Here is a 47,761-nt window from a genome sequence, read left to right on the forward strand (position 1 = left end):
CCGTGTTCTACTGGGCCTGGTGGATCTCCTGGACACCCTTCGTCGGCATGTTCATCGCGCGCATCAGCCGCGGGCGCACCATTCGCCAGTTCGTCACCGGTGTGCTGCTGGTGCCTAGCCTGGTGAGCTTGATCTGGTTCACGATCTTCGGCGGTGCCGGTATCGATGCCCTGCAAGAAGGCACCTTCACCCTGGTCAATGGCGCCGTGAACAGCAACCACGCGCTCTACGAACTGCTGGAAAGCTACCCGTGGGCGTCGGTGACTTCGGTATTGATCATGATCCTTGTGGGCATCTTCTTCGTCTCCGGCGCCGATGCCGCCTCCCTGGTGATGGGCACCCTGTCCGAGCACGGCACCACGGAGCCGTCCCGGGCCACGGTGATCTTCTGGGGCGCGCTGACCGGCACGGTGGCAGCGATCATGCTGGCGATCGGTGACCCGGCCAACCCAGGCGAGGCCCTGACCGGGCTGCAAAACCTCACGATCGTCGTGGCGTTGCCGTTCGTGATCGTGATGGTGCTGCTGTGCCTGGCGCTTTACCGCGACCTGCGCCGCGATCCGATGATGCTGCGTCACCTACGCGGCAACGAGCTCATCGAGAAAGCCGTACTGTATGGCGCGGTCAAGCATGGCGAGGAGTTCTACATCGTCGTCCAGGAAAAGAAATCCGCCGTCAAACGCACCCACGCCCAGGCGCAGGCCACAGAGACCTGAGTCCACCCTGCGCGGCGCGTACGAGGGCGGATTGAGCTGCCCCACCGCGTCGCCTGCTTCGCAGGTAAACCCGCTCCCACGGAATCCGCGCGAATCCTAAGAGTCCTCGCAGACCTTGTGGGAGCGCGCTTACCCAAGAAGGGGGCAGTGCAAATGGCACAAGGTTGCCTTCAGTTGGCGTCCCTGAGCGCACTCAGGAATGCCCCGTACCGCTCGGTGCCTCACGCGGCCTGCCGGCGCATGGTCAGGATGGCAGCGCCAAAACCGATGAACGTCGACCCCACCACCCGACTGACCCACCGCGACAACGCAGGACGGGTCAGCACTCCCTTGGCCCGCGACGCGAGCGCGGCATACAGGCTCAACGACACCAGCGACAAAGCCATGAAGATCGAAGTGAGGATCAGGAACTGTGGCAGCAGTGCCGCTTGTTGGTCGATGAACTGTGGGAACAAAGCCGTGAAGAACATCGTCGCCTTGGGGTTGGTCACCGCCGTGAGGAAGGCCGACTTGTAGAGTTTCCAGCGTGTGGGGCGGGCCTTCTGCGCACTCGCTTCGACGCCTTGCGCCAGCATCGGACCTTTCTTGAGCAACTGCCTGGCGCCCAGATAGAACAGATAGCCCGCGCCGAGAATCTTCACCGCGTTGAACAGCCATTCGGAACTGGCCAGCAGCGCCCCCAGGCCAAGCATTGCGGCCGAGGACAGGCAGAACAGGCCACTGGCATTGCCGATCGAGGACCACACCGCGCTGCGCTGTCCGTGCGCCAGGCTGTTATTGATGGCCATCAAGGTGGCGGGCCCGGGGCTGGCAATGGCAATCGCGGCGACCACGGTGAAGGCGAGAATCGAATGAACGTCCATAGCCAAAGCTCTAAGCAAAATGAAGACTGAATCTTACAGAAATACCCTACTGATCGGCGCGTGGGACGCATCTTTTCGATCCTCGGGCCACCGGCTTGCCTCACGACAGGGTCACCCGTGAAAATGCCGCTATCCCCCTAAGGAGCCCACCCATGGACCTGCAGTTTCTGGGCACTTCAGCCGGTGTGCCCACCAAGGCGCGCAACGTGACCGGCACCGCCGTCATCGAAGCGACTGGAAGCCATTGGTACCTGGTCGACTGCGGAGAAGCCACCCAGCACCAATTGCTCCATACCTCGCTGTCGATCCGCGACCTGCGAGGCGTGTTCATCACCCACGTCCACGGCGACCACTGCTTCGGCCTCCCAGGCCTGCTGGCCAGCGCAGGCATGTCCGGGCGCACCGAGCCCCTGGATCTGATCACACCGGCTGCGCTGCACGACTGGATACGCCTGAGCCTTGCCGTCAGCCAGACCTACCTGACCTTCGAGCTGCGTCTATTGGCGGTGGAAGCACTCGGTACCTGGCACAACGACAATATCCAGGTGAGTACCGTGGCGCTGTCTCACCGCGTCCCCAGCCACGGCTTTGTGTTCACCGAAATCAACCCCGAACCACGCCTGGACATCCAGCGCCTGGACGCCGAGGGGATCCCGCGGGGTCCTTTGTGGGGCGAGCTGGCCCATGGCAATCCGGTCGTACACGACGGCCGCAGGCTCAACCCCCAGGAATACCTGCGCGCGTCCCGCCCTGCCCGGCGCATCATCGTCTGTGGCGACAACGACACCCCAGGCCTGCTCGCCGAGGTGGCAAAGGACGTGGATGTGCTGGTGCACGAGGCGACCTTCACCCAACCGCTGATCGAGCGCACCCAAGCCACCTTCGGCCACAGCACGGCCGCCGCGGTGGCGCAGTTCGCCGAACAGGCGGGGGTGAAGAACCTGGTGCTCACCCATTTCAGTGCCCGCTATCAGCCCAACCCCCAGCGCAGCCCGTCCATCGCAGACGTGCATCAGGAAGCCCTGGCACACTACCGCGGCAACCTGATCTTGGCGCAAGACCTGCGGCGTTATCACATGACGCGCGACGGGCGCTTGACATGAAACGCCCCGACCAGCGGCCATAGCGCTCGTCGAATGCTTGACCTGAGTCCAGAGCCCATCGGTTTTTCGTTGACCGTGCCCACGCCGGGCCGCAGACTTCGCGCTCGTGATTCATCCTGAGATCTGTAAAACATGCGCAAGTCATTTCCTGTAATCGCACTGTTCACCTTGATGGCCAGCTCGTATGCCATCGCCGGCGAAACCACCAACACCGCGGTCGGCGGTGGTGTCGGCGGAGCTCTGGGGAGTGTGGTCGGTCAGGCCATTGGTGGTAGTACGGGTGCCGCGATCGGCGCCGGCGTCGGCGGCGCGGCAGGCGGTGCGGTTTCGGCCAAGCACGGCAAGAAAACCGAAGCCGCCATCGGCGGTGGCCTGGGCGCCGCAGGTGGCCAGGTGCTGGGCAACAAGGTTGGCGGCTCCACCGGCGGCGCCATCGGTGCCGGCCTGGGCGGCGCGGCGGGCAGTGCCATCGGCAACAGCATGGCCGATGACGATCACCATCACAGCCACAACTCCGGCAAGAAACACAAGCACAAGAAGCACAAGCATCACGATTGATCGCTTGGGCACTCCCACAGGGGACGACGCAACGCGTCCCTTGTGGCGCCAAAGCTCCAACCAAGCTCGACCCCCGCCTTCGTTCGACGATTACCATTGTGAAAGATGGTATTTATTCGCAATTATTTCTCATTTACACTCGCCCACTCGCTTCGAAAGCAAGCTTTTCTTCCTGGGTGCATCGTGTCGTTCGATCCCGCCAAACCGACGCTGCTGACCACACTGGTCCGGCACTACGACGAGCTCGTGGAGCACATTCGCCGACGCTTCGGTGACAAAAGCTCAGCGCGCGACGTGGTGCATGACGTGTGCGTGCAGTTGCTCGAGCGAGGCGAAAAGGAAGAAGTCCGCAGCCCCCTCGCCCTGCTGCGCAAAATTTCCCACGACACCGCCATCAGCCGCTACCGTGGCGAGCGCCGTCGAGCCGCCTGGGTGGAGGCTGCCAGCGAACTGCCCGAGATCCCCTGTACCGCTGCCACCCCCGTGAACCGATACGAGGCCGAGCGTGAGTTTCAATTGCTCGTCGATGCGATCGCCGCACTGCCTGCGCGCTGTCAGGCGGTGTTCGTCCTGCATAAAATCCACGAAATCCCTCAAGCGGAAGTGGCAAAGCACCTTGGTATTTCCATCAAAACAGTGGAAAAGCATCTTCGCCTGGGGCTTGCCGCATGCAGGGCAACGCTCGGACGTGACGAGGTGCATCCATGACCCATGACACCGACAAGGGGCGATTGGATGAGGCCCTGGGACGGCATCGTGAAGACCTCAAGCGGCTGTTTCCCGTTCCGCCAGCCAAGCCGACAGCGCGCAAACCAGCCAAGGCCGCCGCGCTCATGCTGTTGGTCGCGCTGGCCATCGGTGCCCTGGGCTGGTTGAACCCTGCCTACAAGCAAGAGCGATTCACCACTGCGGTCGGCGAGCGGCGCGCTGTTGCGCTGGCCGATGGCAGCGAACTGCTGCTCGACAGCGCCAGCGCTATCGATGTCCGCTGGCGTGTGTTCAGTCGCGATGTGGATCTTCGCGCCGGCCAGGTCCTGTTTGAGGTGTCTTCGGCCGTTTACCGCCCCTTCGTAGTGTCGGCAGGTTCGGCCAGGGTCCAGGTGCTTGGCACACTGTTCAATGTCCGTCGACTGGATGACGACAATGTTCGGGTGACGTTGGCGCGGGGCCGTGTGGAAGTCGATACACCGGCAACCGTGCAAACGCCGGTCATCCTGGCGCCAGGGCAACAGGTCGATGCGATCGGTGGACAGCTCACGACGGTAGCGAAGGTTGACGCGACCAAGGCGATGGCCTGGAAACATGATCGCATCGTGTTCGAGCAAACACCGCTGGACGAGGCCGTTGCCGTGCTTCGCCACTATCGAACGGCGCCCATCGAGCTGGGTGACCCAAGCCTGGCGGCGCTCAAGGTGACTGGCGTGTTCCAGGCGCACAACGTCGATCTGCTGCTGGATCTGCTCCCAAGCATCCTGCCTGTTTCCCTGTCGCGCCAGGAAGACGGCAGCGTCCAGGTCGAACGCCGGGCGCCCGGAAAATAAATACTCAAGCGAAGGTAGGGTTTTTCGATTCCCCAGACGGCTAGTTGAAAAAGCCAACTACAAAGGAACTCGAGAAGTGCATTCTTCCTTGCGCGGTCGCTCTCTACGCTTGTCGTTACTCGCCAGCAGCCTGTTCATCGCGATATCGGCTCAAGGCCAGGAACTGGTGAACATCGACCTGCCGGCCGCCCCGCTTGGCCAGGCCATCAACACCCTGGCACAGCAATCCTCGGTACAGATCATCTTTGCAGGCGACCTGGGTGCAGGCCAACAGGCGCCTGCGCTGAAGGGGCGATTCACGCCAGAGCAAGCACTGCAAAAACTGCTCGAGCACTCAGGGCTGCAGGTACAGGCCAAGGATGCCCATACCTTCATCATCGTCCCCTCCGAGCAAATCCAGGCCACCCCCTCGCCGATCACCCGCAGCGAACCTGTTGAAATGGCGCAGATGGAAATCACCTCTTCGCGTACCCGCAGCGACCTGGTCTCGGCAACCCGGCAATCGACACTGATCGACCACGACCAGTTGCAGGCGCTACGCCAAGGCTCCGAGAGCCTGGCCACGGTGCTGGCCAAGGCGATTCCGGGCATGTCCGACTCCAGCCGCACCGTCACCGAATACGGCCAGACCTTGCGCGGGCGCAGCATGTTGATCATGGTCGACGGCGTACCGCTCAACACCAACCGCGACTCTTCGCGCAACCTGGCCAACATCGACCCGGCACTGATCGAACAGGTCGAAGTCATCCGCGGCAGCAGCGCCATTTATGGCAGCGGCGCCACAGGCGGCATCATCTCCATCACTACCCGCCCTGCCGGTGGCGAGAACCGCGCGCAGACCAGCCTGAGTGCCACCTCGCCCCTCACCCGGCTGGGCAGCGATGGCCTGGGCGGGCAGTTCCAGCAGTATGTCGCAGGCTCCCAAGGCGCGGTGGACTATGCCTTCGACTTCGGCACCCGCCACATCGGTGCGTCGTACGATGCCCACGGCGATCGCATTGCGCCGGAACCCAGCCAGGGGGACCTGTTCGACGCCAACATCTACAACATCGGCGGCAAGCTTGGCCTGCACATCGACGAAAACCAACGGGTGCAGCTGGGTGTAAGCCACTACGACGCACGCCAGGACACCGACTACGCCACCGACCCACGCGTCGCCAAACTGCCAGCAGGCTCGGTGCCAGCCAACGCGATCAAGGGACTGGATCTGGACGAGCAGAACCGCATTCGCAACACCCTGGTGAATCTGGAATACGAGCATCTCGATATCCTCTCGAGCCGGCTTTCCGCCCAGCTGTACTACCGGGACTATTTCACGCGCTTCACGCCGTTCGACGCCCGCGCCGTCGCCACCCGTGGCGGCAACGTGGACCAGGTGATGCAGAACAGCGAAGTGTTCGGCAGCCGCCTGACCTTACGCACCCCGCTCGGGCAAAGTGGCAATACCGAATTGGTCTGGGGCGGCGACTACAACCAGGAGCGCAGCGACATGCCACTGGATGTATTCGACCCCGCGGCTTATGACGCCAGTGGTGGCCTTGTCTTCGACAAGATCGGCAAGCTCACCTACATGCCGCCGCTCAAGACCCGAAGCGCAGGCGCGTTCGCCCAGCTTCAGCATCGTTTCGACGAGCACTGGTCGATCGACGGCGGGCTGCGATACGAATACTCCACCGCCCAGTTCGATGACTTCGTTCCACTGTCCGAATCCCGGGCCGCCTCGCCCGTGGCAGTCGAAGGGGGGCGGATCCACTACGATGCGGTGCTGTCGAACCTTGGCATCGTCTATTCGCCAGTGCTCGGCCAGGAGATCTATGCCTCCTTCAGCCAGGGCTTCCAGCTGCCGGATGTGGGTATCCAACTGCGAAACGCGCGTCGCGGTTTCGATCTGAGCGCCTCGAACCTGGAACCTGTGAAAACCAACAACTACGAGCTCGGCTGGCGTGGAGAGCTGGGCAGCAACACGCTAGGCACCCTGGCACTGTTCTACACCACGTCCAAGCTGGGCGATGTGCAAAGCTTCAACAACGGCCTGATCCTGACCCGAACCAAAGAACGCATCTATGGCGCCGAAGCCAGTGCCGACTGGCTGTCGGACGATGAGAGCTGGGGCGCCGGCGGCAGCGCGACCTGGATGCAAGGACGAGAAAAGCCAGATGGCAAAGACTGGCAAGACATGACCGGCTACCGCGTCCCTCCGCTGAAACTGACCGCTTACCTGCAGTACAAGCCAAATTTCGACTGGAGCAACCGACTGCAAGCCACCTTCTTCGACTCCAAGGACTATCGCCTCGATGGCATGGACAGCTTCGGCCGGCACCAGGTAGACACCTACACGACCGTGGATCTGATCAGCCAGTACCAGGTCTCCCCTGACGACAAGGTGAGCGTGGGCATCCAGAACCTGTTCAATCGCGACTACTACCCGCTCTACAGCCAGCTGTTGCGCAATAACAACAACACCAGCCATCTGCCAGCACCCGGCATGGTGTTGACCGCCAGTTATACGCACGACTGGTAACCCCGTGGGGCACCACCGACTATTTGGGGCCGCTACGCGCCCCAATCGCGGCTGAACCCGTTTCCACAGGGGTGACACTGGCGTCGGAAAACTCCGCCCGATCCCGCACCGGACACTGCGCCCGGTGCAGATTCAACGCCGTATTGATGATCCCGATATGGCTGAACGCCTGCGGGAAGTTCCCCAGCATCCGCTTGCCCACCGGGTCGTACTGCTCGGCCAGCAGGCCCACGTCGTTGCATAGCCCGACCAGTCGCTCATACAAGGCCTGGGCTTCTTGCTGCCGCCCGAGCAACACGTACACGTCCGCCAGCCAGAACGAACACACCAGGAACGTCCCTTCCCCCGGCGTCAGGCCGTCGCTACAGCGGTCGCTGTCGTAGCGAAGCAGCAAGCCGTTGCGCAGCAGACGCTGCTCGATCTGCGCCAGGGTGCGCAGAAAGCGTGGATCGTCTGCAGGCAGGAAGCCCGTCAGGGCGATCTGCAACAGGCTTGCGTCCACTTCCCGGGAGCCATAGGCCTGGACGAAGTACTGGCGCGTAGGGTCGAGCCCGTGTTCGCAGATGTCGCGGTGGATCTGATCGGCCACTTGGCGGTAGTGCCGGCCTCGTTCGCGGTCTTCCTCGGTGGTGTCGGCCAGGCTTGCGGCGCGGTCGAAGGCGACCCAGGCCATGACCTTGGAATGCACGAAGTGCTGCCGCCCGCCGCGCACTTCCCAGATGCCTTCGTCCGGCTCACGCCAGATGCGCTCCAGGTACGGCAGGATCGCGCGGGCAATGGCCGAACTGCGCGGGTGCCGGGGCAGGCCGCCGCGGATGGCCTGGGTCATGGCGTCGGCGAGCTCGCCATAGATGTCCAGCTGCAATTGCGCCGAAGCGGCATTGCCGATACGCACGGGGCGCGAGTGCTCGTAGCCGCTCAGCCACGGCAGGGTGAACTCTTGCAGGTCGCGCTCACCGGCCAGGCCGTACATGATCTGCATCTGCTCGGGATTGCCGGCAACCGAACGCAGCAGCCATTCACGCCAGGCCTGTGCTTCGTCGAAGTAGCCAAGGTTCATCAGCGCCAGCAGGGTCATGGTGGCATCGCGCAGCCAGCAGTAGCGGTAATCCCAGTTGCGTTCACCACCCAAACGCTCGGGCAGGGAGGTGGTCACGGCGGCGACGATGCCACCGGTGGGGGCGTAGGTCAGGGCCTTGAGGGTGAGCAAGGAACGGCGGACCAAGGGCGTCCAAGGGCCGACATCCGGACAGCGGGCGGCGAAGGCCTGCCACTGGGCGATGGTTGTTTCCAAGGCCTGGTCAACGTCAAACTCCGGTTGTGGCGGCAAGTGCGAGAGCTGGTGGCGCAGGCTGAACACCTGGCGCTCACCGGCCAGAACGCGAAAGCGGCTGACGCTGTGATAGTCGCGCGAGTGCACAGGCTCCGTGCTGCGCAGGATCATCCGGTCGGGGCCGGCGACCGCGCTGAGGGTGTGCGGGTCAAGCTTCTCTACCCATGGGACGCTGCGCCCATAGTCAAAACGCATTACCAGGTCCATCTCGAAGGCGCTTTCGCCGGCCAAGCCTTCGACGATGCGGACCACAGCGTTGTGTTCGCCCAGAGGCATGCAGTCGATGACCCGGGCGCGGCCGCTGGCAGTGGTGTAGGTGGTTTCGAGCACCAGGGTGTCATCGAGGTAGCGGCGGCTGACGGCTTCGACAAGGTCGCTGGGGGCCAGGCGCCAGCGGCCGTTTTCTTCATTGCCCAGCAGCGCGGCGAACACCGCCGGGGCGTCGAAACGCGGGACGCACAGCCAGTCCAGGGAGCCATCGCGGCTGACCAGGGCGGCGCTGCGGCAGTTGCCCAGTAGCGCGTAGTCTTCGATCGGGGCTGGCATGGGCGCTCCTCTGCAAGACGGTCGGTTTGGGGGCGCTTTGCGCCCCATCGCAGCCCTTTATCCCAAGGTGTGCCACTCCCGCTTGTCACGCGTGAGCAGCTCGTCGCCCGCCGCGGGGCCATCTTCACCGGCGGGGTATTCATGGACCTCCCCACCGCTGGCCCAGGCATCCAGGAACGGCTGCACCGCACGCCAACCGTTCTCGATGTTGTCGGCGCGCTGGAACAGGGTCTGGTCGCCGGTGAGACAGTCGTAGATCAAGGTCTCGTAACCGGTCGCCGGGGTCATCTTGAAGAAGTCCTTGTAGGCAAAACCAAGCTCGACGTTTTCCATCACCAGCTCAGGCCCGGGACGCTTGGCCTGCAGGTCGAACCACATGCCTTCGTTGGGCTGGATCTGGATCTTCAGGTAGTTGGGCTTGGGCCGTTCCAGTTCCGACTCGCGGAACTGCGCATACGGCGCCGGCTTGAAGCAGATGGCGATCTCGGTGTCGCGCACGCTCATGCGCTTGCCGGTGCGCAGGTAGAACGGCACCCCGGCCCAGCGCCAGTTGTCGATCATCACCTTGAGGGCAACATAGGTCTCGGTGCGGCTCTGAGGGTCGACGTTCGGCTCCTGACGATACCCGGCCAGGCGCTTGCGACCCTGCTTGCCGGCCACGTACTGGCCACGCACGGAGTGCTTGAGGGCCATCTTCTGCGACCAGGGGCGGATGGCCCCGATCACCTTGGCTTTCTCGCTGCGCACCGCATCGGCAGCGAAGGCCGCCGGCGGTTCCATGGCGACCATGGCCAGCAACTGGAACAGGTGATTGGGGACCATGTCGCGCAGGGCGCCGGTGTTGTCGTAGAAGGCGCCACGGGTTTCGACACCGACGGTCTCGGCCGCAGTGATTTGCACGTGGTCGATGTAATGGTTGTTCCAGAACGACTCGAACAGCCCGTTGGAGAACCGGCTGACCAGGATGTTCTGCACCGTTTCCTTGCCCAGGTAATGGTCGATCCGGTAGATCTGCCGCTCGCTCATTACCCCCAACAGGCAGGCGTTGAGCGCCTCGGCGCTGGCCAGGTCGGTGCCGAAGGGTTTTTCCACCACCACCCGGCGAAAACCGCCGCCGGACTCATCGAGCAGCCCGGCATCTCCCAGACGCTGCGCCACTTCCGGGAAGAAGCGCGGCGAGGTGGCGAGGTAAAAGATGGCATTGCCATGGGCGGTCTTGTCGATGCGCTTGCCGATGGCCTCATAGGTGGCCGGGTTCAGGAAATCGCCGGTCTGGTAGTCCAGACGTTTGGCCAGGCGCGCCCACACTTTGTCGTCCAGGCACTTGTTGGAGCCCTCCCCGCCTTTGTCGCGCTCGACCATGAAGGCATGCAGGCGCTCTGCGAACGCATCGGCCGTGGCTGGATTGTGGTCGACACCAACGATGCGCAGGTTGCGATCCAGCAGGTCATCGCGGCTGAGGTTGTACAGCGCCGGCATCAGCAGGCGCTTGACCAGATCGCCGTTGGCGCCGAACAGGAACAACGTGCAGGGCGGCGCGGCAGGGATGCGTTGTGGCGTCATTTGCCTTTCTCGACGTGGCCGCCGAAGCCCAGGCGCATGGCCGAGAGGATCTTGTCCCCATAGGTGCCCTGCTGCTGGCGCGAACGGAAACGGGCAAACAGCGCGCTGGACAGCACCGGCACCGGCACGGCCTGCTCGACGGCGGCGTCGATGGTCCATCGGCCTTCGCCGCTGTCGGACACCGAGCCACTGAACTGGGCCAACTGCGGGTCAGCCACCAGGGCGTCGGCGGTCAGGTCCAGCAGCCAGGAGGTCACCACGCTGCCGCGACGCCACACTTCGGCGATCTCGGCCACGTCCAGGTCAAAGCGCTGCTCTTCGGGCAGTTCGTTGCCGCCTTTGCTGCGCAGCAGGTCGAAGCCTTCGGCGTAGGCCTGCATCAAGCCGTACTCGATACCGTTGTGCACCATCTTCACGTAGTGCCCGGCACCGGCTGGCCCGGCATGGATATAGCCATGCTCGGCGCGGCCATGTTCACCCTCGCGACCCCGGGTGCGGGGGATGTCGCCCACGCCAGGGGCCAGGGCCTTGAACAGCGGCTCGAGGCGTTCGAACACGTCCTTCTCACCCCCGATCATCATGCAGTAGCCGCGCTCCAGGCCCCACACGCCGCCGGAGGTGCCGACGTCCAGATAATGCAGGCCCAGCTTGGCCAGCTCAGTGGCCCGGCGCATGTCGTCCTTATAGAAGGTGTTGCCACCATCGATGATCGCGTCGCCCGGCTCCAGTAGCTCAGCCAGCTGGGCGATGGTCTGCTCGGTAGGCTCACCGGCAGGCAGCATTACCCACACCGCGCGAGGTGCCTTGAGCTTCTGCACCAGCGCTCCCAGGTCGTGTGCCCCTTGGGCGCCCTCGCTCTCCAGCGTCATCACCGCGTCGCGGTTGCGGTCGTGGACCACAGTCCGATGCCCTGCGAGCATCAGACGCCTCGCGATGTTGCCGCCCATGCGGCCCAGCCCGACAATTCCCAGTTGCATGTGTCGATGCTCCCCTTATGAAATGGATGACAACGCGGTTCAGGTTTTCAGATTAGTCCAGTGCTCCGTTCGAGGGTTCACCGACGAACGGGGCGACAACGATAAACAAAAAAGTTCCCAAGGCCAGGAAAAGAATTCAGAATGCGCGCCGCGCCAAGCGTCTACGCTTGAAATTGTCACCAGCCAGAACCGCGAGGTGTTCCAATGGGTACCCTGATGCCTTCCACTCCCACCCAGACCCTCTATGTCACCGTGCGCCGTGACGAGCTGCGCCGCCTGAAGGATGAACGCGACCAATTGCGCCAGCAGGTTGCCCAGTTGAACCAATTGCTTGAGCAGGCCCGCTGCGAAGACGACAAAGCCATCCGCCTCTAAATGCCCTCCTCCTGGTGGGAGCTCACTGGCTCCCACTGTGCAAGATTCTCCCTTCGCATCCTGACCTGTTTCTGCGGTTTCGCTCGACGTCCTTTGCCGGTCGACTGATCGCCGGGGCGCATTGCGCGCCTGTCGTATCCCCCGGCCGCACGCTTGGCGGCCTGTCTACCTTGCGTATTTACATCCTGTGACAACCCGCCAACGTTTGCGCACGCCCACGCTCATCATTTAAATGACCAGCGGGTCACAAATGTAACGCAACCTCTCCTACACTCGGGATTCTGCCCGCCAAACCGTCTGGGTAACCGGACGGAAAAAAAAAGAAACTTTCCAACAAAGCGGCAGGTCAGGAACTAAGTAGGCCAATGCACAGGGGACCTCCCCGCTTCGGCCCACCCACACCCCAAACAGCTCAACTGCCTTCGGCTGGAACGCCGATTGCACGGTGCTTGTGCGCACCACTCTGGGGCATGGACCGCACTACGAAGATTTGAACTAGAGAGAACCAACACGACATAACGCCAAAGGGTGCCAGCCACCCGATACAAGGGACGGAGAGAAGTATGATCAGTGCCGCTGTCGAACCTCACGTAGATACATTCACCCCGGACAACCGCGAACCGCTGCCGCCAGGATTCGCCACGACAGCCAAGGCACCCGGCGCCCAGCGCCGTCACAACCCGCACAAACGCAAAATCCTGTTCGTCACATCGGAAATCGCCGACCTGGTCAAGACCGGGGGTTTGGGCGACGTGTCCTCGGCCCTGCCCCGGGCCCTGTCCCATCTACACGATGTCCGTGTGTTGATTCCTGGCTACCGCCAGGTGGTCGACAGCGACAACCCCATCCATATCGTCGGCGAACTGGGTGGGCACGCGGCGCTGCCACCCTGCAAGATCGGCCGCATGGATCTGGCCGACGGCTTGGTCATCTATGTCCTGCTCTGCCCCGAACTGTACGAGCGCGACGGCACGCCCTATGGCGCCAACAACGGCCGCGACTGGCCGGACAACCACATCCGCTTCGCCCGATTGGGCCTGGCCGCTGCTGAAATCGCCGCCGGCGAAGGCATGATCCACTGGCGCCCCGACCTGGTGCATGCCCACGACTGGCCGGCAGGCCTGGCCCCGGCGTACATGCACTGGCGCGGCCTGAACACCCCGACCCTGTTCACCATCCACAACCTGGCCTACCAGGGCGTGTTCAGCCGTGCCTGCTGCCCGGAGCTGGCCATCCCTGACCATGCCCTGCAGCAGGAAGGCATGGAGTTCTACGGCAAGCTGTCGTTCCTCAAGGCGGGCCTGGCCTACTCCAGCCATATCACCACCGTGAGCGCCACCTATGCCCGGGAGATCACCACGCCCGAATTCGGCTGCGGGCTGGATGGCTTCCTGGCCAGCAAGGCGCAGCAGGGCCTGCTCGGCGGCATTCCCAATGGCATCGACGAGAGCTGGGATTCGGCCACCGACAAGCACCTGCAGCACAATTTCAGCCTCAACGACTGGGACGGCAAGGCGCGCAACGCACAAGAAGTGCGCACGCTGTTCCAACTCGAGGCATCGCAGGGGCCATTGTTCGCCGTGGTCTCACGCCTGGTTTACCAAAAAGGCCTGGACCTGACGCTGGGCGTGGCCGACTACATCGTCAAACAGGGTGGCCAGATCGCCATTATCGGCCGAGGCGAACCTGAGGAAGAACAGGCCATGCGCGAGCTGGCCCTGCGCTATCCGGGGCGCATCGGCGTGCGCATCGGCTTCAACGAAACCGATGCACGACGCATGTTCGCCGGCAGCGACTTCCTCCTGATGCCGTCGCGCTATGAGCCCTGCGGCCTGAGCCAGATGTACGCGCAGCGCTTCGGCTCGCTGCCGGTGGCGCGTAACACCGGTGGACTGGCCGACACCATCGAGGACGGTGTCACCGGTTTCCTGTTCGACGAGTCCACTGTCGAGAGCTACCGCGAGGCCCTGAGCCGGGCGTTCTACGTGCACGGCAAGAAAGACTTGCTCAATGCCATGCGCTGCCTGGCCATGACCCAGCCGTTCAACTGGTGTCAGGCCGTGGAACCCTACGCCAAGCTGTACGAGGAACTGGTCTGTCAGGCCCACGCTGGCCACTACTGAACGAGGGCACCGAAGATGCAAAGGCATGGCGCACACTTGCTGGACGCCACGTCGGCGCGCTTCGCCCTCTGGGCGCCCGATGCGCGCAGCGTGAGCTTGCAGTTGGAGCAACAACCTGCGGTCGAACTGCTGCCTGAAGCAGATGGCTGGTTCACCGGCTTGGCGCCTTGCCAGGCGGGCGACCGTTATCGCTACCGAATCGATGACATCCTGCAGGTGCCCGACCCCGCGTCGCGCTACCAGCCTGAGGGTGTGCAGGGGCCCAGCCAAGTGGTGGACACCACCAGCTATCCCTGGCGTCACCCCTGGCAAGGCAGACCTTGGCACGAGGCCGTGATCCAGGAGCTGCATGTCGGCTTGCTGGGCGGCTATGCCGGGGTCATGCGCGAACTGCCGCGCCTGGCCGAGATAGGCATCACGGCCATCGAGCTGATGCCGCTGGGGGCGTTTCCGGGGACGCGCAATTGGGGCTACGACGGCGTGTTGCCGTTCGCCCCGCAGCACACCTATGGCAGTCCGACCGAACTGTGCCGCTTGATCGACGAGGCCCATGGCCATGGCCTGATGGTGCTGCTCGATGTGGTCTACAACCACTTCGGTCCCGACGGCAACTACCTGCACCAGTACGCCAGCACGTTCTTTCGCGAAGACCGGCAGACGCCCTGGGGCGCTGCCATTGATTTTCGCCGGCCCCAGGTGCGCGAGTTCTTCATCCAGAATGCCCTGATGTGGCTATGCGACTATCGCTTCGACGGCCTGCGCCTGGACGCGGTGCATGCCATCGACCAGCCGGACTTTCTCATCGAACTGGCCCAGCGCGTACGTGCCGCCGTGGCCCCAGGTCGTCAGGTATGGCTGGTGCTGGAGAACGAACACAACCAGGCCTCGTTGCTCGAGCAAGGCTTCGACGCCCAGTGGAACGACGACGGCCACAACGCCTTGCATGTCCTGTTGACCGGCGAAACGGAAGGCTACTACGCCGACTACAAGGATCGTCCGATCGAAAAACTGGCCCGCAGCCTGAGCGAGGGGTTTGTCTTCCAGGGCCAGGCCAACCGCCATGGCACGCCACGGGGCGAGCCCAGCGGGCACTTAGCGCCCAGTGCGTTCGTGCTGTTTCTGCAAAACCACGACCAGATCGGCAATCGGGCAATGGGTGAACGCCTGACCCGCCTCTGCCCGCCCCCGGCCTTGCGCGCGGCCACCGGCTTGCTGCTGCTGGCGCCGATGATTCCTCTGCTGTTCATGGGCGATGAAGAAGGCAGCCGCCGGCCATTTCTGTTTTTCACCGATCATCACGATGAGCTGGCCGACGCGGTGCGCGAAGGTCGCCGTGCCGAGTTCGCCCACTTCGCTGCGTTCGCCGACCCTGCGCAGCGCGAACGCATCCCCGACCCTAACGCCCAGGCCACCTTCGACGCCTCGCAGCTCGCAGCGCAGGAGGTGGTGGCCGGCTGGCACGGGCTATACCAGCGCCTGCTGACGCTGCGCCACCTGCATCTCACCCCACGCTTGCCAGGCAGTCGCGCCCTGGGCGCCACGGTACTGGGCGAACGGGCCCTGACCGCACGCTGGCGCCTGGGCGACGGTAGCCAATTGCGGATCGACCTCAACCTGGCCAGCGAGCCGCAATCGGTAGCACTGCCTCCAGTCGAGCGCTGGTTGTTCGACAGCAGCGACACCGCGCATCTCGACACTACCCTGCCCGCGCACAGTTGCGTGGTCAGCCTGCTGCCACCCGACCAGGAGGCTCCATGAGCGAATTGCCTTTGCACCGACTGGCCGCGCGGGTGGGCTTGGCCCGCGATTGGGTCGATGCCAACGAGCGTCCCCAACAGGTCAGCGATGACGTCCTGCGCCAGGTGCTGGCAGGCCTTGGCCACCCGGCCGAAGACGAAACCGCTATCGCCGCCAGCCTCCAGGCGCTCGATGAGGCCGACGATGCCGACCATCTGCCGCCGTTGCTCACCGCCGATGTGGGCCTGCCGCTGGACCTTGCGCGCTATTTCGCCCCTGGCAGCCCGGTGCAGTGCACCCTCGAGAACGGTGACCCGCTGACCCTGGCCCTCGATGGCCAGGCGCAGCTGCCGGGGGAGCTGCCCGTGGGCTATCACCAACTGAACATCGACGACCGCCCGTTCACCCTGGCGGTCGCGCCTGCGCGCTGCCATGCCTTGGACGAGGCAACCGAGCAATCACCGCCTCGGTGCTGGGGCCTTGCGGTCCAACTGTACAGCCTGCGCCGCCCCGGTGACGGCGGCTACGGCGACTGCCTGGCCCTGGAGCAACTGGCCCGCGCCGCCGCGGAACGAGGCGCCGACGCCTTGGCGATCAGCCCGATCCACGCCTTGTCGGCGATCGACCAGCGCCACTACAGCCCCTACTCCCCCTCCAGCCGCCTGCTGCTCAACACGCTGTACGCCAGCCCTGCCGCGCTCCTGGGTGAGCGGGAAGTGCGCATGGCGATCGAGGCGTGCCAGTTGCAGCCGCTGCTCGATGAGCTCGAGCAACTCCCATTGGTGGACTGGCCCCGCGCCGCCGAAGCCAGGCAACAGCTGCTGCAGGCGCTGTACAAGGACTTCAGCCGGGGCGCTCACCCCCTGCAAAAGGACTTCGACAGCTACCGTGAGGCCGGTGGCCAGGCCCTGCTGCACCACTGTTGGTTCCAGGTGCTGCAGGCCGAAGCGATGGCCCGAGGCCTGGGTGCGGACTGGCGCAACTGGCCAGCGGCCTGGCACGACCCTTATCACCCGGAGGTGGAAGCCTTTGCCAGCGCCTGTCCGGCCCAGGTCGAGTTCCATGCCTTCTGCCAGTGGCTCACCGAACGCGGCCTGCAACGCGCCCAGGAGGCCGCGCGCGGCAACGGCATGGCCGTGGGCCTGATCGCGGACCTTGCCGTGGGCGCCGACGGCGCCGGCAGCCAGGCCTGGAGCCGCCAGGACGAATTGCTGGCCGATCTCAAGGTCGGCGCCCCTCCCGATATCCTCAACCGCCAAGGCCAGGATTGGGGCATCTGCGCCTTCTCTCCGGAAGGCCTCAAGCGCAACGGCTACCGCGCCTTCATCGAGATGCTGCGCGCCAACCTCGCCCACGCCGGCGGCCTGCGTATCGACCACGTCATGGGCCTGCGCAGGCTGTGGCTTATCCCGCGTGGGGCGCGCCCCAGCGAGGGCGCCTACCTGAACTATCCGCTGGACGACCTGCTGCGCCTGTTGGCCCTGGAGTCGGTGCGCCACCGGGCGGTGATCCTAGGCGAAGACCTGGGCACGGTACCCGAAGGCCTGCGCGAAACCCTGGCGGCCAAGGCCGTGCTGGGCATGCGCGTGCTGCCATTCGAGCAACAGCCGCCGGGGCATTTCAAACCAATTCTCGACTGGCCGGACAACGCCCTGGCCACCACCGGCACCCACGACCTCGCCCCCTTGGCCGGTTGGCTGCAAGCCCGCGACATCGACTGGAGCCACCGCCTGCAACTGGTAGATGCGGCCGCCGAGCTGCATTGGCGCCACACTCGCCAACGGGAGCGTGATGGCCTGCGCCGCACCTTGGAGCAGAACTATGGCGCCCTGGCGGACGACGACGCGTTGATCGACGCGGCGATCCGCTACGTCGGACATACCCGTGCCCCCCTGGTGCTGGTCCCCCTAGAAGACTTGCTGGGCTGCGACGAACAGCCCAACCTGCCCGGCACCACCGATGGCCACCCCAATTGGCGTCGCCGCTTCGCCCGCCCGGTGCGCGAGCTGCTTGACGACGAAGACGCCGCCCGCCGCCTGGAGCTGCTGGCCCAAGCCCGCGAACAAGCCTGGGAGCGTGACCGATGAAACCCTTGACCGCCACGGTGCGCCTGCAATTGCACAGTGACTTCACCCTGGACGATGCGGTGCCCCTGGTGCCCTACTTCGCCCGCCTAGGGATCAGCCACCTGTACGCTTCGCCCATCCTCAAGGCCCGGGCCGGCTCGCGCCACGGCTACGACGTGGTCGACCCGACCCAGGTCAATCCGGAGCTGGGAGGGGAAGCGGCGCTCGAACGCCTGGTCGCCGCGCTGCGCCAGCATGGCATGGGGCTGATCCTGGACACGGTGTCCAACCACATGGCCGTGGGCGGCGCCGACAACCCTTGGTGGCAGAGCCTGCTGGCCTGGGGCCGGCGCAGCCCCTACGCGGAATTCTTCGACATTCAGTGGCACTCCAGCGACCCGCTGCTGGCCGGGCAACTGTTGCTGCCGTTCCTGGGCAGTGACTACGGCGTGGCGTTGCACAACGGCGAGATCCCGCTGACGTTCGACAGCGACCAAGGCGTGCTGCAAGTCGCCCATTACGAGCACCGTTTCCCCATCTGCCCGCTGGACTACGGGCAAATCCTCGGCCAGAGCGAACACCCCGCTTTGCAAGCATTGGCTCAACACTTCAGTGCCTTGCGCGAGGCCGCCGATCCGTTGACCGACGCCCTGCCCCTGCAGGCCGAGCTGGCGCGCCTGGTTGGCGAAGGCGCGAGCCTCGACGGCGCCCTGGCCGCGTTCGACAGCCGCACCGAAGCGGGTCTGAAACGCCTGCACCTGCTGCTCGAACATCAGACCTATCGCCTGGCCAGTTGGCGCACCGCGGCCGATGACATCAACTGGCGGCGTTTTTTCGACATCAACGAGCTGGGCGGGCTGCGCGTGGAGCGTGCGGTGGTGTTCGAGGCCACCCACGCCAAGCTGTTCGAGCTGATCGAACGCGGCCTGGTGGACGGCCTGCGCATCGACCACATCGACGGCCTGGCCGATCCTCGCCAGTACTGCCGCAAGCTGCGCCGACGGGTCGAGCGCCTGCTCGCCCGCCGCCCTGTGCAGGCCGCCGTAGCGCATTTTCCGATCTATGTGGAGAAGATCCTCGGGGCAGGCGAGCACCTGCATCTGGACTGGCGCACCGACGGCACCACCGGCTACGAGTTCATGAACCAAGTCTCGCTGTTGCAGCACGACCCGGACGGCGAAGCCCCTTTGACCGAGCTGTGGAGCAGCGTCAGCGAACGCCCGGACTTTCCGGAGGAAGTGCGCCAGGCTCGCCACTTGGTGCTCAATGCCAGCCTGGCCGGCGATTGTGAGTCCGTGGCCCAGGCCCTGTTGCAGGTGGCCCGTGGCGACCTGATGACCCGCGACCTGACCCTCGGCGCGATCCGGCGGGCGCTGCAGGCGCTGGTCGAGCATTACCCGGTGTACCGCACCTACATCAATGCCTGCGGCCGTCCGGCCGAAGACGAAGCGTTCTTCCAACACGCCCTGGCCGGCGCCCGGCAGAGCCTGGCTGAAGCCGACTGGCCACTGCTCGAACATCTGCAGCACTGGCTGGGCGGTCAACCCTGGCGCCAACTGCCCCGTGGCCTGCCCCGCAAGCACCTGCGCCATGCCTGCGTGCGCTTTCAGCAATTGACGGCACCGAGCGCGGCCAAAGCCGTGGAAGACACTGCGTTCTATCGCTCAGGACGCTTGCTGTCGCGCAACGATGTGGGCTTCGAAGCCGAACGGTTCAGCGCCGATGCCACTTGGTTCCACAACGAGGCCCAGCAGCGCCTGCGGGACTTTCCCGACAACCTGCTGGCCACCGCTACCCACGACCACAAGCGCGGCGAGGACTGCCGCGCGCGCCTGGCGGTGCTGAGCGAGCACGGCCCCTGGCTGGCCAGCCGCGTGGAGCACTGGCGCGAGCTCGCCACACCACTGCGCCAGTCATTGAACGACGGCCCGGCACCGAGCCCGGCGGACGAACTGCTGCTGTACCAGACGCTGCTCGGCAGCTGGCCGCTGGAGCTGGACCTGCAGGACCTCGGGGCCTTGGGCCGCTATGCCGAGCGGGTCCGCCAGTGGCAGCAGAAGGCCCTGCGCGAGGCCAAGCTGCGCAGCAGCTGGAGCGCACCGAACGACGCCTACGAGCAAGCCTGCGCGACCTACGTTGACGAGCTGTTGCTGGGGCCGCAAAACCAACAGCTGCGCCGCTCGCTTCACGACGCCGCGCAGCACATCGCCTCTGCCGGCGCACTCAACGGCCTGGCTCAGTGCCTGCTGCGCATGACCAGCCCCGGCGTACCGGATCTCTATCAAGGCAACGAGTACTGGGACCTGAGCCTGGTCGACCCGGACAACCGTCGCCCGGTGGACTACGCCGCGCGCCGCGCGAGCCTGGACGACAGCGTGCCGCTGGCCGAGCTGCTGGCGCATTGGCGCGATGGGCGTATCAAGCAGGCGCTGATCGCCCGGGTTCTGGATGCCCGCCAGGCCCATCCGCAGCTGTTCCAACGCGGCGCCTACCTGCCTTTGACCGTGCATGGCCGGCACGCCGACAAGGTGCTGGCGTTCGCGCGCCTGGGCGAGGATGCCCGGGCCATCGTGGTAGTGCCGCGCCTGTGCGCCCCCCTGCTCGGCGACGCCCCTGTGCCCTTGATCCCAGCGCAGAACTGGGACGATACCCGGCTGATCTTGCCGTTTGCCTTGTCGTCTGCCACTTGCTTGGGACTTTTTTCCAGTGCGGCTGTCAGCCCTTCAAAGGAGCTGTATTTGAACACTGTGCTGGCGGAGTTTCCGGTCAACCTGCTGATACAACAATCTTGAACACCAGGAGCGTCATGATGAGTGCCGATGAAAAACGTATTCGCGAATTCGCCTACCAGATCTGGGAGTCGGAGGGTAAACCCGTAGGCCAGGAGGAACGCCACTGGGAGATGGCGCGCAAGCTGGCCGAGGCCGAGGCGCTGGCGCCCAAGGCGACCCCGCGCAAGAAGGCGGCGGCCAAGCCCAAGGCAGCGGCTGAACCCAAAGCGCCGGCCGAGCCGAAAGTGGCTGCCTTGCCTGGGGTCAAGCCGGCTGCGGCGAAAAAGCCAAAGGCTGTGAAGAAACCCACTGCAGGCTGAGCCTGTACCGAACCCTTTCGCGGGTTTGCCCGCGAAAGGGCTGGCATAGATGCATCGGTACATCCGTCCACCAGGCCAACGAGGACTGTCATGAGCCCCCGCACCCCGAAGAAAACCCGCTCCGTCGCTCCCTCACGCATCCGCGAAGGCTTGCCCTTCCCTCTTGGTGCCACCTGGGACGGTCTGGGCGTCAACTTCGCCCTGTTCTCGGCCAATGCCACCAAGGTCGAGCTGTGCCTGTTCGACTCCACCGGCGAACAGGAGATCGAACGCATCGAGCTCCCCGAATACACCGATGAGATCTACCACGGCTATCTGCCCGACGCGCATCCCGGGCTGGTCTACGGTTACCGGGTCCATGGCCCGTACGAACCGGAGAATGGTCACCGCTTCAACCCCAACAAGCTGCTGATCGACCCCTACGCCAAGCAACTGGTGGGGAATCTGAAATGGTCCGAGGCACTGTTCGGGTACACCATCGGCCATCCCGATGGCGACTTGTCCTTCGACGAGCGTGACAGTGCGCCCTTCGTGCCCAAGTGCAAGGTCATCGACCCGGCCTTCACCTGGGGCCGCGACCAGCGGGTGCAGATCCCCTGGGAGCGCACCATTCTCTACGAAGCCCATACCCGTGGCATCAGCATGCGCCATCCGGCGGTACCGGAAGAACTGCGCGGCACCTTCGCGGGCCTGGCCAACGATGAGCTGCTCAAGCACATCAAGGACCTGGGCGTGTCCTCCATCGAGCTGCTGCCGATCCACGCCTTCGTCAACGACCAGCACCTGCTGCAGAAGGGCCTGAACAACTACTGGGGCTACAACAGCATCGCCTTCTTCGCGCCTCACCCCAAGTACCTGGCCAGCGGCAAGGTCGCCGAGTTCAAGGAGATGGTCGCGCACCTGCACGATGCTGGCCTGGAGCTGATCCTGGACGTGGTCTACAACCACACCGCCGAGGGCAACGAGCTGGGGCCGACGCTATCCATGCGCGGCATCGACAACGCCTCCTACTACCGGCTGATGCCCGACGACAAGCGCTACTACATCAACGACTCCGGCACCGGCAATACCCTCGACCTGAGCCATCCCTGCGTGCTGCAACTGGTCACCGACTCACTGCGCTACTGGGCCGGCGAGATGCATGTCGATGGTTTTCGCTTCGACCTGGCGACCATCCTGGGGCGCTATCACGATGGCTACAGCGAGCGTCACAGTTTCCTGGTGGCCTGCCGCCAGGACCCGCTGCTAAGCCAAGTCAAGCTGATCGCCGAGCCCTGGGACTGCGGCCCGGGTGGCTACCAGGTCGGCAACTTCGCCCCCGGCTGGGCAGAATGGAACGATCGCTTTCGCGACACCGTGCGCGCCTTCTGGAAAGGCGATGAAGGCCAGCTGGCGGACTTCGCCTCACGCATGACCGCCTCGGGCGACTTGTTCAACAACCGTGGCCGGCGGCCCTATGCCTCGGTCAACTTCGTCACCGCCCACGATGGCTTCACGCTGCGCGATCTGGTGTCGTACAACGACAAGCACAACGAGGACAACGACGAGAACAACCAGGACGGCACTGACAACAACCTGTCTTGGAACTGCGGTGTCGAAGGGCCTACGGACGACCCACAGATCAACGCCTTGCGCATGCGCCAGATGCGCAACTTCTTCGCCACCCTGCTGCTGGCCCAGGGCACGCCGATGATCGTCGCCGGCGACGAGTTCAGCCGCACCCAGCACGGCAACAACAATGCCTACTGCCAGGACAGCGAGATCGGCTGGATCAACTGGGATCTGGACCAGGAAGGCACCGAACTGCTGGCCTTCGTCAAACGCCTGACCCGGCTGCGCCTGGCCTACCCGGTGCTGCGCCGTTCGCGGTTCCTGGTGGGCGACTACAACGAGGCGATCGGGGTCAAGGACGTCACCTGGCTAGCGCCCGATGGCAATGAAATGAGCGTGGAGCAGTGGGAAGATCCCCATGGCCGCTGCCTGGGCATGCTCATGGACGGCCGCGCCCAGGTCAGTGGCATTGCCCGGCCCGGCGGCGAGGCGACCTTGCTGTTGATCGTCAACGCCTACCATGACACGGTGCCCTTCCAGCTTCCCTCGGTGCCCGAGGGCGACTACTGGAGCTGCCTGGTCGACACCGACCGGCCACAGATGCGCAAGCCTCAGCATCTGGCCTTCGATACGCTGTTCGAGGTCAAAGGGCGCTCATTGCTGCTGATGGCGCTACAGCGCGAAGAAGAGTGATAGGCCTGTCTCATCGGCTTGCGAAAAGAGCCGCATGACTATGTACACCTGATGCCTCTTGGAGAGTGAACCCAGGCGAGCAAGATCTGTCCGAATCAGTGTCTGTTTGTGCGAGTGGCCCTGACGTCGGCATGCCTGCGATGGGGCATTCAACCCCGCAGTCCTTGAGGAGCCATCGTGAGCCCCGAAGCCGGTAGTCCAGGTTTCGCCAGCGTCAGCCAAGCCCCAGCCGTTCATCGGCTGCGGGTGCTGACGGTCAATACCCACAAAGGCTTCACCGCCTTCAACCGGCGCTTCATCCTGCCAGAGCTGCGCGAGGCTGTGCGCAGTACCCAGGCCGACATCGTGTTTCTCCAGGAAGTGCTCGGCAGCCATGACCGCCACGCCGCGCGCTACCCCGGCTGGCCACAGACCTCCCAGTACGAGTTTCTCGCCGACAGCATGTGGAGCGACTTCGCCTATGGTCGCAACGCGGTCTATCCCGATGGCCACCACGGCAATGCCTTGCTGTCGAAGTACCCGATTCTCGAACACCGCAACCTCGACGTATCGATCACGGGCCCCGAGCGCAGGGGCCTGTTGCATTGCATCCTCGACGTGCCCGGCCAACGCCAGGTGCATGCCATTTGTGTGCACTTGTCGTTGCTGGAAAGCCATCGGCAAAAGCAACTGCACCTGTTGCGCCGTTTGCTCGACAGCCTACCGGCCGACGCCCCGGTGATCATCGCGGGCGACTTCAACGACTGGCAGCTGCGCGGCAATCGCACCCTGGGCGCTCAGCGTGATCTGCACGAAGCATTCGAGCGCCACCACGGCCTGCTGGCACGCACCTATCCGGCCCGCCTGCCGCTGCTGCGCCTGGACCGCATTTACCTGCGCAATGCCGAGAGTCATGCCCCGCGAATCCTCGGGCACAAGCCTTGGACGCATCTTTCCGATCACTTGCCCTTGGCGGTGGAAGTGCGTCTCTAGCAATGATTCGGCATAGCCCGCCGACGGCAAAGAACCAACCTCGATATCGATAGTTGAATTTCCATAAAAATCAATCACTTATACCTCTCATCGACATACCGACAAGTCTTTCACGCTTTCTTGACGCAGGCGTCGACGTCTCCTTAGCTGAACTCTACAACGTGTCGTAAAAAATTCGCGCCGGGCCTCTAGCGTGCACCTTTGTGCGTACCTGCGAGCCCAGGCGTGCTGGTTTGGGTCGCCCTCTGTTTTTGTGTCGTACAGCTCGTGACATCAGGCCAGATCCTTGGGCTGTACCAACACACAACAACACAACAGAGGAGATCCGCCATGAAAAGAACCTCGAACCCCTGGCGCTTCGACGCGATTTTCTGTGCGGTTTCCACGTCGCTGCTCCTGGCAACCCCGGTGGAAACCTTCGCGTTCGAACTGCAGGAACAGGCCTCCTTCGCTGGCCTGTTGCAGCCGCCGGCCGTGCCGCAGCTCTCCCTCGATCCGGTGACCGCCAGCGGCCTGAGCCTGGGCACCCTGAGTGCATTTTCCGAGCGCATGAGCGAACGCCACGGCCAGGCGGCCCCGGACCTGGTCGCCAGCCAGTGGTCGCAGTTCTTCCCGGATGCCACAAGACCCGGTGCCCAAGTGCCCGCGCAACTGGAGGCGCCCAGCCAACAATTGACGATCGGCCCGGACCTGTTCGTGCGTGAAACCAACGGCAATGTGCATCGGGCGGGGATTTTCGTGGGCCATAACAACCTGCAAAGCAGCTTCAACGGCATGCGCCGGTTGCTCGGCGACAAGCAGAAGAATGCCGTTAACCTCAGCGGCGAAAGCCTGGGGGTGTACTGGAGCATGACCCATGAGCAAGGCTGGCACGTCGATGCCGTGGCCATGGGCACCCGCATCGACGTCAATGGCCGTGGCGAGAGCGGCCAGCGGTTGGACGACAGCGGCCATGCGATGACCTTTTCGGTTGAAGGTGGATACCCCATCGGCCTGGGCGGTGGCTGGGTCATCGAGCCCCAGGCGCAGTTGATCAACCAGCAGTTCTTCCCCGGCAACCGGGCACAGGAAGAAACCCTGCAGGCATTCGATAGCCAGCCGAGCTGGAGCGGCCGGGTCGGTGCCAAATTGTCGGGGCGCTACACCGTACGCGGGATGCCCATCGAACCCTACGTGCGGACCAACGTGTGGTACGACTTCACCGACTCGGACACCGTAAAGCTGGACCAGGTCGACAAGATCTCCAGCTCCCGGTACTCGACCACCGTGGACCTTGGCTTGGGATTGGTGGCGCGGGTCACGCCGAAAGTAGCGCTGTTCGTCAGTGCCGACTACAGCAGCGATGTGGACGGCAATGACCTCAATGGCCTGATTGGCAGCCTGGGCGTGAGAATGCGCTGGTGAGACTTCGGGGCTGCCTTGCAGCCCCATGTCCTCAATCGATGGAACACCTCAAGACTTAAGGGGCCGCTTTGCGGCCCCCGGTACAGCTCAGGCCGGTTTCATCACCAGAACCCCCAACGGCGGAAGGTTCAAGGCCAGCGATAGCGGCTGCCCATGGCTGGCCACCTGCTCACTGGCCACCGCTCCCAGATTGCCCACATTCGACCCGGCGTACAGCTCGGCATCGCTGTTGAGCAACTCCTGCCAGCGCTCGCCGAACGGCACACCGATGCGGTACCCCTCACGTGGCACCGGGGTGAAGTTGGCCACTACCAGCAACGGCTCTCCGGCGCTGCTCCAGCGCAACCAGGCATACACGCTGTTGTGCGCGTCATCGCCGATCAGCCACTGGAAGCCCTGGGGCTGGCAATCCTGTTCGTGCAGCGAGGGCAGCTCGCGGTACAGGCGGTTGAGGTCGCTCACCAGGCGCTGCACGCCTTGGTGCTCGGGGTACTGCAGCAGGTACCAATCCAGCTGGTGGTCGTGGTTCCACTCGCGCCACTGGCCGAACTCGCAGCCCATGAACAGCAGCTTCTTGCCGGGATGGGTCCACATGAAGGTGAGGTAGGCGCGCAGGTTGGCGAACTTCTGCCAGCGATCGCCCGGCATCTTGTCGATCAGCGAATGCTTGCCATGGACCACTTCATCGTGGGAGATCGGAAGGATGAAATGCTCCGAGTACGCGTAGATCAGCCCGAAGCTCATCTCGTTGTGGTGATACGCACGGTGCACCGGGTCGTTCTGGATGTAGTGCAGCGTGTCGTGCATCCAGCCCATGTTCCACTTGTAGGCAAAGCCCAACCCGCCCTGCTGCACCGGCTGGCTGACCCCGGGCCATGCCGTGGACTCTTCGGCGATGATCAAGGCGCCCGGTGCCTCGACGGCGGCGACACCGTTGAGGTGGCGGATGAAATCGATGGCTTCGAGGTTCTCACGGCCGCCGTGGCGATTAGGCACCCACTCGCCGGCCTTGCGCGAATAGTCGCGATACAGCATCGAGGCCACGGCATCGACCCGCAGGCCATCGATGTGGAAGTGTTTGAGCCAGTGCAACGCCGAGGCCATCATGAAACCGCGCACCTCGTTGCGCCCCAAGTTGTAGATCAACGTGTTCCAGTCCTGGTGGTAGCCCTCCAGGGGGTTGTCGTATTCGTAGAGTGCGGTGCCGTCGAAGCGCGCCAGACCGTGTTCATCGGTGGGGAAATGCGCCGGAACCCAGTCCAGCAGCACGCCGATGCCACCCTGGTGGCAGGCATCGATGAACGCCGCGAAGTCCTCGGCGCTGCCGTAGCGCGAGGTGGGTGCGAACAGCGACAGTGGCTGGTAGCCCCAGGAGCCCCCGAACGGGTGCTCCATGATCGGCAGCAGCTCGATGTGGGTGAACCCTAAATCCTGCACATAGGGCACCAGGCGCTCGGCCAGTTCACGCCAGTTGTAAAAGCGCGACACCTCGCCGGCGTCATCCAGTTCGCAGCGCCAGGAGCCGGCATGCAGCTCGTAGATCGACAGCGGCGCGTCGTAGGCGTGACGCGCGGCGCGCTGTTGCATCCAGTCGTGATCCTGCCAGGCGTGCTGCAGGGGGCCTGACACCTTGGACGCGGTGCTCGGCGGCAACTCGGTGGCGCGGGCCAGCGGGTCGGCCTTGAGCGGCAGCACACCGTCCTGGCCGAGCACCTCGAACTTGTAGGCCTCGCCGATACCCAGGCGTGGCACGAACAGCTCCCACACGCCGGCGTCGTGGCGAAGGCGCATGGGATGGCGGCGCCCGTCCCAGTTGTTGAAATCGCCCACCACCGACACGCGCCGGGCATTGGGTGCCCACACCGAGAAGCACACCCCATCGATGCCATCGGCACACATCGGCTGGGCGCCGAAACGCCCGGAGAGATCGCGGTGGTTGCCCTCGGCGAACAGGTACAAGTCCATTTCGCCCAGTTGCGGGCCGAAACTGTAAGGGTCCTCGGTGATCTGCTCACCCCCGGCCCAACCGATGCGCAGCAGGTACGGATGGGCTTCGTCCAGGTGCGCGGTGAACAACCCCGGCAGGCTGCCCTGCACCATTTCGGCCAGCACACGCCCATCATGGCGCGCCAGCACCTGAACGTTCAGCGCAGTGGGCAGGAAGGCCCGGACGAACAGCCCTCCTGCACCATCGGCGTGGGGCCCCAGCACCGCAAAGGGATTGGCGTGCTCGGCGCGGGCCAGGGCGTCCAGATCCCGTTGCCGAAGGCCGCCGTTATCACGCGTGGTTGCATTCATCTCACTGCCCCTATCCGTTGTTGTTTGACATAAATAACCCGCTCCCACAGAGGAGGCCTATCGCCTGTCATGAGGCCTAGCTCTCCCCCCACGTACTGATCAGCCCATGCAGTCCATGCAAGGGCACAGCCAACCAGCCTGGCCGGTTCTCGGCTTCGTAGATGATTTCGTAGGCGGCTTTTTCCAGGCAGAACAGCTCCAGTGCGGCGCGCTCGCCCTCGGCCTGCTCCCAGGCGTGGGGCATGGCGGCGGTGGCCAGGCCATAGGCTTCGACGAAGGCATGACGCGACTGATGCAGGTACTGCCGGGCAACTCGCTGCCGAGCCTGGCGTGCAGCGTCGGAGAGGTCTACCGCCGAGGCGCTGCGCAAGATCATCGCTGCAGCATAGTCGAAGGAGCGCAACACGCCGCTGACATCCTTGTATGGGCTGTGCTTGGCCCGTCGCTCCTCCAACGGCCGGGCAGGCTCGCCTTCGAAATCGATCAGGTACGCATCGCCCTGCACCACCAGGACCTGGCCCAGATGCAGGTCGCCGTGCACGCGCATCAGCAGACCGCCTTGGGCCTGGCGGGCCAGGGTGTCGATGTGCTGGGCCAAGCCCTCGCGTTGTTGCGCCAGGTCGTCGACCAGGGCCTGGCTGTCAGGGTCCAGGCTGTCGCGGTGCCGGGCCAACAGGTCCAGGGCGTGGTCCAGTTGCGCGCTGACTTGCGTGCTCCAGCGGGTGCTGTCCTCGGTGGCGCTGGGGCGCGGCGCGAAAGCCTCGTCATCACTGGGTGCGGCCAGCAACAGGTGCATCTCGCCCAGTCGCTGGCCCAGCAACGCGGCAAAGCCTGTGAGTTCCACCAAGGCGTCGGTGTGCGCCTCGGGCTCGACGCTGGCCGGCTCCATCTCGTCGCGCACGGCGCGCTCCAGGGTGTTCTGGGTCCAATCCCAGGCGTCGCCCTGGTTGTTCAGATAGCCTTGGGCAATCATCAGCAGATGCGGCGTGCCTTGGTCATCGATCCGGCTGACCCAGCCGAGCAACGGCGAAATGTTGGCAAAGCCGGCGGCCGTCAAATAGGCGCTCATCTCGAGCTCCGGATGAATGCCTGGATTGACCCGGCGGATCAGCTTGAGCACCAGGCTGCCGCCTACCACCACCGAGCTGTTGGACTGCTCGGCGCTCAGGTAACGCACTTCGCTTTCTTCATTGAGCGCAAGGCTGGCCAGTTGCTCGGTGCAGTCGAAGCGCAGTTCGCCTGCACCGCACGGCAGACGGGTGCGGGCCTGGCAGTTGCTGAGCACGGCGCGAATGAACGGCTCGAGCACGAAGGCGTCGGTGATCAGCCCCACCTGGCGGCCACGGCGCACCCGAGAAAGCGCCAGCTGCTGGGGCAAGGCGCTGTTGATCTGCTCTTCGGGCAGCAGGCCAAACGGCAGCTGGTAATGCTGCACCACACCCTCGCTGTGCACCTGCAGCTCACTGAGCAGCACCGGCGTGGTGGCGGTGGCCAGACGTACGCCATAGTTCAGGCGCACCTGGTCGATCGGCCCCTGCTTGCCGGCGAACCAGCGCCGCTTGGGCAGGTACTGGGGCAAGATGGTGGTTTCCAGGGTCTCGCTCGAGGGTGCGTCGAGTAGTTCCTCCATGCGCTTGCGCAGCACCAGGGTGGTCAGCTCCGGCAAGCCTTCGCTCGGCTCGATGTGCCAGCTGGGCATGCGATCGCGCGAAGCCAGCAGGAACCAGTAGAAACCATAGGGCGGCAGGGTGAGCAGGAACGGCAACTGGCCGATGGGCGGGAAGGCACTACCGCCGAGCATCTCCACCGGTACTTTGTCGGCGTAGGCCGACAGCTCCAGCTCGGCAGCCTGGGCTGCACGCGAAACGTTGGCCACGCACAGAACGATCTCGGTGTTGCCCTCACCATCGGTGTACTCGCGCAAATAGGCGAGGATGCGTCGATTGCTGGGGGTGAGCATTTTCAGGGTGCCACGGCCAAAGGCTTTTTGCTGCTTGCGCACAGCGAGCAGGCGGCGGTTCCAGTTGAGCAGCGAATGCGGATCGTGGGACTGGGCCTCGACGTTGACGGTCTGGTAGCCGTAGAGCGGGTCCATGATCGGCGGTAGCACCAGGCGCTGCGGGTCGGCGCGGGAGAATCCGCCGTTGCGGTCCGGCGACCACTGCATGGGCGTGCGCACGCCATCGCGGTCGCCCAGGTAGATGTTATCGCCCATGCCCAATTCATCGCCGTAGTACAGGGTCGGAGTGCCAGGCATCGATAGCAACAGACTGGTGAGCAGTTCGATACGCCGACGGTCACGCTGCAGCAGCGGCGCCAGGCGACGGCGGATGCCGAGGTTGATGCGGGCGCGGCGGTCCTCGGCATAGTAGTTCCACAGGTAGTCACGTTCGCGGTCGGTGACCATTTCCAGGGTGAGTTCATCGTGGTTGCGCAGGAAGATCGCCCATTGGCAGTTGGCGGGGATTTCCGGGGTCTGGCGCAGGATGTCGGTGATCGGGAAGCGGTCTTCCATGGCCAGGGCCATGTACATGCGCGGCATCAGCGGGAAGTGGAACGCCATGTGGCATTCGTCGCCATCGCCCTCGCCGAAATAGGGGCGGGTGTCCTCGGGCCACTGGTTGGCCTCTGCCAGGAGCATGCGGTCGGGGTAGTTGGCGTCGATCTCGGCCCGGATCGCCTTGAGTACCGCGTGGGTTTCGGGGAGGTTCTCGTTGTTGGTGCCGTCGCGTTCGATCAGGTAGGGGATCGCATCCAGGCGCAGGCCGTCGACGCCAAGATCGAGCCAGAAGCGCATGACGCCGATCACGGCCTTCATCACTTGCGGGTTGTCGAAGTTCAGGTCCGGCTGGTGCGAATAAAATCGGTGCCAGAAGTACTGGCCGGCGACCGGATCCCACGTCCAGTTGGACTTTTCGGTGTCCAGGAAGATGATCCGCGTACCGTCGTATTTCTGGTCGGTGTCCGACCACACGTAGAAGTCCCGCGCCTTGCTCCCAGGTTTGGCGTGGCGGGCGCGCTGGAACCAAGGGTGCTGGTCGCTGGTGTGGTTGATGACCAGCTCGGTGATCACCCGCAGGCCGCGTTTGTGGGCCTCGGCGATGAAGCGCCGGGCATCGGCCAGAGTGCCGTAGTCGCTGTGCACGGCCTTGTACTCGGCGATGTCGTAGCCGTCATCGCGCCGTGGCGAGGGGTAGAACGGCAGCAGCCACAGTGTGTTGACGCCCAGCTCGGCGATGTAGTCGAGCTTGCCGATCAGCCCGGCGAAATCACCGATGCCGTCATTGTTCGAGTCGAAGAAGGACTTGATGTGCAGCTGGTAGATCACTGCGTCCTTGTACCACAGCGGGTCGTCGATGAAGGCTTGTGGGCGGGAACGCTTGGCCATGGGCGACTCCTTTCAATTCGATTTCAGCATGCAACGGTGTTGTCCGGTAGCGCTACGACCTGTGGAGGGGTTTACCCCACTGGTGCATTCGCGGGTAAACCCGCTCCCACAGGGGACGCCGTTCTAACGGGCTTTCTCGATTCGCCAGATGCCAAACGGCAGGTGCCAGGGCTCGATGCGCATCCATTGGGTCTTGCCGTGCCAGGTCCAGCGGTGGCCGTTCATCAGGTCCTCGCCGAGGGTGTCGGCGTTGTCGTCCAGGCCCAGCTCCCACAGCGGCAGTTCGAAGTGCGCCTCTTGGGCGTTGTGCGGATCGAGGCTGATCGCCACCAGGATGTAGTTGTCCCGTTCCGGCGTGCGTTTGGCGAAATACAGGATGTTGTCGTTCCAGCAGTTGAAAAATGCGACGCCCAGGTGAGTCTGCAGGGCGCGGTTCTGCCGGCGGATACGGTTGAGCTGGGCGATCTCGGCGATGATGTTGCCGGGTTGGGTGAAGTCCCGCGGGCGGATTTCGTACTTCTCCGAATCCAGGTATTCCTCTTTGCCCGGCAGCGGCGTGCCCTCGCACAACTCGAAGCCCGAATACATGCCCCACAGCCCGGACCCCATGGTCGCCAGGGCAGCGCGAATCAAGAACCCCGCGCGACCGGAGGTCTGCAGGAAATAGGGGTTGATGTCCGGCGTGTTGACGAAGAAGTTCGGCCGGTAGCAGTGGCACCAGGGCGGCTGGTTGAGTTCGAGGAAGTAGTCGCGCAGCTCCTGCTTAGTGTTGCGCCAGGTGAAATAGGTGTAGCTCTGGGCATAGCCGACCTTGCCCAGGCGAGCCATCATCGCCGGGCGGGTGAAGGCCTCGGCGAGAAAGATCACATCGGGGTAGCGGCTGCGAACATTGGCGATCAGCCATTGCCAGAACGGCAAGGGCTTGGTGTGCGGGTTGTCGACACGGAAAGTGCGCACGCCCTCCTCGACCCAGCCGATCACCACGTCACGCAGGGCCAACCACAGGGAGGGCACGGCCTCGGCGGCGTAGAAGTCGACGTTGACGATGTCCTGGTACTTTTTCGGCGGGTTCTCGGCGTAGCGGATGGTGCCGTCCGGGCGCCAGCTGAACCAGCCGGGATGCTCGGTCAGCCAGGGGTGATCCTGGGAACATTGGATGGCGAAATCCAAAGCGATTTCCAGCCCATGTTCTGCGGCGGCGGCGACCAGGCGGCGAAAATCCTCGCGGCTGCCCAACTGCGGGTGGATGGCATCGTGGCCACCTTCGGGGCTACCGATGGCATAGGGACTGCCTGGGTCTCCCGGCTCGGCCTGCAGGGCATTGTTGCGGCCTTTGCGGTGCTTGGTGCCGATGGGGTGGATCGGCGGAAAGTACAGCACGTCGAAGCCCATGTCGCGGATCATCGGCAGGCGCTGGTGCACGTCGTTGAAGGTGCCGTGACGCTCGGCGCTATCGGTGATCGAACGCGGAAAGAGTTCGTACCAACTGGCGAACTGCGCTTGCTCGCGGTCCACATCCACCGGGAACTCTGCGCTGCGGGTGAGGTAACTGCGGTGCTCGGCATCGACCATGAGCGCCGCGGTGCCCGGGTCGAGCAACAGTGCCACCTGATCATCGGTGGCGAGCATCGGCAGGCGTTGCTGGAGCTGCTCGAGTTGCCCACGCAGTTGGCCGTTGCTGCGCTCGGCGCCCTTGCCCAGCAGCAGCTTGCCCTCCTCCAGCTCGAGCGTGACATCGACACCGGCGTGGTACTTCTTCTCGAGGTCGTGGCAGTAGGTGGCGAAGGGGTCAATCCAGGCCTCGATGCTGAACAGGTGAAGGCCCAGTTCGAGCGGCGTGAACTCGGCCAGCCACAGGTCGTTGCCAGGCGAATGCATGGGCACGGTGTGCCAGCGGCGGCTGTGGGCCTGGCGCCAGTGCAGGACCACCGCCAAGCGGTCATGGCCGTCGCTGTAGACTTTACTGCTCACCGCCACGCGCTGGCCTCGTACCGCCTTGGTGGCGAAGGTGCCAGCATCGAGCACCGGTTGCGTATCTTCGACCACGATCCGCGGCGCCAGCAACGCCTGGGACAGGCTGATGGCCTGGTCCGGGTGATCATTGGCCATGGGCACGCTGTCGAACGGCTCATTTCCTGACATCGAACCTTGCTCCCTTTTGCGGTGGCGGTAAGGGTTCAGAGCCGTGGGCGCTGCCTGGGGTTCAAAAAAAATGAGCGAACGGTGCAGGGCCAAGTCAAAGCCTGCAAAGACGCTTGAATCCCAAGGGAGGCCTGGCTATGAACATTCCCATTCCACCGGAGACGCCCGACCCGAACATCGACGACCCTACCCTACCGCCGGGCGTGCCAGAGGAGGAGCCGGACGAGCTGCCGATCAAGCCGACCGTGCCGCCGACCGTAGGGGATCCGCCGAGCGAGGAGCCACCGGTGAAAGGCAAAGGATAGACAAGGACCGTGACAAGCACGGGATGGACAGTGGGAGCGGCAGCGAAACTGCCGCCCCTTTCGCAGGTAAGCCCGCTTGTGTCTTCGCAAGAGCGTTTTTTGTGGGAGTGGGTTTACACGCGAAGGTCACCGCAGCAAGACCATGACTCCCTCCCAACCAGGTGATACCGAGGACTGTTCAGAGATTGATCTCGGCGATGCTGATCTCGCGCATGCGGAACTTCTGCACCTTCCCGGTCACCGTCATCGGGAATTCCTCGACGAAGCGATAATGACGCGGCACCTTGAAATGCGCGATACGCGCCTTGCACCAGCCCTGTAGCTCCTCGGCCGTGGCGCTGTGTCCGGGATGCAGCTTGATCCAGGCCACCACCTCCTCGCCATAGCGGCTGCAGGGAATGCCGATCACCTGGGCATCGGCCACCGCCGGGTGGGTATAGAAGAACTCCTCCAATTCGCGTGGGTAGATGTTCTCGCCTCCGCGGATAATCATGTCCTTGTTGCGCCCGACGATGCGCACATAGCCCTGCTCATCCATCACCGCCAGGTCGCCCGAATGCATCCAGCCAGCCGGGTCGATGGCATCCTGGGTGGCTTGCGGGTTGTTCCAGTAGCCGAGCATCACGCTGTAGCCGCGGGTGCACAGCTCGCCGATTTCGCCACGCGGGACGATGTTGCCGTGCTCGTCCACCAGCTTGCTTTCCAACTGCGGCTGGGTACGCCCGACCGTGGTCACGCGCAGTTCCAGCTCGTCGTCAGGGCCGGTCTGCAACGACACCGGGCTGGTCTCGGTCATGCCGTAGGCGATCTGCACCTGAGCCATGTGCATCTGCCCGATCACCCGGCGCATCACCTCGATCGGGCAGGTGGCCCCGGCCATGATGCCGCTGCGCAGGCTGGAGAGGTCCAGCTCGGCGCGACCGGGGTGGTCGAGCATGGCGATGAACATGGTCGGCACGCCGTAGAGAATGCTGGCGCGCTCCTCGGCCACGGCGTGCAGGGTCAGGCCCGGGTCGAAGGCATCGTTGGGATAGATCATGGTGCTGCCATGGGTAACGCAGCCCAGGTTGGCCATGACCATGCCGAAGCAGTGGTACAACGGCACCGGGATCACCATGCGGTCCTGTGCCGTCAGGCCCAGGCTTGCACCGACCATATAGCCGTTGTTGAGGATGTTGTAGTGGCTGAGCGTGGCGCCCTTGGGCGCGCCGGTGGTGCCGGAGGTGTACTGGATGTTCACCGGCTGGTCGAATTGCAGGCTGCGCTGGCGGGCGTCGAAGGCAGCAAGGTCGGTCTGCCCTGCCCGCTCGATCAGCCGAGCCCAAGGCAGGAAACCGGCCGGCGGGTTGGCGGCCAGGCTGATCACCCCGCGCAGCGCCGGCAGCCGCTCGCTGGCCAGTTGGCCGGGCGCGTCGGTGCGCAGTTCTGGGGCCAGGTCCAGCAGCATGGCGTGGTAGTCAGAGGTCTTGAAGGCGTCGGCGCACACCAGCCAGCTGCAGCCTGACTGGCGCAGTACGTATTCCAGTTCACCGACCCGGTAGGCCGGGTTGATGTTGACCAGGATCGCGCCGACCTTGGCGCTGGCCAGTTGCAGGATGCACCACTGGGCGCAGTTGGGCGCCCAGATCCCGACCCGGTCGCCGACCTGCACACCCAGCGCCATCAGCGCCCGGGCGTGCTCATCGACAGTCTCGGCCAGCTGCCGCCAGCTGTAGCGCTGTCCTTGGTGGCGAACGACCAGGGCTTCGCCGTCGGGATGGCGAGCCACAGTCGCATCGAAGGCCTGGCCGATGGTCAGGGTCAACAACGGGCGGTCCTGGCGACCGCGGGTGTAGCTTGGTTGACTCATGAGTGTCCCTTCTTGTGGTTGTTCTGGGCATGACTGAAGCAAGCGACGCTACTCTGGCTCAGATTAACGTTAACGTAAAGGTCATGAGTCGATTGACAGCATTGGACGGCAGGTTTACGTTAACGTAAAGGTGAAAAATGACAACGGGCTTGTCGGCGTGACACCCATCCTGCGGGAGCGGTGGATAGCCCTTGAGCTACGGTGTAACCCAACTTCAATAACAAGAAGGTGCCCCCGCATGCATTACCCCACCCTGAACTTCGCCCTGGGCGAAACCATCGACATGCTCCGCGACCAGGTGCGCACCTTCGTTGCCGCCGAACTGGCCCCCCGCGCGGCTCAGATCGACCAGGACAACCTGTTCCCCGCCGACATGTGGCGCAAGTTCGGCGACATGGGCCTGCTGGGTATCACCGTGCCAGAGCAATACGGCGGCGCCGGCCTGGGTTATCTGGCCCACGTGGTGTCGATGGAAGAAATCAGCCGCGGCTCGGCCTCGGTGGCCCTGTCCTATGGCGCCCACTCCAACCTGTGCGTCAACCAAATCAACCGCAACGGCACCCATGAGCAAAAGCTCAAGTACCTGCCTAAGCTGATCAGCGGCGACCACATCGGCGCCCTGGCCATGAGCGAGCCCAACGCCGGCTCCGATGTGGTATCGATGAAGCTGCGCGCTGAGAAGCGCGGCGATCACTACGTGCTCAATGGCAGCAAGACCTGGATCACCAACGGCCCTGACGCCAACACCTATGTGATCTACGCCAAGACCGACCTGGACAAGGGCCCCCATGGCATCACCGCGTTCATCGTCGAGCGCGACTGGAAAGGCTTCTCGCGCAGCAACAAGTTCGACAAGCTCGGCATGCGCGGCTCCAATACCTGCGAGCTGTTCTTCGATGGTGTGGAAGTCCCGGAGGAAAACATCCTCGGCCAGCTCAACGGCGGCGTGCGTGTGCTGATGAGCGGCCTGGACTACGAACGCGTGGTCCTCTCCGGCGGCCCGACCGGCATCATGCAAGCCTGCATGGACCTGGTGGTGCCCTACATCCATGACCGCAAGCAGTTCGGCCAAAGCATCGGCGAGTTCCAGCTGATCCAGGGCAAGATCGCCGACATGTACACCCAGCTCAACGCCAGCCGCGCCTACCTGTATGCCGTGGCCCAGGCCTGCGACCGCGGCGAGACCACCCGCAAGGACGCCGCCGGGGTGATCCTCTATACCGCCGAACGCGCGACTCAGATGGCCCTGGAAGCGATCCAGATCCTCGGTGGCAATGGCTATATCAATGAATTCCCGGCAGGTCGACTGCTGCGCGACGCCAAGCTGTATGAAATCGGTGCTGGCACCAGCGAGATCCGCCGGATGCTCATCGGTCGCGAACTGTTCAACGAAACCCGCTGAAGCAGCTTCAAGCAGCAAGCGACAAGCAGCAAGACAAACAGCGATGCGCGCTTGCAGCCACAACACTGAACATTCTTGCAGCTTGAAGCTTGAGGCTTGATTCTGCGCGAGGAGTCATGATGATCCTGAAGTCACAGTTGAACGTTAAATCACCAGAGTTCGCGCAGAACTGGAGCGCCATGGCGGCCCAGGTCCAGGCTCTGCGTACCCTGCTCGCCCAGGTCAACCAAGGCGGCGGCCCCAAGGCCCAGGAGCGGCATACCTCGCGAGGCAAACTGTTGCCACGCGAGCGCATCGATCGCCTGCTCGACCCAGGCTCGCCCTTCCTCGAGATCGGCCAGTTGGCCGCCCACGAGGTCTACGGCGAAGACGTACCCGCCGCTGGCGTGATCGCCGGCATCGGTCGTATCGAAGGGGTCGAGTGCATGATCGTAGCCAACGACGCCACGGTCAAAGGCGGCTCCTATTACCCGCTGACGGTGAAAAAACACCTGCGCGCCCAGACCATTGCACTGCAGAACCGCCTGCCCTGCATCTACCTGGTGGACTCCGGCGGCGCCAACCTGCCCCGCCAGGACGAGGTCTTCCCGGACCGCGAGCACTTCGGGCGGATTTTCTTCAACCAGGCCAACATGAGCGCGCAAGGTATCCCGCAGATCGCCGTGGTCATGGGCTCGTGCACCGCAGGCGGCGCCTATGTGCCGGCCATGGCCGACGAAGCGATCATGGTGCGCCAGCAGGCGACCATCTTCCTTGCCGGCCCCCCTCTGGTGAAGGCTGCTACCGGTGAGGTGGTCAGCGCCGAAGACCTGGGCGGCGCCGACGTGCATTGCCGCACCAGCGGTGTGGCCGACCACTACGCCGACAACGATGAACACGCCCTGGCCCTGGCCCGGCGCAGCGTGGCCAACCTCAACTGGCGCAAGCTCGGCCACGTGCAGCGCCAGGCACCCATCGCCCCGCTGTACGACGCCCAGGAGCTGTACGGCGTGGTCCCGTCCGACGCCAAGCAGCCGTTCGACGTGCGCGAAGTCATCGCTCGCCTGGTCGATGGCTCGGTGTTCGATGAGTTCAAGGCCTTGTTCGGTACCACACTTGTGTGCGGCTTCGCCCACCTGCATGGCTACCCGGTGGCGATCCTGGCCAACAACGGCATCCTCTTTGCCGAGGCCGCGCAAAAAGGCGCGCACTTCATCGAGCTGGCCTGCCAACGCGGCATCCCGCTGCTGTTCCTGCAGAACATCACAGGCTTCATGGTCGGCAAAAAGTATGAAGAAGGCGGCATCGCCAAGCATGGCGCCAAGCTAGTGACCGCGGTGGCCTGCGCCCAGGTGCCGAAGTTCACCGTGATCATCGGCGGCAGCTTCGGTGCCGGCAACTACGGCATGTGCGGTCGCGCCTACGACCCGCGCTTCTTGTGGATGTGGCCCAACGCACGCATCGGCGTAATGGGGGCCGAACAAGCTGCTGGCGTGCTGGCGCAGGTCAAGCGCGAACAGAGCGAACGCGCCGGCACGGCTTTCAGCGCCGAGGAAGAGGCCAAGCTCAAACAGCCGATCCTCGACCAGTACGAACGCCAGGGCCACCCCTACTACTCCAGCGCACGGCTATGGGACGACGGCGTCATCGACCCGGCGCAGACCCGCGATGTGCTCGGCCTGGCGTTGTCCGCCGCGCTGAACGCCCCGATCGAACAGAGCCGCTTCGGCATTTTCCGGATGTGACCCATGAGCGATTTCAGCACCCTGGAAGTCATCAAGGACCCTCGCGGCTTCGCCACCTTGTGGCTAAGCCGCGAAGACAAGAACAACGCCTTCAACGCGCAGATGATCCGCGAACTGATCGTCGCCCTGGACCAGCTCGCCGAGGACGCCAGCCTGCGCTTTGTGCTGCTGCGCGGCCGCGGCCGGCATTTCAGCGCAGGTGCCGATCTGGCCTGGATGCAACAATCGGCACAGCTGGACTTCAACACCAACCTGGACGACGCCCATGAGCTGGGCGAGCTGATGTACGCCCTGCACCGCCTCAAGGCACCGACCCTGGCGGTGGTGCAAGGCGCGGCCTTCGGTGGCGCCCTGGGCCTGATCAGTTGCTGCGACATGGCCATCGGCGCCGAGGACGCACAACTGTGTCTCTCGGAAGTGCGCATCGGCCTCGCGCCAGCGGTGATCAGCCCGTTCGTGGTCAAAGCCATCGGCGAGCGCGCCGCCCGCCGCTATGCCCTGACCGCCGAGCGCTTCAGCGGCGTGCGCGCCCGCGAGCTGGGATTGCTGGCCGAGGTCTACCCGGCCAACGAGCTGGACGCTCAGGTCGAGGTCTGGGTCGACAACCTGCTGCTCAACAGCCCCCAGGCCCTGCGCGCCACCAAGGACTTGCTGCGCGAAGTCGACGACGGCGAGCTGAGCCCGGCCTTGCGCCGCTACTGCGAAAACACCATCGCCCGCATCCGCGTCAGCCCCGAAGGCCAGGAGGGCCTGCGCGCCTTCCTGGAAAAACGCCGCCCCGCCTGGCAAGCCAACGAGAAGGAACCGCGCCCATGAGCCGTCCCACCTTGACCTCCCTGCTGGTCGCCAACCGCGGCGAGATCGCCTGCCGGATCATGCGCACCGCCAAAGCCATGGGCCTGACCACGGTCGCCGTGCACAGCGCCACCGACCGCGATGCCCGCCACAGTCGCGAGGCAGATATTCGCATCGACCTGGGCGGCACCAAGGCTGCCGAAAGCTACCTGGTGATCGACAAACTCATCGCCGCAGCCAAGGCCAGCGGCGCCCAGGCCATTCACCCAGGCTATGGCTTCCTCTCGGAGAACGCAGGTTTCGCCCGCGCCGTCGAGCAGGCCGGCCTGATCTTCCTCGGCCCACCGGCCAGCGCTATCGATGCCATGGGCAGCAAGTCGGCGGCCAAGGCGCTGATGGAAAGCGCCGGCGTCCCGCTCGTGCCGGGTTACCACGGTGATGCACAAGATCTGGAAACTTTCCGCGCCGCCGCCGAGCGCATCGGCTATCCGGTACTGCTCAAGGCCAGTGCCGGCGGTGGCGGCAAAGGCATGAAAGTGGTCGAGGAAGAAAGCCAGCTGGCCGACGCCCTGGCCTCGGCACAGCGCGAGGCGCAATCGTCGTTCGGCGATGCGCGCATGCTGGTGGAAAAGTACGTGCTCAAGCCGCGCCACGTGGAAATCCAGGTGTTCGCCGACCAGCACGGCAATTGCCTGTACCTCAACGAGCGCGACTGCTCGATCCAGCGTCGTCATCAGAAAGTGGTCGAAGAAGCCCCCGCGCCAGGCCTGTCGCCTGACCTACGCCGGGCCATGGGCGAGGCGGCGGTGCGCGCCGCTCAGGCCATCGGCTATGTCGGTGCCGGCACCGTGGAATTCCTGCTCGATGCCCGTGGCGAGTTCTTCTTCATGGAGATGAACACCCGCCTGCAAGTCGAGCACCCGGTCACCGAAGCCATCACCGGCCTGGACTTGGTGGCCTGGCAGATCCGCGTGGCCTGTGGCGAACCTCTGCCGATCACCCAGGCGCAGGTGCCACTGATCGGTCATGCCATCGAGGTGCGGCTGTATGCCGAAGACCCCGCCAACGAGTTCCTACCGGCCACCGGTACCCTTGCGCTGTACCGCGAATCGGCTCCAGGCGAAGGCCGCCGAGTGGACAGCGGCGTGAGCGAGGGGGATGCCGTCTCGCCGTTCTATGACCCCATGCTGGGCAAGCTGATCGCCTGGGGCGAGGACCGCGAACAGGCCCGCCTGCGCCTGCTGGCCATGCTCGACGAGTTCGCCATCGGCGGGCTGAAGACCAATATCGCCTTCCTGCGCCGCATCCTGGCGCACCCGGCCTTCGCCGCGGCCGAACTGGACACGGGCTTCATTCCACGCCACCAGGCCGAGCTGCTGCCAGCCCCCGCTGCCTTATCTGCGGCGTTCTGGCAAGCCGCCGCCGAGGCCTGGTTGCAGGGCAGTCCCACGCACCAACGTCAGGACGATCCCGGCTCCCCCTGGGCCCGGCATGACGGCCTGCGCCTGGGCCTGCCGGCGCGTAGCAGCCTGCATCTGAGCAGTGGCGGACAGGACCAGGCCGTAGCCCTGGAATACAACGCACCGTCCACCTGGCAACTACAGGGCGAGCACCTGTGCCATGAGCAGGACGGCCTGCGTCGTCGCTGCCTGGCCATTCGTCGAGGTGACGCGCTGTATCTGCAATGGAATGGCGAAATGCACACGGTCAACGCCTTCGACCCGATCGCCGAGGCCGAAGCCAGCCATAGCCATCAAGGCGGCCTGAGCGCCCCCATGAACGGCAGTATCGTACGTGTGCTGGTGGAGCCGGGCCAGGCCGTGGAGGCTGGCACCGCGCTGATGGTGCTCGAAGCGATGAAGATGGAACACAGCATCCGCGCACCGCATGACGGCACGGTCAAGGCGCTGTTTTGTCAGGAGGGTGACATGGTCAGCGAAGGGGCGGTGCTGGTGGAATTGGCTGAGTAAACACAAAGGGGCCGCTGCGCGATGGATTGCGCAGCGGCCCCTGCCGATCAGAACTTGCCGTGCACGCGAACCACGACGCCGAGAAACTCGCAGCCCTCTTCGCACAGCACTGTGGGATACCGGGTATTGAGCGGCCTGAGCATCCGCTCTCCGCCTTCTTCGATCAATTGCCTCAACACCGCGGCCTTGCCCGGCTGACGGGCGATCACCAGCTTTCCAGGCGCCACCTCAAGCCCAGTATCCACGAGGATGAGCATTCCCTGGGGCACACTCACACCGCTTGCGGCATTCATCGAATCGTTTTCAACCGGCAGCCAGAATGCGTTACCGGCTGGCATGTAGTCACTCTGCTCGTGCACTTCGGCGGTTTCAGGCAATTTGCCCTGTAGATCGCTCCAGGCCAGTACCGGAAGCCGAAAACTGGCATAGCGCAACGCTTCGCCCGATATTGGCCGCCCTGTCGCGTAGACCCCAGGTGCTTCGCGCAACAGGTTGCGCTCCACCACCATGACTTGGGCTTGCAGGTACACCAGCCCGAGTTTTTCCAGTTTTTCGTTGATGGTCGCCAGCGTGGGTTTTCGGGTACCGCGCAACCAATGGCCTACACCGCCCTGGGTCATGCCCAGACGTTCAGCGAGTTTGAGCTGGTTGAGCTTGTGTTCACGCTTGTAGCGCGCAAGAAATTCGTTCCAGTTTTCCATGGCGGAGAACAATACGGACTGCATCTGCCGCATCAATACACATCCTGAATTATCTTCAATGAGATAAATAATACACGCTGACCTATGCTGCGTATTCACCACTCCCAAGTGAATATCAACAGGTATCAGGATGAAACCATCGAAAAACGACGAAACAGATCTCGACAGCGAAGCAGCCCGCCGCGCCCTGGACTACTACCTTAATCCTACGCCGCCCCGCCCCAATCTGGACAACAAGATCTGGACGCTACATGAAGGCGTAAGCGCTGCACAGGCCCGGGATCATGCCCTGGCGCTGTTGCGCTGCGCGGCGGCCACCGCGCACGAAACAGCCACTCACCAGCCCCAGGGTATGACCCGGGAGGTGATGTTCGCATTGATGCACATGATGACCATGGCCAGGGCGTTGCTGGAGCACGAGCAAGCGTCAGGAAAGGCCGAGAGATGAGCAAGACGTGATGGCCGACGAGCGGTGAAGCGCCCGTATTCCGGCTATCAGGGAGCCGCCCGGTAATATTTTTTTACCAGGAAGGGGAAAATTCATTTGACTGGCAAATGATAACGATTATTATTGCACTCAGCTGGTCGCGAGACCTGCTGGATAACCTGGAAGCCCTTAGGTCGGACTCTCAGATTATCTCCTCATCAGGCTAATCACGGTTTTTGACCCGGCTTTTCGCCGGGTCATTTTTTTGGCTCTTCAGGCTAATGAAGATCGGTACCGCTTGATGGCCGCGAGGATAGCAAAGGTATGTCAAATCTTGAACGGGTGTTGCAGCGTTTTACGAAATCAGCACTTGAGAATCAATATCGTTACGATTAATCTAACGGCGCATCACGGAAGATGCCCCCTACTCCATTTTGAGCAAGGAGCTGTCCATGACCCGTCTGTTGCTGCCTCTGGAACATGACACCGCCTTGCAGGCGCCAACCGGCGACGCCTTGCTCCATGGCCTGCAGCGCCTGCCACGGCGCGCGCAACAGGTTTTTCTGCTCAACCGCCTCGACCAGTTGGACCTTGCGAACATCGCCCAGCGTCTCGACCTCTCGCTATTGGCCATTGAGCGCCACCTGAATCAGGCCTTGCAAACCACCTGCACTCCAGGCGACGCCCTCGCCCGCACTGCGGGGCAATGGTACATCCACTTGCAGAACCCCGAGGCGACCGCCTGCGAACGCATCGACTTTCGCCGCTGGCTCGACGCCGCCCCGGAACACCTGCACGCTTTTCACGAGACCGAACTGCGATGGCGCAGCCTGCTCGCCCCAGCCCGCCAATTGGGCCATGACGGCTGGTACCGCCATGGCCGGGCAGCACTGTCGCTGGGCGGTTGTACGATCGTGGTCGGGTTGGGTGTGGCAGCCTTGGCCTTGCTCGGCTTCTTGACCTGAATCCCAGGCCATTGGGCAAGCAGTTCTTTCCTACAGGATTTAGTCGCCCAGCCTTCTGGCCAAGCGGTGTACAGTAACGCCACAACAAAGCCACAGGAGTCTGGCAATGACCGTGACGCTGTCCCCGCTGCAGATCGACTGCGATTTCGATTCCGGCAATATCCAGGCACTGGACATCCGCGACCCGAGCCGCGTGCGCTTGGCCATCCGCCCCGATACCAACAGTGGCCATTTCCAGTGGTTCCACTTCAAGGCCAGCGGCCTGACCCCGGGCCAGACCCATCGCTTCAGCCTCGATAACGCTAGCCAGTCCTCCTATAACAAGGCCTGGCACGGCTATCAGGCCGTGGCATCCTACGATCAACAGCACTGGTTTCGCATCCCCAGCCAGTTCGACGGCCAAGCCCTGGTGTTCGAACTTCAAGCCAAGGCCCCGCAGGCCTGGTTCGCCTATTTCGAACCCTACCCCCGCGCCCGCCACAACCAACTGATCGAACGAGCCAAGCAACTGCCGGCCGTCGAGCTGCTGGCCTGCGGTCGTAGCGTGCAAGGCCGCGATATCCCGCTGCTGCGCGCAGGCGACGGCGTACCAGGCAAGCGCAAGCTGTGGCTGATCGCTCAGCAGCACCCTGGCGAGCACATGGCGGAATGGTTCATGGAGGGCGTCATAGACCGTCTGCAAGCCAACGACAGCACTGTCCAGTCACTGCTCGCGGCCGCCGACCTGTACCTGATCCCGAACATGAACCCTGATGGCGCCTTCCTCGGCCATCTGCGCACCAACTTCAAGGGCAAGGACCTCAACCGCGCATGGCAGGACGCCAGCGTCGAGCTCAGCCCCGAGGTCTTCTTCGCCCAAAGCCAGATGAAACAGCACGGGGTGGATGCGTTCATCGATGTGCATGGCGACGAGGAAATCCCACATGTCTTCACCGCCGCCTGCGAAGGCAACCCGGGCTACACGCCCCGCCTGGCGAAGCTAGAGGAGCAGTTTCGCTCCACACTGTGCAGCATCACACGGGACTTCCAGACCGTGCACGGCTATACCCGCGACGAGCCCGGTCAGGCCAACATGACACTGGCCTGCAACGCCGTCGGCCAAGCCTATGATTGCCTTTCACTGACGCTGGAGATGCCGTTCAAGGATCACGACGATGCGCCCAACGCCATTACCGGCTGGTCGGGCGAGCGATCCAAAGCGCTGGCTGGCGCCGTGTTGGAAACCTTGGAGAAGATGGTCAAGGAATTGCGCTGAAGCATTCTGGCTCTATCGCGGGACGAGCCCGCTCCTACAGGGAGCAGCCTTGTGCTTGTTCCGCGATGGCAGCCGGATAAGCGCCACGAGGCTCAATCGCTATACGAGCGAAAGACACTAGAAGACAGTGCGCCAAGGCAAAGAGGAATATCGAGAAGATATGTGAAAAATGGCAGGGGCGGCTGGATTCGAACCAACGCATGGCAGGATCAAAACCTGCTGCCTTACCGCTTGGCGACGCCCCTGTATCGGATGCGACGAGTGCATGAGCACTGTCGTTCTGACGGTTCGCTGACAACGACGTTGAGCCGCTGTGCTGGAATGGCCGGCACTATACCAACACTCGACTCACCTGGGAACCCCCGGAATGAAAAAAATTGCCTTAAAACAGCAAGTTAGTCTTCCCCGCTGATTCCTGCCCTGGCCATCCGTCGTATTTTTTGCGCCTCGCTTTAACAACCGCGTGTTCGCCCCTTCCAATCAGGTAAGAAAACCTGCGCATTACAAGGAGGGCGCTATGCCAGTTTCCCACGACCTATACCAGGACCTGCACTATCCCCGCGAAATCGTCCAGCAGCGGCGCCAACAGGACAAAGAGCTGGACCGGCTGCTGGATGAATATGTGGATATCGACAATCAGGTTTTGGCGGCCGAATCGATCTCGGCAGGCATTGCCGATGACGACGACCTGCGGCGCCTCAAGGAAAGGCGCCTGGCGGTCAAATACATGATAGAGCGACAACTCGAGCGTAAAGCGTGAGCCCTGTGGGGCTGCTTCGCAGTCCCCGCCAGTTGACGACTGGTCGCACCGTGCTCCTTGCGCTATGCAGAGAGTTGTCAGGCACCGCTCATATCCGGAAGCGGCTGAGCAGGCGGTCCTGTTGACTTACATGGTCGACCATCACCGAGCACTGGCTGACTTGCTGCCGCGCACCGCCGGACACTTCCAGGCCGATGTCGCGAATGTTGGTGGTATTGCGGTTGATCTCTTCGCTGGTGGCGCTCTGCTGCTCGGCAGCGGCGGCGATCTGCAGGTTCATGTCATTGATGCGGTAGATCGCCTCGCGAATGCGGCCGAGGGTCTCATTGGCCGCATTGGCATCCTCGGCAGTCTTGCTGGCGGCATCGCGGCTTTGCTGCATGCGCATCTGGGCCTGGCGCACACCCGCTTGCAACTGGTCAATCATCAGGCGGATCTCCTGGGTCGATTGCTGAGTGCGCGAAGCCAGCGAACGCACCTCATCGGCCACCACGGCGAATCCGCGCCCGGACTCCCCGGCACGCGCGGCCTCGATCGCGGCGTTGAGTGCGAGCAGGTTGGTCTGGTCGGCAATGCTGGTGATGACCGAGAGGATCGACTCGATGCTGTGGCTTAGGGCGGACAACTCGTTGATGGCCTGCCCGGTGGTGTTCATTTCCTCGGCCAGGCCGTTGATGGCCCCGGTCGAGCGCAACACCAGCGCCACACCGCTCTCAGTCTGATCGTGTGCGGCCACCGCGGCTTGGGCAGCGGCCTGGGCATTGCGCGCCACGTCCTCGGCGGTGGAGGCCATTTCGTTCATGGCGGCGGCGAGTTGATCGAGCTCCTGCAACTGCAATTGCACGCGGCTGGCCGCCTGGTTTGCCTCGTGGGAAGTAGCCGAAGTGCTCTCGCGCACCTGTTGTGAGGTCTGCTGCACATCGCCGATCAACGTCTTGAGGTTGCCCAAAAATTGATTGAACTCCACCGACACCAGCGCCACTTCATCGTTGCCGGACACCGGTAGTTGACGCGTCAGGTCGCCGTTACCACGGTTCATGTCGGCCAGCGAGGCCTTGAGCCGATCCAAGGGTAACAACAAGCGCCGCACTAACAGGCCCAGCACCAGCAGGCTCAGAAGCACACCCAATCCGGTGCCGACTGCCGCTCGCCAGGTCAGTTGATGACTGGCGACCATGACGATGCCTTCATCCAGTACCACGCCGATGTACCAGTGCATGCCTTGGAGGTTGGACAACGGAATGAACGACACCAGCAAGGACTTGCCATCCACCTCGATCGACTGAAGCTGGCCTTCCAGAGGCGGCTGTGCGCCGCCGAACAACGCGCTGTAGGGCTTGCCGTTGAGCTGGGCATCAGGGTGGGAAATGATATTGCCGTTCTGGTTCAGCAAGAAGGCATAGCCCGCGCCGCTGAAGCCCAGGGTATTGATGGCCTCGGTGACGGTGTCGAGATGGATATCGCCGCCCAGCACACCGGCAATCCGCCCATCGTCTGTGATTCTGCTGACAGCCGAGATCAACACTTTCCCCGTTGAGGAATCCTGATAGGGCTCGGTCAGCACTGCCTGGCTGCTCCCCTCCCCGGTCGCATACCAAGGACGCGTGCGACCGTCATAACCTGGTTTGGGTTTCCAGGCATCCAGGTCGCCAATGGGTTTGCCATCGACCTGCAGGGCACCGAACACCAGTGCGAACTCCTGCTTCAACAAAGGTGAATCGGTGATGCGCTGGACGGTTTGCTGGCTGACGGGGCTGGCGATGGATTGGACCGTCAAGTCCATCAGGTGCAGCTTGCCGTTGAGCCAGTTCTCGATCTGCCTTGCAACGGCCGTGCTCGATTCGAGGATGCTTTCTCCCGCTTGTGCGCGTAGCACTGTGCGCACCTGGCTGACCTGGGCCAAGGACAACAGGCTGGTGGTGATCAACAACACACAGGCAGCGGCGAGGCTGACCTTGTACCGGATTTTCATCAAGACTCCACGAGAAATCGTTAAGGCGGTGATAACTTTTTCGCGGGTAAACCCAGCCCCACAGCACAAGCACTG

The 47,761-nt window shown here is 63.8% G+C and carries 33 protein-coding genes, 1 tRNA gene and 2 pseudogenes; 24 read left to right on the top strand and 12 right to left on the bottom strand.

Going from position 1 to position 47,761, the window contains the following annotated elements; genetic code table 11:
• The coding region (locus HMPREF3173_RS24915; protein WP_256544247.1) for a BCCT family transporter at positions 1–716 on the top strand (716 nt) is incomplete at its 5' end.
• 221 nt (positions 717–937) lie between these two features.
• Here the strand turns inward: HMPREF3173_RS24915 and HMPREF3173_RS09390 are convergent.
• Positions 938–1,579 (bottom strand): LysE family translocator, encoded by a 642-nt coding sequence (locus tag HMPREF3173_RS09390; RefSeq protein ID WP_043212034.1) that lies wholly within the window; start codon positions 1,577–1,579, stop codon positions 938–940.
• A gap of 152 nt (positions 1,580–1,731) precedes the next feature.
• Here HMPREF3173_RS09390 and HMPREF3173_RS09395 point away from each other — a divergent pair, with 152 nt between their 5' ends.
• From HMPREF3173_RS09395 to HMPREF3173_RS09415, 5 genes are all read left to right on the top strand, one after another.
• Positions 1,732–2,682, top strand: coding sequence for a ribonuclease Z (locus tag HMPREF3173_RS09395; protein ID WP_070572583.1), 951 nt, complete (start codon positions 1,732–1,734; stop codon positions 2,680–2,682).
• 132 nt (positions 2,683–2,814) lie between these two features.
• Complete coding sequence (locus HMPREF3173_RS09400) at positions 2,815–3,240, top strand: glycine zipper domain-containing protein (RefSeq protein ID WP_070572586.1); 426 nt, start codon at positions 2,815–2,817, stop codon at positions 3,238–3,240.
• Between the two features lie 183 nt (positions 3,241–3,423).
• The gene (locus HMPREF3173_RS09405; protein ID WP_043212039.1) at positions 3,424–3,948 is read left to right on the top strand and encodes an RNA polymerase sigma factor; all 525 of its coding nucleotides are present in this window, start codon (positions 3,424–3,426) and stop codon (positions 3,946–3,948) included.
• A complete protein-coding gene (locus HMPREF3173_RS09410; protein WP_070572588.1) occupies positions 3,945–4,781 on the top strand; it encodes a FecR family protein in 837 nt (278 codons plus the stop codon). Before HMPREF3173_RS09405 ends, HMPREF3173_RS09410 begins: the two co-directional genes overlap by 4 nt.
• 76 nt (positions 4,782–4,857) lie before the next feature.
• Positions 4,858–7,302: a TonB-dependent receptor gene (locus HMPREF3173_RS09415; protein ID WP_070572591.1), complete on the top strand. Its 2,445-nt coding sequence runs from the start codon at positions 4,858–4,860 to the stop codon at positions 7,300–7,302.
• Between the two features lie 19 nt (positions 7,303–7,321).
• Here the strand turns inward: HMPREF3173_RS09415 and HMPREF3173_RS09420 are convergent, their stop codons facing one another.
• Genes HMPREF3173_RS09420 through gnd form a run of 3 tightly spaced genes read right to left on the bottom strand, consistent with a single transcriptional unit; the run spans position 7,322 to position 11,721 of the window.
• Positions 7,322–9,181 carry a glycoside hydrolase family 15 protein gene (locus HMPREF3173_RS09420; protein WP_083299976.1) on the bottom strand — a complete coding sequence of 620 codons (1,860 nt, stop codon included), beginning with the start codon at positions 9,179–9,181 and terminating at the stop codon, positions 7,322–7,324.
• 57 nt (positions 9,182–9,238) lie between these two features.
• Positions 9,239–10,744 (bottom strand): glucose-6-phosphate dehydrogenase, encoded by a 1,506-nt coding sequence (gene zwf / locus HMPREF3173_RS09425; protein WP_070572593.1) that lies wholly within the window; start codon positions 10,742–10,744, stop codon positions 9,239–9,241.
• A complete protein-coding gene (gnd, locus tag HMPREF3173_RS09430) occupies positions 10,741–11,721 on the bottom strand; it encodes a phosphogluconate dehydrogenase (NAD(+)-dependent, decarboxylating) (protein WP_070572595.1) in 981 nt (326 codons plus the stop codon). Before gnd ends, zwf begins: the two co-directional genes overlap by 4 nt.
• A gap of 204 nt (positions 11,722–11,925) precedes the next feature.
• On the opposite strand from gnd, the gene HMPREF3173_RS24550 reads away from it, so the two are divergent.
• The 9 genes from HMPREF3173_RS24550 to HMPREF3173_RS09470 all read left to right on the top strand — a co-directional run bounded on the left by HMPREF3173_RS24550 (position 11,926) and on the right by HMPREF3173_RS09470 (position 25,733).
• Positions 11,926–12,096, top strand: a complete 171-nt coding sequence (locus HMPREF3173_RS24550; protein ID WP_168166374.1) for a DUF6026 family protein — start codon at positions 11,926–11,928, stop codon at positions 12,094–12,096.
• A gap of 563 nt (positions 12,097–12,659) precedes the next feature.
• A complete protein-coding gene (gene glgA / locus HMPREF3173_RS09435; RefSeq protein WP_070572598.1) occupies positions 12,660–14,219 on the top strand; it encodes a glycogen synthase GlgA in 1,560 nt (519 codons plus the stop codon).
• Between the two features lie 15 nt (positions 14,220–14,234).
• A complete protein-coding gene (treZ, locus tag HMPREF3173_RS09440) occupies positions 14,235–15,977 on the top strand; it encodes a malto-oligosyltrehalose trehalohydrolase (RefSeq protein ID WP_070572600.1) in 1,743 nt (580 codons plus the stop codon).
• Complete coding sequence (gene malQ / locus HMPREF3173_RS09445) at positions 15,974–18,043, top strand: 4-alpha-glucanotransferase (protein WP_070572602.1); 2,070 nt, start codon at positions 15,974–15,976, stop codon at positions 18,041–18,043. Before treZ ends, malQ begins: the two co-directional genes overlap by 4 nt.
• On the top strand, positions 18,040–20,814 hold the full coding sequence (locus HMPREF3173_RS09450; RefSeq protein ID WP_070572604.1) for a malto-oligosyltrehalose synthase: 2,775 nt from the start codon (positions 18,040–18,042) through the stop codon (positions 20,812–20,814). The genes malQ and HMPREF3173_RS09450 overlap by 4 nt, the downstream gene beginning before the upstream one ends.
• A 14-nt stretch (positions 20,815–20,828) precedes the next feature.
• Positions 20,829–21,113, top strand: coding sequence for a DUF2934 domain-containing protein (locus HMPREF3173_RS09455; RefSeq protein ID WP_043212056.1), 285 nt, complete (start codon positions 20,829–20,831; stop codon positions 21,111–21,113).
• A gap of 90 nt (positions 21,114–21,203) precedes the next feature.
• The gene (glgX, locus tag HMPREF3173_RS09460; RefSeq protein ID WP_043212058.1) at positions 21,204–23,357 is read left to right on the top strand and encodes a glycogen debranching protein GlgX; all 2,154 of its coding nucleotides are present in this window, start codon (positions 21,204–21,206) and stop codon (positions 23,355–23,357) included.
• Between the two features lie 177 nt (positions 23,358–23,534).
• Complete coding sequence (locus HMPREF3173_RS09465; RefSeq protein ID WP_043212059.1) at positions 23,535–24,329, top strand: endonuclease/exonuclease/phosphatase family protein; 795 nt, start codon at positions 23,535–23,537, stop codon at positions 24,327–24,329.
• Between the two features lie 330 nt (positions 24,330–24,659).
• Positions 24,660–25,733, top strand: a complete 1,074-nt coding sequence (locus HMPREF3173_RS09470; protein WP_043212060.1) for an autotransporter domain-containing protein — start codon at positions 24,660–24,662, stop codon at positions 25,731–25,733.
• Positions 25,734–25,820: 87 nt separating this feature from the next.
• Here HMPREF3173_RS09470 and glgB read toward each other — a convergent pair whose 3' ends face one another.
• The 3 genes from glgB to HMPREF3173_RS09485 all read right to left on the bottom strand — a co-directional run bounded on the left by glgB (position 25,821) and on the right by HMPREF3173_RS09485 (position 33,561).
• Positions 25,821–28,031 carry a 1,4-alpha-glucan branching protein GlgB gene (gene glgB / locus HMPREF3173_RS09475; RefSeq protein ID WP_043212061.1) on the bottom strand — a complete coding sequence of 737 codons (2,211 nt, stop codon included), beginning with the start codon at positions 28,029–28,031 and terminating at the stop codon, positions 25,821–25,823.
• 76 nt (positions 28,032–28,107) lie between these two features.
• Positions 28,108–31,419 (bottom strand): maltose alpha-D-glucosyltransferase, encoded by a 3,312-nt coding sequence (gene treS, locus HMPREF3173_RS09480; protein ID WP_070572606.1) that lies wholly within the window; start codon positions 31,417–31,419, stop codon positions 28,108–28,110.
• A gap of 123 nt (positions 31,420–31,542) precedes the next feature.
• Complete coding sequence (locus tag HMPREF3173_RS09485; protein ID WP_070572607.1) at positions 31,543–33,561, bottom strand: alpha-1,4-glucan--maltose-1-phosphate maltosyltransferase; 2,019 nt, start codon at positions 33,559–33,561, stop codon at positions 31,543–31,545.
• Between the two features lie 137 nt (positions 33,562–33,698).
• On the opposite strand from HMPREF3173_RS09485, the gene HMPREF3173_RS24555 reads away from it, so the two are divergent.
• Positions 33,699–33,866, top strand: coding sequence for a hypothetical protein (locus HMPREF3173_RS24555; protein ID WP_167358084.1), 168 nt, complete (start codon positions 33,699–33,701; stop codon positions 33,864–33,866).
• 178 nt (positions 33,867–34,044) lie between these two features.
• Here the strand turns inward: HMPREF3173_RS24555 and HMPREF3173_RS09490 are convergent, their stop codons facing one another.
• Positions 34,045–35,715 carry an AMP-binding protein gene (locus HMPREF3173_RS09490; RefSeq protein WP_070572609.1) on the bottom strand — a complete coding sequence of 557 codons (1,671 nt, stop codon included), beginning with the start codon at positions 35,713–35,715 and terminating at the stop codon, positions 34,045–34,047.
• A 238-nt stretch (positions 35,716–35,953) separates the two neighbouring features.
• Between HMPREF3173_RS09490 and HMPREF3173_RS09495 the strand changes: the two genes are divergently transcribed.
• The 4 genes from HMPREF3173_RS09495 (at position 35,954) to HMPREF3173_RS09510 (ending at position 41,606) form a co-directional block, all read left to right on the top strand.
• A complete protein-coding gene (locus HMPREF3173_RS09495; RefSeq protein WP_070572611.1) occupies positions 35,954–37,117 on the top strand; it encodes an isovaleryl-CoA dehydrogenase in 1,164 nt (387 codons plus the stop codon).
• Positions 37,118–37,233: 116 nt separating this feature from the next.
• Positions 37,234–38,841: a carboxyl transferase domain-containing protein gene (locus HMPREF3173_RS09500; RefSeq protein ID WP_070572613.1), complete on the top strand. Its 1,608-nt coding sequence runs from the start codon at positions 37,234–37,236 to the stop codon at positions 38,839–38,841.
• Positions 38,842–38,844: 3 nt separating this feature from the next.
• Positions 38,845–39,657, top strand: coding sequence for a gamma-carboxygeranoyl-CoA hydratase (locus tag HMPREF3173_RS09505; RefSeq protein ID WP_070572615.1), 813 nt, complete (start codon positions 38,845–38,847; stop codon positions 39,655–39,657).
• Positions 39,654–41,606 carry an acetyl/propionyl/methylcrotonyl-CoA carboxylase subunit alpha gene (locus HMPREF3173_RS09510; protein ID WP_070572617.1) on the top strand — a complete coding sequence of 651 codons (1,953 nt, stop codon included), beginning with the start codon at positions 39,654–39,656 and terminating at the stop codon, positions 41,604–41,606. The genes HMPREF3173_RS09505 and HMPREF3173_RS09510 overlap by 4 nt, the downstream gene beginning before the upstream one ends.
• Before the next feature lie 47 nt (positions 41,607–41,653).
• On the opposite strand, the gene HMPREF3173_RS09515 is transcribed toward HMPREF3173_RS09510, so the two are convergent.
• Positions 41,654–42,307: a LexA family protein gene (locus HMPREF3173_RS09515; RefSeq protein ID WP_070572639.1), complete on the bottom strand. Its 654-nt coding sequence runs from the start codon at positions 42,305–42,307 to the stop codon at positions 41,654–41,656.
• A 130-nt stretch (positions 42,308–42,437) separates the two neighbouring features.
• Here HMPREF3173_RS09515 and HMPREF3173_RS09520 point away from each other — a divergent pair, with 130 nt between their 5' ends.
• From HMPREF3173_RS09520 to HMPREF3173_RS09530, 3 genes are all read left to right on the top strand, one after another.
• Positions 42,438–42,755 carry a hypothetical protein gene (locus HMPREF3173_RS09520; protein ID WP_070572620.1) on the top strand — a complete coding sequence of 106 codons (318 nt, stop codon included), beginning with the start codon at positions 42,438–42,440 and terminating at the stop codon, positions 42,753–42,755.
• A 431-nt stretch (positions 42,756–43,186) separates the two neighbouring features.
• Complete coding sequence (locus HMPREF3173_RS09525; RefSeq protein ID WP_070572622.1) at positions 43,187–43,699, top strand: DUF4880 domain-containing protein; 513 nt, start codon at positions 43,187–43,189, stop codon at positions 43,697–43,699.
• A gap of 106 nt (positions 43,700–43,805) precedes the next feature.
• A complete protein-coding gene (locus tag HMPREF3173_RS09530; RefSeq protein WP_070572625.1) occupies positions 43,806–44,954 on the top strand; it encodes a M14 family metallopeptidase in 1,149 nt (382 codons plus the stop codon).
• Positions 44,955–45,124: 170 nt separating this feature from the next.
• Here the strand turns inward: HMPREF3173_RS09530 and HMPREF3173_RS09535 are convergent.
• Positions 45,125–45,199 (bottom strand) — tRNA-Gln (locus HMPREF3173_RS09535).
• A 272-nt stretch (positions 45,200–45,471) separates the two neighbouring features.
• Between HMPREF3173_RS09535 and HMPREF3173_RS09540 the strand changes: the two genes are divergently transcribed.
• A complete protein-coding gene (locus HMPREF3173_RS09540; protein ID WP_043212077.1) occupies positions 45,472–45,714 on the top strand; it encodes a DUF465 domain-containing protein in 243 nt (80 codons plus the stop codon).
• An 88-nt stretch (positions 45,715–45,802) separates the two neighbouring features.
• On the opposite strand, the pseudogene HMPREF3173_RS25260 reads toward HMPREF3173_RS09540, so the two are convergent.
• Both HMPREF3173_RS25260 and HMPREF3173_RS25265 read right to left on the bottom strand, forming a co-directional pair.
• Positions 45,803–46,321, bottom strand: a pseudogene (locus tag HMPREF3173_RS25260) (methyl-accepting chemotaxis protein); the annotation flags it as partial.
• 339 nt (positions 46,322–46,660) lie between these two features.
• Positions 46,661–47,686, bottom strand: a pseudogene (locus HMPREF3173_RS25265) (cache domain-containing protein); the annotation flags it as partial.
• Between the last annotated feature and the right edge of the window lie 75 nt (positions 47,687–47,761).

This window comes from Pseudomonas sp. HMSC08G10 (assembly GCF_001808425.1).
GTDB classification, from domain to species: Bacteria; Pseudomonadota; Gammaproteobacteria; order Pseudomonadales; family Pseudomonadaceae; genus Aquipseudomonas; species Aquipseudomonas guariconensis.

Bases quoted from the DNA above. Each gene is read 5' to 3' on its own strand.
- HMPREF3173_RS09390 (WP_043212034.1), bottom strand. From the start codon at position 1,579: ATGGACGTTCATTCGATTCTCGCCTTCACCGTGGTCGCCGCGATTGCC.
- HMPREF3173_RS09395 (WP_070572583.1), top strand. From the start codon at position 1,732: ATGGACCTGCAGTTTCTGGGCACTTCAGCCGGTGTGCCCACCAAGGCG.
- HMPREF3173_RS09400 (WP_070572586.1), top strand. From the start codon at position 2,815: ATGCGCAAGTCATTTCCTGTAATCGCACTGTTCACCTTGATGGCCAGC.
- HMPREF3173_RS09410 (WP_070572588.1), top strand. From the start codon at position 3,945: ATGACCCATGACACCGACAAGGGGCGATTGGATGAGGCCCTGGGACGG.
- HMPREF3173_RS09420 (WP_083299976.1), bottom strand. From the start codon at position 9,181: ATGCCAGCCCCGATCGAAGACTACGCGCTACTGGGCAACTGCCGCAGC.
- zwf (WP_070572593.1), bottom strand. From the start codon at position 10,744: ATGACGCCACAACGCATCCCTGCCGCGCCGCCCTGCACGTTGTTCCTG.
- gnd (WP_070572595.1), bottom strand. From the start codon at position 11,721: ATGCAACTGGGAATTGTCGGGCTGGGCCGCATGGGCGGCAACATCGCG.
- HMPREF3173_RS24550 (WP_168166374.1), top strand. From the start codon at position 11,926: ATGGGTACCCTGATGCCTTCCACTCCCACCCAGACCCTCTATGTCACC.
- glgA (WP_070572598.1), top strand. From the start codon at position 12,660: ATGATCAGTGCCGCTGTCGAACCTCACGTAGATACATTCACCCCGGAC.
- treZ (WP_070572600.1), top strand. From the start codon at position 14,235: ATGCAAAGGCATGGCGCACACTTGCTGGACGCCACGTCGGCGCGCTTC.
- malQ (WP_070572602.1), top strand. From the start codon at position 15,974: ATGAGCGAATTGCCTTTGCACCGACTGGCCGCGCGGGTGGGCTTGGCC.
- HMPREF3173_RS09450 (WP_070572604.1), top strand. From the start codon at position 18,040: ATGAAACCCTTGACCGCCACGGTGCGCCTGCAATTGCACAGTGACTTC.
- HMPREF3173_RS09455 (WP_043212056.1), top strand. From the start codon at position 20,829: ATGATGAGTGCCGATGAAAAACGTATTCGCGAATTCGCCTACCAGATC.
- glgX (WP_043212058.1), top strand. From the start codon at position 21,204: ATGAGCCCCCGCACCCCGAAGAAAACCCGCTCCGTCGCTCCCTCACGC.
- HMPREF3173_RS09470 (WP_043212060.1), top strand. From the start codon at position 24,660: ATGAAAAGAACCTCGAACCCCTGGCGCTTCGACGCGATTTTCTGTGCG.
- glgB (WP_043212061.1), bottom strand. From the start codon at position 28,031: ATGAATGCAACCACGCGTGATAACGGCGGCCTTCGGCAACGGGATCTG.
- treS (WP_070572606.1), bottom strand. From the start codon at position 31,419: ATGGCCAAGCGTTCCCGCCCACAAGCCTTCATCGACGACCCGCTGTGG.
- HMPREF3173_RS09485 (WP_070572607.1), bottom strand. From the start codon at position 33,561: ATGTCAGGAAATGAGCCGTTCGACAGCGTGCCCATGGCCAATGATCAC.
- HMPREF3173_RS24555 (WP_167358084.1), top strand. From the start codon at position 33,699: ATGAACATTCCCATTCCACCGGAGACGCCCGACCCGAACATCGACGAC.
- HMPREF3173_RS09490 (WP_070572609.1), bottom strand. From the start codon at position 35,715: ATGAGTCAACCAAGCTACACCCGCGGTCGCCAGGACCGCCCGTTGTTG.
- HMPREF3173_RS09495 (WP_070572611.1), top strand. From the start codon at position 35,954: ATGCATTACCCCACCCTGAACTTCGCCCTGGGCGAAACCATCGACATG.
- HMPREF3173_RS09500 (WP_070572613.1), top strand. From the start codon at position 37,234: ATGATGATCCTGAAGTCACAGTTGAACGTTAAATCACCAGAGTTCGCG.
- HMPREF3173_RS09505 (WP_070572615.1), top strand. From the start codon at position 38,845: ATGAGCGATTTCAGCACCCTGGAAGTCATCAAGGACCCTCGCGGCTTC.
- HMPREF3173_RS09510 (WP_070572617.1), top strand. From the start codon at position 39,654: ATGAGCCGTCCCACCTTGACCTCCCTGCTGGTCGCCAACCGCGGCGAG.
- HMPREF3173_RS09515 (WP_070572639.1), bottom strand. From the start codon at position 42,307: ATGGAAAACTGGAACGAATTTCTTGCGCGCTACAAGCGTGAACACAAG.
- HMPREF3173_RS09520 (WP_070572620.1), top strand. From the start codon at position 42,438: ATGAAACCATCGAAAAACGACGAAACAGATCTCGACAGCGAAGCAGCC.
- HMPREF3173_RS09525 (WP_070572622.1), top strand. From the start codon at position 43,187: ATGACCCGTCTGTTGCTGCCTCTGGAACATGACACCGCCTTGCAGGCG.
- HMPREF3173_RS09530 (WP_070572625.1), top strand. From the start codon at position 43,806: ATGACCGTGACGCTGTCCCCGCTGCAGATCGACTGCGATTTCGATTCC.
- HMPREF3173_RS09540 (WP_043212077.1), top strand. From the start codon at position 45,472: ATGCCAGTTTCCCACGACCTATACCAGGACCTGCACTATCCCCGCGAA.